The 57,671-nt window shown below is 55.1% G+C and carries 52 protein-coding genes and 1 rRNA gene (1 of these 53 running past the window's edge); 47 read left to right on the top strand and 6 right to left on the bottom strand.

Annotation, left to right across the window (positions count from 1 at the left end; translation table 11 throughout):
• The 4 genes in view from BN2684_RS08020 to BN2684_RS08005 are tightly spaced (at most 19 nt apart) and all read left to right on the top strand, a layout consistent with a single transcriptional unit that may run on beyond the window.
• Window positions 1-56 carry the 3' end of a hypothetical protein gene (locus BN2684_RS08020; protein WP_058301665.1) on the top strand. 223 nt of this gene lie to the left of the window's left edge, so 56 of the gene's 279 nt are visible here — the last part of the coding sequence; the start codon falls outside the window, past its left edge; the stop codon is at window positions 54-56.
• A complete protein-coding gene (locus tag BN2684_RS08015; RefSeq protein ID WP_058302503.1) occupies window positions 56-763 on the top strand; it encodes a response regulator transcription factor in 708 nt (235 codons plus the stop codon). Before BN2684_RS08020 ends, BN2684_RS08015 begins: the two co-directional genes overlap by 1 nt.
• Window positions 756-2,120 carry a sensor histidine kinase gene (locus tag BN2684_RS08010; RefSeq protein ID WP_058301664.1) on the top strand — a complete coding sequence of 455 codons (1,365 nt, stop codon included), beginning with the start codon at window positions 756-758 and terminating at the stop codon, window positions 2,118-2,120. Before BN2684_RS08015 ends, BN2684_RS08010 begins: the two co-directional genes overlap by 8 nt.
• Window positions 2,121-2,139: 19 nt before the next feature.
• A complete protein-coding gene (locus tag BN2684_RS08005; protein ID WP_058301663.1) occupies window positions 2,140-2,379 on the top strand; it encodes an SHOCT domain-containing protein in 240 nt (79 codons plus the stop codon).
• 219 nt (window positions 2,380-2,598) lie between these two features.
• Here the strand turns inward: BN2684_RS08005 and BN2684_RS08000 are convergent, their stop codons facing one another.
• Window positions 2,599-4,473 carry an Rqc2 family fibronectin-binding protein gene (locus BN2684_RS08000; protein ID WP_058301662.1) on the bottom strand — a complete coding sequence of 625 codons (1,875 nt, stop codon included), beginning with the start codon at window positions 4,471-4,473 and terminating at the stop codon, window positions 2,599-2,601.
• Between the two features lie 453 nt (window positions 4,474-4,926).
• Between BN2684_RS08000 and BN2684_RS07995 the strand changes: the two genes are divergently transcribed.
• From BN2684_RS07995 to spoVM, 19 genes are all read left to right on the top strand, one after another.
• Entirely contained in the window at window positions 4,927-7,701 is a 2,775-nt protein-coding gene (locus BN2684_RS07995; protein WP_058301661.1) for a calcium-translocating P-type ATPase, SERCA-type, read from the top strand.
• 185 nt (window positions 7,702-7,886) lie between these two features.
• Window positions 7,887-8,717, top strand: a complete 831-nt coding sequence (gene dapF / locus BN2684_RS07990; protein ID WP_058301660.1) for a diaminopimelate epimerase — start codon at window positions 7,887-7,889, stop codon at window positions 8,715-8,717.
• 45 nt (window positions 8,718-8,762) lie between these two features.
• On the top strand, window positions 8,763-10,649 hold the full coding sequence (locus tag BN2684_RS07985; protein ID WP_058301659.1) for a bifunctional homocysteine S-methyltransferase/methylenetetrahydrofolate reductase: 1,887 nt from the start codon (window positions 8,763-8,765) through the stop codon (window positions 10,647-10,649).
• Window positions 10,650-10,833: 184 nt separating this feature from the next.
• Window positions 10,834-11,715 (top strand): YicC/YloC family endoribonuclease, encoded by an 882-nt coding sequence (locus tag BN2684_RS07980; protein WP_058301658.1) that lies wholly within the window; start codon window positions 10,834-10,836, stop codon window positions 11,713-11,715.
• A 61-nt stretch (window positions 11,716-11,776) separates the two neighbouring features.
• On the top strand, window positions 11,777-12,037 hold the full coding sequence (gene remA / locus BN2684_RS07975) for an extracellular matrix/biofilm regulator RemA (RefSeq protein ID WP_040948586.1): 261 nt from the start codon (window positions 11,777-11,779) through the stop codon (window positions 12,035-12,037).
• Window positions 12,027-12,668 carry a guanylate kinase gene (gene gmk, locus BN2684_RS07970; protein ID WP_058301657.1) on the top strand — a complete coding sequence of 214 codons (642 nt, stop codon included), beginning with the start codon at window positions 12,027-12,029 and terminating at the stop codon, window positions 12,666-12,668. The genes remA and gmk overlap by 11 nt, the downstream gene beginning before the upstream one ends.
• Window positions 12,669-12,884, top strand: coding sequence for a DNA-directed RNA polymerase subunit omega (gene rpoZ, locus BN2684_RS07965; RefSeq protein WP_058301656.1), 216 nt, complete (start codon window positions 12,669-12,671; stop codon window positions 12,882-12,884). It abuts the gene before it with no gap.
• Window positions 12,885-13,017: 133 nt separating this feature from the next.
• Window positions 13,018-14,232 carry a bifunctional phosphopantothenoylcysteine decarboxylase/phosphopantothenate--cysteine ligase CoaBC gene (coaBC, locus tag BN2684_RS07960; protein WP_058301655.1) on the top strand — a complete coding sequence of 405 codons (1,215 nt, stop codon included), beginning with the start codon at window positions 13,018-13,020 and terminating at the stop codon, window positions 14,230-14,232.
• The gene (gene priA, locus BN2684_RS07955; RefSeq protein WP_058301654.1) at window positions 14,232-16,880 is read left to right on the top strand and encodes a primosomal protein N'; all 2,649 of its coding nucleotides are present in this window, start codon (window positions 14,232-14,234) and stop codon (window positions 16,878-16,880) included. Before coaBC ends, priA begins: the two co-directional genes overlap by 1 nt.
• 85 nt (window positions 16,881-16,965) lie before the next feature.
• On the top strand, window positions 16,966-17,457 hold the full coding sequence (gene def / locus BN2684_RS07950) for a peptide deformylase (RefSeq protein WP_058301653.1): 492 nt from the start codon (window positions 16,966-16,968) through the stop codon (window positions 17,455-17,457).
• A gap of 5 nt (window positions 17,458-17,462) precedes the next feature.
• Window positions 17,463-18,452 (top strand): methionyl-tRNA formyltransferase, encoded by a 990-nt coding sequence (gene fmt / locus BN2684_RS07945; protein WP_187385769.1) that lies wholly within the window; start codon window positions 17,463-17,465, stop codon window positions 18,450-18,452.
• Complete coding sequence (gene rsmB / locus BN2684_RS07940; RefSeq protein WP_058301652.1) at window positions 18,449-20,002, top strand: 16S rRNA (cytosine(967)-C(5))-methyltransferase RsmB; 1,554 nt, start codon at window positions 18,449-18,451, stop codon at window positions 20,000-20,002. Before fmt ends, rsmB begins: the two co-directional genes overlap by 4 nt.
• Window positions 20,003-20,087: 85 nt before the next feature.
• On the top strand, window positions 20,088-21,143 hold the full coding sequence (gene rlmN / locus BN2684_RS07935; RefSeq protein ID WP_058301651.1) for a dual-specificity RNA methyltransferase RlmN: 1,056 nt from the start codon (window positions 20,088-20,090) through the stop codon (window positions 21,141-21,143).
• Window positions 21,144-21,148: 5 nt separating this feature from the next.
• The gene (locus tag BN2684_RS07930; protein ID WP_058301650.1) at window positions 21,149-21,907 is read left to right on the top strand and encodes a Stp1/IreP family PP2C-type Ser/Thr phosphatase; all 759 of its coding nucleotides are present in this window, start codon (window positions 21,149-21,151) and stop codon (window positions 21,905-21,907) included.
• Between the two features lie 2 nt (window positions 21,908-21,909).
• Window positions 21,910-24,021 (top strand): Stk1 family PASTA domain-containing Ser/Thr kinase, encoded by a 2,112-nt coding sequence (gene pknB, locus BN2684_RS07925; RefSeq protein ID WP_058301649.1) that lies wholly within the window; start codon window positions 21,910-21,912, stop codon window positions 24,019-24,021.
• A 1-nt stretch (window position 24,022) separates the two neighbouring features.
• Window positions 24,023-24,916: a ribosome small subunit-dependent GTPase A gene (gene rsgA, locus BN2684_RS07920; RefSeq protein WP_058301648.1), complete on the top strand. Its 894-nt coding sequence runs from the start codon at window positions 24,023-24,025 to the stop codon at window positions 24,914-24,916.
• A 3-nt stretch (window positions 24,917-24,919) separates the two neighbouring features.
• Window positions 24,920-25,591 (top strand): ribulose-phosphate 3-epimerase, encoded by a 672-nt coding sequence (gene rpe, locus BN2684_RS07915; RefSeq protein ID WP_058301647.1) that lies wholly within the window; start codon window positions 24,920-24,922, stop codon window positions 25,589-25,591.
• Window positions 25,584-25,865 (top strand): hypothetical protein, encoded by a 282-nt coding sequence (locus BN2684_RS07910; protein ID WP_058301646.1) that lies wholly within the window; start codon window positions 25,584-25,586, stop codon window positions 25,863-25,865. The genes rpe and BN2684_RS07910 overlap by 8 nt, the downstream gene beginning before the upstream one ends.
• A gap of 164 nt (window positions 25,866-26,029) precedes the next feature.
• Window positions 26,030-26,113, top strand: a complete 84-nt coding sequence (gene spoVM / locus BN2684_RS07905; RefSeq protein ID WP_058301645.1) for a stage V sporulation protein SpoVM — start codon at window positions 26,030-26,032, stop codon at window positions 26,111-26,113.
• Window positions 26,114-26,206: 93 nt separating this feature from the next.
• On the opposite strand, the gene rpmB is transcribed toward spoVM, so the two are convergent.
• Window positions 26,207-26,395, bottom strand: coding sequence for a 50S ribosomal protein L28 (rpmB, locus tag BN2684_RS07900; protein WP_058301644.1), 189 nt, complete (start codon window positions 26,393-26,395; stop codon window positions 26,207-26,209).
• 229 nt (window positions 26,396-26,624) lie between these two features.
• Here rpmB and BN2684_RS07895 point away from each other — a divergent pair, with 229 nt between their 5' ends.
• The 14 genes from BN2684_RS07895 (at window position 26,625) to BN2684_RS07830 (ending at window position 42,609) form a co-directional block, all read left to right on the top strand.
• The gene (locus BN2684_RS07895) at window positions 26,625-26,981 is read left to right on the top strand and encodes an Asp23/Gls24 family envelope stress response protein (protein WP_058301643.1); all 357 of its coding nucleotides are present in this window, start codon (window positions 26,625-26,627) and stop codon (window positions 26,979-26,981) included.
• A 23-nt stretch (window positions 26,982-27,004) separates the two neighbouring features.
• A complete protein-coding gene (locus tag BN2684_RS07890; protein ID WP_058301642.1) occupies window positions 27,005-28,804 on the top strand; it encodes a DAK2 domain-containing protein in 1,800 nt (599 codons plus the stop codon).
• A gap of 11 nt (window positions 28,805-28,815) precedes the next feature.
• On the top strand, window positions 28,816-29,673 hold the full coding sequence (locus BN2684_RS07885; RefSeq protein WP_058301641.1) for a DegV family protein: 858 nt from the start codon (window positions 28,816-28,818) through the stop codon (window positions 29,671-29,673).
• A complete protein-coding gene (gene recG / locus BN2684_RS07880) occupies window positions 29,670-31,724 on the top strand; it encodes an ATP-dependent DNA helicase RecG (protein ID WP_058301640.1) in 2,055 nt (684 codons plus the stop codon). The genes BN2684_RS07885 and recG overlap by 4 nt, the downstream gene beginning before the upstream one ends.
• Window positions 31,725-31,807: 83 nt before the next feature.
• The gene (locus BN2684_RS07875) at window positions 31,808-32,095 is read left to right on the top strand and encodes a stage VI sporulation protein F (RefSeq protein ID WP_058301639.1); all 288 of its coding nucleotides are present in this window, start codon (window positions 31,808-31,810) and stop codon (window positions 32,093-32,095) included.
• A gap of 237 nt (window positions 32,096-32,332) precedes the next feature.
• Window positions 32,333-33,136 carry a YheC/YheD family protein gene (locus BN2684_RS07870; protein ID WP_058301638.1) on the top strand — a complete coding sequence of 268 codons (804 nt, stop codon included), beginning with the start codon at window positions 32,333-32,335 and terminating at the stop codon, window positions 33,134-33,136.
• Complete coding sequence (locus BN2684_RS07865) at window positions 33,133-34,218, top strand: YheC/YheD family endospore coat-associated protein (protein ID WP_058301637.1); 1,086 nt, start codon at window positions 33,133-33,135, stop codon at window positions 34,216-34,218. The genes BN2684_RS07870 and BN2684_RS07865 overlap by 4 nt, the downstream gene beginning before the upstream one ends.
• 29 nt (window positions 34,219-34,247) lie before the next feature.
• The gene (locus BN2684_RS07860) at window positions 34,248-35,642 is read left to right on the top strand and encodes a YheC/YheD family endospore coat-associated protein (protein WP_058301636.1); all 1,395 of its coding nucleotides are present in this window, start codon (window positions 34,248-34,250) and stop codon (window positions 35,640-35,642) included.
• A gap of 376 nt (window positions 35,643-36,018) precedes the next feature.
• A complete protein-coding gene (gene panB, locus BN2684_RS07855; RefSeq protein WP_058301635.1) occupies window positions 36,019-36,939 on the top strand; it encodes a 3-methyl-2-oxobutanoate hydroxymethyltransferase in 921 nt (306 codons plus the stop codon).
• Window positions 36,940-36,982: 43 nt separating this feature from the next.
• Window positions 36,983-37,885, top strand: coding sequence for a pantoate--beta-alanine ligase (gene panC, locus BN2684_RS07850; protein ID WP_058301634.1), 903 nt, complete (start codon window positions 36,983-36,985; stop codon window positions 37,883-37,885).
• A gap of 4 nt (window positions 37,886-37,889) precedes the next feature.
• Window positions 37,890-38,276: an aspartate 1-decarboxylase gene (panD, locus tag BN2684_RS07845; protein WP_058301633.1), complete on the top strand. Its 387-nt coding sequence runs from the start codon at window positions 37,890-37,892 to the stop codon at window positions 38,274-38,276.
• A 161-nt stretch (window positions 38,277-38,437) separates the two neighbouring features.
• The gene (locus BN2684_RS07840) at window positions 38,438-39,046 is read left to right on the top strand and encodes a tetratricopeptide repeat protein (RefSeq protein ID WP_058301632.1); all 609 of its coding nucleotides are present in this window, start codon (window positions 38,438-38,440) and stop codon (window positions 39,044-39,046) included.
• Between the two features lie 81 nt (window positions 39,047-39,127).
• A complete protein-coding gene (gene dinG / locus BN2684_RS07835) occupies window positions 39,128-41,989 on the top strand; it encodes an ATP-dependent DNA helicase DinG (protein ID WP_058301631.1) in 2,862 nt (953 codons plus the stop codon).
• Window positions 41,986-42,609: a redox-sensing transcriptional repressor Rex gene (locus BN2684_RS07830; RefSeq protein WP_058301630.1), complete on the top strand. Its 624-nt coding sequence runs from the start codon at window positions 41,986-41,988 to the stop codon at window positions 42,607-42,609. The genes dinG and BN2684_RS07830 overlap by 4 nt, the downstream gene beginning before the upstream one ends.
• Before the next feature lie 71 nt (window positions 42,610-42,680).
• Here BN2684_RS07830 and BN2684_RS07825 read toward each other — a convergent pair whose 3' ends face one another.
• Entirely contained in the window at window positions 42,681-43,298 is a 618-nt protein-coding gene (locus tag BN2684_RS07825; RefSeq protein WP_058301629.1) for a DUF47 domain-containing protein, read from the bottom strand.
• Window positions 43,299-43,589: 291 nt separating this feature from the next.
• Here BN2684_RS07825 and BN2684_RS07820 point away from each other — a divergent pair, with 291 nt between their 5' ends.
• The 8 genes from BN2684_RS07820 to BN2684_RS07785 all read left to right on the top strand — a co-directional run bounded on the left by BN2684_RS07820 (window position 43,590) and on the right by BN2684_RS07785 (window position 52,165).
• On the top strand, window positions 43,590-44,894 hold the full coding sequence (locus tag BN2684_RS07820; RefSeq protein ID WP_058302501.1) for an amidohydrolase: 1,305 nt from the start codon (window positions 43,590-43,592) through the stop codon (window positions 44,892-44,894).
• A complete protein-coding gene (locus BN2684_RS07815) occupies window positions 44,894-45,433 on the top strand; it encodes a cell wall elongation regulator TseB-like domain-containing protein (protein WP_058301628.1) in 540 nt (179 codons plus the stop codon). The genes BN2684_RS07820 and BN2684_RS07815 overlap by 1 nt, the downstream gene beginning before the upstream one ends.
• A 132-nt stretch (window positions 45,434-45,565) precedes the next feature.
• Window positions 45,566-46,099: a hypothetical protein gene (locus BN2684_RS07810; protein WP_058301627.1), complete on the top strand. Its 534-nt coding sequence runs from the start codon at window positions 45,566-45,568 to the stop codon at window positions 46,097-46,099.
• Window positions 46,092-47,594, top strand: a complete 1,503-nt coding sequence (locus tag BN2684_RS07805; protein ID WP_058301626.1) for an AAA family ATPase — start codon at window positions 46,092-46,094, stop codon at window positions 47,592-47,594. The genes BN2684_RS07810 and BN2684_RS07805 overlap by 8 nt, the downstream gene beginning before the upstream one ends.
• Window positions 47,595-47,877: 283 nt before the next feature.
• On the top strand, window positions 47,878-48,750 hold the full coding sequence (locus tag BN2684_RS07800; protein WP_058301625.1) for a 3-hydroxyacyl-CoA dehydrogenase family protein: 873 nt from the start codon (window positions 47,878-47,880) through the stop codon (window positions 48,748-48,750).
• Window positions 48,747-49,952, top strand: coding sequence for an acetate/propionate family kinase (locus BN2684_RS07795; protein WP_058301624.1), 1,206 nt, complete (start codon window positions 48,747-48,749; stop codon window positions 49,950-49,952). The genes BN2684_RS07800 and BN2684_RS07795 overlap by 4 nt, the downstream gene beginning before the upstream one ends.
• A 228-nt stretch (window positions 49,953-50,180) precedes the next feature.
• Complete coding sequence (gene asnS / locus BN2684_RS07790) at window positions 50,181-51,476, top strand: asparagine--tRNA ligase (protein WP_058301623.1); 1,296 nt, start codon at window positions 50,181-50,183, stop codon at window positions 51,474-51,476.
• 17 nt (window positions 51,477-51,493) lie between these two features.
• Window positions 51,494-52,165 (top strand): DnaD domain-containing protein, encoded by a 672-nt coding sequence (locus tag BN2684_RS07785; RefSeq protein ID WP_058301622.1) that lies wholly within the window; start codon window positions 51,494-51,496, stop codon window positions 52,163-52,165.
• A 101-nt stretch (window positions 52,166-52,266) separates the two neighbouring features.
• Here the strand turns inward: BN2684_RS07785 and proC are convergent, their stop codons facing one another.
• The 3 genes from proC to proB form a co-directional block, all read right to left on the bottom strand.
• Window positions 52,267-53,145, bottom strand: a complete 879-nt coding sequence (proC, locus tag BN2684_RS07780) for a pyrroline-5-carboxylate reductase (RefSeq protein WP_058302500.1) — start codon at window positions 53,143-53,145, stop codon at window positions 52,267-52,269.
• A gap of 65 nt (window positions 53,146-53,210) precedes the next feature.
• Window positions 53,211-54,467 carry a glutamate-5-semialdehyde dehydrogenase gene (locus tag BN2684_RS07775; protein ID WP_058301621.1) on the bottom strand — a complete coding sequence of 419 codons (1,257 nt, stop codon included), beginning with the start codon at window positions 54,465-54,467 and terminating at the stop codon, window positions 53,211-53,213.
• Between the two features lie 78 nt (window positions 54,468-54,545).
• Window positions 54,546-55,643, bottom strand: coding sequence for a glutamate 5-kinase (gene proB, locus BN2684_RS07770; protein ID WP_058301620.1), 1,098 nt, complete (start codon window positions 55,641-55,643; stop codon window positions 54,546-54,548).
• 412 nt (window positions 55,644-56,055) lie between these two features.
• On the opposite strand from proB, the gene BN2684_RS07765 reads away from it, so the two are divergent.
• Together BN2684_RS07765 and BN2684_RS07755 are read left to right on the top strand one after the other, a co-directional pair.
• Window positions 56,056-57,030 carry a DUF4349 domain-containing protein gene (locus BN2684_RS07765; protein ID WP_058301619.1) on the top strand — a complete coding sequence of 325 codons (975 nt, stop codon included), beginning with the start codon at window positions 56,056-56,058 and terminating at the stop codon, window positions 57,028-57,030.
• Window positions 57,031-57,451: 421 nt separating this feature from the next.
• Window positions 57,452-57,671: ribosomal RNA gene (locus BN2684_RS07755) — 16S ribosomal RNA — on the top strand; the annotation flags it as partial.

Raw genomic sequence — 57,671 nt, 5'->3', positions numbered from 1 at the left:
GCAGCAGTTCCATGATGAGCAATTCGGAATGGCGCGGAAGCATGATGAATCGCTGATGGAGCGGGAGAAGATTTTGCTTGTCGATGACGAGCCCGATATCCTCAAGGTGATCCGAGCCTATTTGGAGAAGAGCGATTATTTGGTGTACGAGGCGGATACGGGGCGAAGCGCGCTCCAGCTATTTGATAACCTGAAGCCGGACCTGATTGTATTGGACCTCATGCTGCCGGACATGACGGGAGAAGAAGTCTGCAGACGGGTCCGCAAGACATCCACCACACCGATCCTCATGCTGACCGCCAAAAGCAGCGAAGACGACAAGGTGGGTGGGCTGCTGATTGGCGCTGATGATTACATGACCAAACCGTTTAGCCCGAGAGAGCTGTCGGCAAGGGTCATAAGCTTGCTCAGGAGGTCGCGCATTCCGGCCGCAGAACAACCTGGAACACCGCTCACCTTCGCGGGAAATTGCTTATCCATCGATCAGGAGCGGCATGAAGTCAGAGTGAAGGGGGAGCTCGTCTCCTTGACGCCTATTGAATTCAAGCTGCTTGAGCTCTTGGCTAAGCATCCGAAGAGGGTATTCAGCCGAAACGAGCTGGTGAATCTGATCCAAGGAGACGCTTTTGAAGGATTCGAGCGCACCATCGATGTGCATGTCAAGAACATCAGACAAAAAATCGGGGATGATCCCAAGCATCCGATCTTTCTTGCCACCGTATTTGGCATCGGATACAAATTTCAGGTGAATCCGGATGAATAGCGGTGGGCTGCGCAAGAAGCTGCTATTATCGCATATGGGCGTGGCCATAAGCTCTTTGCTGACGATCGTGCTCCTCGTCAACCTGGTCATGCTCTTCTCGCTCGGTAAGTATACGGAGGAGCAGCAGCAATCGGAAGCAAAGGCCTTGCTCGAAGATTTAACGGCATCCTATCAGGAAACCACAGGCCAATGGACGACAGAGGCGTTGATGAGCATTTCCCATCAAGCCATGCTTCGCGGTTATGTCGTCCGAATTACGGATCGACAGGGGACCTTGGTCTGGGATACGAGTACAATGGGCAGGCCTGTAAATTCGGACAGAGGAACGGAGGAGGCAGCGGATGCGGCAAGCTCCAAGAGGATCCAAAAGCCCATCGTGAAAGCCGGGAACCTGGTCGGAACCTTGGAGATACGCGGAATCGAGCAGCCATTTCAAAAGCTAAACCAGCAGTTTTTGAACCTTTTCAACACATTATTGGGTGCTGCTCTGGTTCTGGTGATGATCGGGGTATCTCTGTTTAGCATCTTTACAGCAAACGGTATCAGCCGTCCATTACTGCACATCAAGCAGGCTGCCGTACGGATGAGGGATGGGGATCTATCAAGGCGCGTCGAACTAGACGACAACACAGAAGTCGGAGAAGTCGGACGAGCGCTCAACCATCTGGCCGAAGCTTTGGAGAAGCAGGATAAGCTGCGAAAGAATCTGACAGGGGACATTGCCCATGAATTGCGAACCCCGCTGACAACGATCCAAAGCCATCTCGAAGCGTTTCAAGACGGAGTATGGGAAGCCACGCCGGATAAATTGCAGGTTTGCCATGACCAGGTCATCCAGTTAGTGCAGCTCATAAGCGATTTAGAGAAATTGACGGACGCGGAAAACCCGATGCTGCAGCTTCGAAAAGAAAGGGTCTGCCTCAACGAAGTCATCCGTGATGGAATCAACACGGTAGCCGAACCGTTTCGATATAAAAATATCGCGCTGGAAGTGCGAGAGGATCAACAAGTATACGTCAAGGGTGATTACTCGCGGCTCGTTCAAGTAATAGTCAACCTGCTGAATAACGCCTATAAATATACGAATCAGGGCAAGATTCAAGTGACGGTGGTGGATGAAAGGTTCGAGGCAAAGGTCTCGATCGCGGATACCGGTGTGGGAATCCCAGCAGACGAGCTGCCATTCATCTTCGAGCGGTTCTATCGCGGAGAGAAATCGCGCAATCGCAAGACCGGTGGAGCCGGGATCGGCCTTGCCGTGGCGAAAGCCATCGTGGAAGCGAACGGCGGGAAGATCACAGTGCGCAGCAAAATCAACGAGGGAAGCGAATTTACCGTTCATTTCCCCAAAAAGTAGAGAGGAGCGGTGAGTCATTATGATGGGGTTTGGTTATGGGATGGGGGCGCTCTTCTCGATAGTGGGCCTTTTGGTTAATGTTCTCCTTATTGCAGGTGTTGTTTATCTCGTCGTCAGACTGGTAAAAGGCAGTGAAAAGTCGGGCGTAGGCGAAAGGACCCCCGAGAAAATCCTTGCGGAGCGCTATGCGAGGGGCGAAATCTCGGATGAGGAATACAGGCATAGGATTGAGATTTTGCGCGATCATCGAAACAGATAAGAAGATCCGAGCGTCAGCATGTCCCAACCTTGGGGCATGTTTTTTTGATTAGCTGGGGAGGCACATGGCCGAGGTGCATCCCATCGTATGCTGTCAACCTTAATCGTGTAGATACGAACCATCATCAATGGTATGAGAAGGGGGGGGAACCACCGTTTTTAAGTTGACAGCGTACGAGATGCACCTCTCAGCCAACCATCAGCTGCATCCGGTCGAACGTCAAGCGAGCGCGCTCTTCAAGCTGCCGACGAGCGTTTCATCCGGGGTAGCGAACAGCGTCTTCTGCCGGTCGTAGATAACGAAACCGGGCTTCGAACCGTTCGGCTTGCGCACGTAACGGATCAGCGTGTAATCGACCGGCACGGAGCTCGAGCCGCGCGCTTGGCTATAGTAAGCGGCGAGCTGTGCCGCCTCCAGAAGTGTATCCTCTCCGTATGCGTCGCTGCGGATGACCACATGAGAGCCTGGAATATCTTTGGTGTGCAGCCAGGTGTCGCTTGGCTTCGCCAGGCGATTGGTCAAGTATTCGTTCTGCAGATTGTTTTTGCCCACATAGATCGGGATGCCCTCGCTGGATGTGTAGCAGGTGAGGGCGGGCCGGTCTTTTTTCTTTTTCTTGACTGCTTTCCGGCGGTCGCGCAAATAGCCCTGTTCCACCAGCTCGTCGCGGATTTCTTCCACGTCCGAGAGGCTTGCCACGGACAACTGAGCGAGCAGGCTGCCCAGGTAGACGATTTCCTCTCGGGCCAGCTTCATCTGCTCCTCCACGACGACCAGGCTGTTTTTGGCTTTAGCGTATTTCTTGAAGTAGCGCTGGCTGTTCTCGGAAGGCGTCAGCTGAGGATCGAGGGCGATGATGAGCGGTCTCTGCTCTTCGTCGTAGTAGTTGACGACCTCGACGCTCTTATCTCCTTTACGGATGAGATGCAGAGAGCTGGTCAGGAGCTCGCCGATCACGCGCAGGCTGTCGGCTTCCTTGGCTTCCTCCAACGTTTCTTCCAGCTTCTCCAGCTTCTTCTCGTTCTTGTGTTTCTCATTCTGCAAGAGCCGCTGCAGATCGGAGGTGCGCTGCTTGACCGTGTCCCGCTCCGCTTTCTCGCTATAGAAGCGGTCCAGGCAAGCGCTCACGGTAAGGAACGGCTCCGCCTCCCCTTCGATATGCGTCAGGGCGATTACCGAGAAGGCGAGCTTCCCCGTCCGCTCGGCGCGCACGATATTCGGCTGGTAACGATTAGAGCGCATGGCTTCCATGATCTCGGAAAAGGAAGTCCACAAGCGCTCCGGTGTCAACGGTTCGACTGAGGAGGAGTCGGAGGTCTCCATTTCGGCAGACCCGACTCCAGTGTCAGTACCCGCAGCGGCGGCTCCAACGGCCTTGACCCAGGGAGCGTCAGTACCCGTAACCCCAGCTCCGGCTGCCTTCGCCCGATAAACGATTTCCCTTGCGGCAAGCGGGCTGACGCCGCTAAAGCGGGCGACGAGCGCCTTTTCCAAAGCGACAGGGGCGCTATCGTTAAGCGCATTGCTCTTCATCTCTTCGTTTATTTCGTGCAGAAACGAGTCTCGATCGGTCTCCCATGGGTTGCGCTTGTCCTGTTCAGGGGGCGGCGTATAGGCAAAGCCGGGCATGACCACCCGATAACTGCTGAGCGCCGGCGTCACATGATGAATCCCGTCCATGATGGTGTCCGTGCGCGGGTCGAGCAGGATGATGTTGCTGTGACGGCCCATGATCTCGATCAGGATGACCTTGGAGCTGATATCGCCCAGCTCGTCGCGCTGACGGATGCGGATGCGGATGACGCGTTCGGCTCCGGTCTGCTCCACCGCTTCAATAACGCCTCCTTCGCAGTGCTTGCGCAGCAGCATGCAGAACATGGGGGGCTCCGTGGGATTGGGCAGTTGTTTGTCCGTCAAATGGACGCGCGGATACGTGAGGTTTGCCGAGAGAAGCAGCCGTGCGTTGCCGGATGCGGCACGCAGCTGCAGGATGATATCGTGAGGGGTCGGTTGATGGATTTTGCTCACCCGGCCGCCGACTATTTGCTGCAAGTCATGGACGATCGCCCGTACGACAAGTCCGTCTAATGCCATGAGTACACTCCATTCTGATCAGCATCCCGTCCGGGTGCTGTCCCAAGTTGCTCTCCCTATCATGCCATAAGTAAGCGGAAAATTTAAGGGCACAAACGGTTTCGAGCCAATTTTCCCGTCCGGTCCCGTACATGTTCGACTTAAATGCATGGGTTCCGCACCCTTTCCCATCCCATTGACGCCGCATCATAAGCAGGAAGCTCTGCTTAATGCATGTCTGCAAGCCTGTTCTTGGGACAATCTTAAGCCCTCAGGTGCTAATCGAGTGCCTGTCTGAATAAAGTTAGATAGAGTCTGTCCACGCTCTGTCCGGTCCAGCCTACCAAAAAGCTTACGATGCGGCCGGCGCGGGGGCATACACGACTATCGGAAAGGGGCCATGTTCATGGAGGCCCCAAACGCGCCACAGAGGAGAGAACGGCAAGGGCAGCAAACACGTGGGAGGGAATGCGAGTGAGTCAGAAAAAATGGTACAACCTGACGGCGGAGGGCTCGCTCCGGGAACAGGGCACCGACCTGACGAAAGGGTTGGCTCCGGAAGAAGCGGCCCGAAGGGAGAATGAAGTCGGCTTGAACGTCCTTGCGGAGGGCAAAGGTATTTCTCCTTTCCTGCTTTTTCTGAACCAGTTCAAGGATTTTATGGTTCTTGTGCTCATGGGAGCCACCCTCGTGTCGGGGCTTCTCGGGGAATACCTGGATGCCATCACGATCATGGCCATCATTTTGTTGAACGGCGTGCTCGGCTTCTTGCAGGAATTTCGAGCGGAGCGTTCTCTCAAAGCGTTGAAGGAGCTGTCTGCGCCTCATGCCAGGGTATTGCGGGGGGGCGTTGTACATTCGGTTCCGGCGAAGTCGCTCGTACCGGGCGACATCGTGATCCTAGAGAGCGGCGACCGGATTCCGGCCGATCTCCGTTTCCTGGAAGCAAACGGGATCTACGCGGAAGAGTCGGCTTTAACAGGCGAATCCATTCCCGTTTCCAAGCATATCGAGGCCCTTCAGGATGCAGAGCTGCCTCCGGGCGACCAGCGCAATCTCGGCTTTATGGGCACCATGATCACCCGCGGTACAGGGAAAGGGCTCGTTATTCGCACGGGCATGGAAACGGAAATGGGCAAGATCGCCAGTCTGATCCAGGGGACCGACGAGATGGATACGCCGCTGCAGCACCGGCTGGAGCAGCTCGGTAAGATCCTGATTCTGCTCTCCATCGGACTTACCGTTGCTGTTGTTCTTGCGGGGATCATGCACGGGCAGCCACCTTATACCATGTTTCTCGCCGGGGTCAGCTTGGCGGTGGCCGCGATTCCCGAAGGGCTTCCGGCCATCGTCACCATCGCACTCGCTCTCGGCGTTCAACGGATGATCAAACGCAACGCCATCGTCCGTAAGCTGCCTTCGGTGGAAACCCTCGGCTGCGCCTCCGTCATCTGTTCGGACAAGACCGGCACGCTGACCCAAAACAAAATGACTGTCACCCATCTGTGGGCAGGCGGCCAATTGATGGAAGTGACCGGTGAAGGTTATGCACCGTTCGGCGAGATCCGAGTAGACGGAAAGCCGCTCGATATCCGCAAGGATCAAACGCTTCGCCGGTTTATGCAGACGGCGGTCTTGTGCAACAACGCACATCTGCGGGAAGAAGAAACGGAAGTCAAAGGGAAAAGAGAGAAGGATCGGGTCAAGTCGGAGTGGAAGGTGGAAGGGGATCCCACAGAAGGCGCACTCGCCGTTCTCGGTGCGAAAGTCGGGGTATCGGCTTCCTCGCAGGAGGGGCTGTACCGGCGGCTTCGCGAATTCCCCTTTGACTCGACCCGCAAGCGAATGTCGGTTCTGGTCGAGCATCAGGGCGGCAGGCTCGTCTTGGCCAAGGGAGCTCCCGATGTCTTGATGGAGCAATGCTCCTATGTCCTATGGGATAACAAGATCCTCCCTTTCACGGGAACCTTGAGGCAAAAGATCGTTTCCGCCAACGAAGCGATGGCTCAGTCGGCTTTAAGGGTCCTCGCCTTAGCCTACAGAGAGGTAAAGCCGGCGGAACGCATCGACACGGAAGATTCGGCGGAGAGCAATCTGGTCTTCATCGGCCTCGCCGGGATGATGGATCCGCCGCGCAAGGAAGTCCGGGATGCTATTCACAGCTGCCGCCGGGCGGGCATCAAAACCGTGATGATTACTGGCGATCACCAGTCGACGGCGGAAGCCATCGCCCGCCAACTGGGAATGATTCCAACGGGAGGAATCACGCTGAACGGTGTTCAACTGGAAGCCCTCACCGACGAGCAGCTGGACGCCAAGATCAATGACATCTACGTCTATGCGCGGGTGTCGCCCGAGCACAAGCTGCGGATTGTGAAGTCGCTACAGCGGGTAGGCCATACGGTCGCGATGACCGGAGACGGCGTCAATGACGCTCCAGCGATCAAAGCGGCGGATATCGGCATCTCCATGGGGCAAAACGGAACGGACGTCGCCAAGGAAGCGTCTGCGCTGGTGCTGAGCGACGACAATTTCTCCACCATCGTAGCCGCGATCGAAGAGGGAAGAGGCATTTACGAGAATATCCGCAAGTTTATCCGGTATCTGCTCGCGTCCAATGTGGGCGAGATCCTCACGATGTTTTTCGCGATGATGCTGGGGCTGCCTCTGCCGCTCCTGCCCATCCAGATTCTCTGGGTGAACCTCGTGACCGACGGGCTGCCGGCCATGGCGCTCGGTGTCGATCAGGCGGAGAAGGACCTCATGCAGCACAAGCCGCGCCCCGCTCGGGAAAATATTTTCGCCCGTCGGCTCGGTTGGAAGATCGTCAGCCGCGGGACCTTGATCGGACTCTGCACACTGGCCGCTTTCTGGATCTCCCTGCTTCCTGCTCCGGGTGATCCCGCCCAGCTTCTGAAAGCTCAATCCGTCGCTTTTGCCACCCTTGTCATGGCGCAGTTGATCCACGTGTTCGACTGCCGCAGCTCGAGGTCCATTTTTCACCGCAACCCGCTGCAGAACAAGTACCTGGTTGCCGCCGTGTTGTCCTCTGTGATTCTCATGCTGGGCGTGCTCTATTTGCCGGTTCTGCAGCCGATCTTCAAGACAGTGTACCTCGGGCTTCAGGACTGGCTGTTGATCCTGGTCGCCGCCGCCATCCCCACCTTCCTGATGGGCTTCGGGAGCGTCTTCTCAAAACCAAAGGCCAAGCCCCTCAAGGTTGGCTTGTCCGGCGGTAAAAGAGCGTAAGCAGAAAGAACGGTAATAGGAATAGAATAGAACGGGCAGAATGCGAAACGGCTTGCATTCTGCCCGTTTTCCGTTAGAATATGCAGAAAGCGAACGTTCGGAATAATCGTTGACCAGGACGCGTTCAACCCTAATCGTATGGATATGTTTTGACGCTAGGGATCAGATACTGGAGGGTGTCACGAATGGAATTTGTCAAGATGCAGGGGATCGGAAACGATTTTATTATCATCTATGGAGAGAAGGCTCTCCCTGCGGATGCTTCGGAATTTGCCAAGCGCTGGTGTGATCGCCATTTCGGCATCGGAGCGGACGGAGTCGTCTATTTGCTGCCTTCGGCTGAAGCCGACATGATGATGCGGATTATCAATTCAGACGGAACGGAGCCGGAACAGTGCGGAAATGCCATCCGTTGCGCTGCGAAATATTTGTTCGACCGGGCGATTGTTCCCCGGACCTTGATGACAATCGAGACGATCGGAGCTGGCGTTCAGCCGGTTGAGATCACCGTGGCCGACGGCATGGCAGCGGCGGTTCGGGTCGACATGGGCAAACCGATTCTGAATGCAGCTGCCATTCCCACGACTTTGGAAGGAGAATCGATCGTCGATCAGGTACTGGAAGCCGGGGGAAGAGAATTCCGCTTTACCGCTGTGTCCATGGGCAATCCGCATTGCGTGATCTTCACGGAACAGGCCGAACAAGTGAATTTGGCGGAATGGGGCCCGATTCTGGAGCATCACCCCGCATTTCCGCGCAAAACAAATGTCGAGTTCGTGACCGTCCGTTCGCCGGAGCATCTGATCATGCGGGTGTGGGAACGGGGAGCCGGATCGACGCTCGCCTGCGGCACGGGCGCTTGTGCGTCTTTGGTCGCTGCGGTATTGAACGGCCATTCGCCACGCAAAGCCACGGTATCTCTCGCCGGAGGAGATCTTACGATCGAATGGAGCGAAGAAGACGGTCGGGTCTACATGACCGGACCAGCCGAGGAAGTTTTCCGAGGCACGCTTTGAGTTGGAGCTCGACCTCGTACTAGACCGAAAGAAGGAGAGCTTGGAATGAAACCGGATTTACGCACCGCATTGCACAATGGGGCTCTGGTCGGAGACGGGGCCATGGGAACTTACTTATATCAGATGGGTTTTCCGGTCGGCATTCCCTATGAAGAATTCAATCTGATCCGACCCGATGTCATCATGGACATTCATCGGCAGTATTACGAAGCAGGCGCTCGGGTAATCGAAACGAACACCTTCTCCGCCAATCGCGAAAAGCTCGCCAAGTTCGGCCTAGAAGAGGAGACGGCGGCCATCAATCGTGAAGGCGTCCTTCTCGCTCGCAAAGCGGTTGGCGAAGATGCCTATGTCGTGGGGGCGGTCGGTTCTCTGCGAGGCGGGAGGCGCCGAAGGATCAGCGACGAGACGATTCAGCAGGCCTTCACCGAGCAGATTGGCGCTCTTTTGGAAGCGGGTGCGGACGGCATCCTGCTGGAAACGTTCTACGAGTTATCCGAGATGCTCGCCGCCGTTCGCACGGTTCGCAAGCTTAGCGATACGGTGCTGATCTGCCAATTTGCTACAGACGGCAGCGGTACGACTCAGGACGGTATTCCCTTTCCAACAGCCTTCCGCCAGCTGCAGGAGGAAGGGGCGGATATCATCGGCTTCAACTGCCACAGCGGACCGGACGGCATCCGGCGTGCCATTGAAAAGCTGGATTCGCTCCCGGAGCTTCCGCTCTCCGTCTATCCCAATGCCGGACTCCCCGGTATTGAGGAGGGGAAGGTGACTTACCGGGCCGAGCCGGATTACTTTGCGGATAAGGTTCCCGGGTTTATGGAACGCGGCGTGCGGCTGATCGGCGGCTGCTGCGGGACGACTCCCGAGCATGTAGCGGCCATCACGCAAGCTTTGCGAAGCTACGCCGAGGCAGGATGGGTCGCCGATCCGCCGGCGGTGCAGGTCACCCAGCCCGCTTCGAATCAAGTGCCGGCCGAGAAACGGCCCGTCTATTCGGCGAGAGCGGTCACCCCCGTTGCGCCGGTCGAGCCCTCTCTCATTGATCTGGTCAAGCGGCGGCATACCGTCATCGTCGAGCTCGACTCCCCACGCGACCTGTCCATCGACCGCTATATGAAGGCATCGGCGGAGCTGCGGGATGCGGGAGTGGATGCCCTCACCATGGCGGACAACTCGCTAGCCATGACGCGCGTGAGCAACTTGTCCGTCGGGCATTTGGTGAAGGACAAGCTCGGCGTTCGCCCGCTGCTTCACGTCGCATGCCGCGACCGCAATGCCATCGGCACCCAGTCGCATCTGATGGGCATGCATGCGATGGGCATCCGCCATGTTCTGGCAGTGACCGGCGATCCGGCCCGGGTTGGCGATCTGCCGGATGCAAGCTCGGTGTTCGACATGAATTCGCTCGACCTCATCCGCATGATGCGTCAGCTCAATGAGGGGGTCGCCTATTCCGGCAAGCCACTCAAGGAGAAGGCAAGCTTTGTGATCGGGGCCGCTCTGGACCCTAACGTGAAATATTTGGATAAGGCCATCCAGCGCATGGAGAAGAAAATCGAGGCCGGGGCTCATTTTTTTATGACCCAACCGGTATACGACCCGGAGAAAATAGAAAAGCTGTATGAAGCTACGAGACATTTGGACGCTCCGGTTTTCATCGGCATCATGCCTCTCATGAGCGAGCGTAACGCCGAATTTCTCCATCATGAGGTGCCCGGTATCCGAATCCCAGAGAATATTCGCAATCGGATGAAGGGGTTGTCAGGAGCCGAAGGTCGTGCAGCGGGCGTCGAAATTGCCAGAGAGCTTGCGGATACGGCCGTCCGTTATTTCAACGGGATCTATTTGATGACACCGATGCTGTTCTCGGATATGACAGCCGAGCTTACCCGGCATATTCGGGAGCAGGCTGCACAGCTCAGGTGAATGATGGGGATTGGCAACATCCACCGTCAGCCAGTGACATAGGATCATCCGGCCGATAGGGTGACAGCGTTCTAGAAGGAATTATCCAGCGAGAAAATGCGATTATCGTGCGAATATCGGGCAAAAAGATAGAGGTTGCGGGAATCTTGCCGATATTCTAAAATAGGATATCGGAAGTGATGCTATGATTCGAAGTATGACAGGATTTGGGCAGGCGCTGAGGACGGGGAACGGGTATACGGTCCGCATCGAAATGAAGACGGTCAATCACCGGTACAGTGAGATCGCCATTCGATTGCCCAGAGAGCTGCTTTCGATGGAAGAGGCTCTGAAGCAGGAAGTGAGGCGGCTAGTCAAAAGGGGAAGAACGGACGCCTCGATCACCATAGACCGGGAAACCGGAGACTCCTCGGCTTTTCATGTGAACTGGGAGGCGGCGGATCGCTACTTGGCAGCCGCGGAGGAAATCGCACGGCGTTATGGGCTGCATTCCGACATCTCCGTTCATGAGATTTTGGCCATACCGGACCTGCTGATAAAACGGGAAGCGCCTGAAACAGACAGCGACGCTCTTCACGAGCTCGTCCTCGACGGCTTCGGCGAAGCGGCCGAGCATCTGCTTGCCATGCGAGAGACCGAAGGAAGACACCTTCAAGAAGATTTGCAGGAGAGGCTTGCCGTTCTGCGCACTTACCGGGATGAACTGGCTGTCCGAGCTCCGCAGATTGTCCATGGTTATCGGGAGCGGCTCACCATGCGGCTTCGCGAGCTGCTGGACAGTATCCCACTTGACGAGCAGCGCGTCGCCATGGAAGCCGCCATTTTTGCAGAACGATGCAATGTAGACGAAGAGCTTACCCGACTGACGAGTCATTTCGGACAATTTGCCGAGCTGCTGCGATCGGAGGAGCCTTCGGGCCGTAAGCTGGATTTTCTCATCCAGGAAATGAACCGGGAGATCAACACCGTCGGCTCCAAAGCGGGCGATGCCGGAATGGCGGGCATCGTCGTTGAAATGAAAGCGGAGCTGGAGAAGATCCGCGAGCAGGTACAAAATATCGAGTGACGGATATGACCCGCGCCATACAGCATTCATCATGCCGGGACACCTTCATGGGAGGAACCAAATGGCCATCAAACTCATCAATATCGGATTCGGCAATATCGTTTCGGCGAACCGCATCATCTCCATCGTAAGTCCGGAATCGGCGCCGATCAAGCGGATCATCCAAGAAGCGCGCGACCGTCACATGCTGATTGATGCAACGTACGGAAGACGCACGCGAGCTGTTATCATAACGGACAGCGATCACGTGATCCTATCCGCCGTTCAGCCCGAGACCGTCGCTCACCGACTTTCGAATAAGGACGACGACAATGACGAATAGCAGCCAGCTTGCGCAAACCAAAGAACGGGGCATCCTGATCGTGCTATCCGGCCCTTCGGGTGTCGGCAAAGGGACGGTTTGTTCCGCTTTGAGGGAACGGACGAGTGATCTTATCTATTCCGTATCCGCCACGACCCGCATTCCTCGCGAGGGGGAACGGGAAGGCGTCAATTATTTTTATCGTACGAAAGAGCAATTTCTCTCCATGATTGAGAAGGATGAATTGCTCGAATGGGCGGAGTACGTGGGGAATTACTATGGCACACCAAAGGAATTTGTCGTGAAGACCCTTGAAGAAGGCAAGGACATCATCCTTGAAATCGATGTTCAAGGGGCTCTAACCGTGAAGCAAAAGTTTCCTGAGGGTGTCTTTCTATTCCTGCTCCCTCCTTCGTTTGATGAGCTTGAATCGAGGATTATCGGTCGGGGTACGGAATCCGAAGAAGTGATCGCGGATCGTATGGTAGCGGCTCGCTATGAAATGGAGCTCGTCAAGCATTATGACTATGCGATCGTGAATGACCAGGTCGACCTGGCATGCAGCCGCATTCAGGCGATCTTGACCGCCGAGCATTGCAAGCGGGAGCGGTTTATGCCCGCCATCCAAAAATGGTTAGAAGAGGTGCATTGAATGTTATACCCGTCGATTGACAAGTTGCTGGATAAAGTTGATAGTAAGTACTCCCTGGTTGTCGCCGTCTCCAAGCGAGCGCGCATGCTGAGAGAGGGAGCCCATCAGGAGATCGTAAACCCGAAAGCTCACAAAATGGTCGGAGTGGCTCTTGAAGAGCTGTACGGAGGCCAAATTTCTTACGAAAAGATTCAAAGCAAGGAAACGGTTAAATAAAGAATCGTTCGACCCATTCGAGATTCAACACATTCGAGATAACAACCGCAGGGTTGTTATTTTTTTCCTGTGAAGGGTTTTTGAAAGTCGATAATCCGGCCGATCGGCAGGGAGATACGGGAGGGTGACACGGATGAAGGGCAAGACGATCATTTTGGGGGTATGCGGAGGAATCGCGGCTTATAAAGCGGCTGCACTCTGCAGCAAACTGACGCAGGCGGGAGCGAAGGTGCATGTCGTGATGACGGAATCGGCGACCAAGCTCGTCGCCCCCGCCACATTTCAAGCGTTATCGCATGAAGCCGTGCGAGTAGACACCTTTGACGAGCTGGATCCGAAAGTGATTTCGCACATCGATCTGGCCGACCGGGCGGACGCGGTGGTGATTGCTCCGGCGACCGCCAACATGCTGGCCAAGATGGCGCACGGCATTGCCGATGATATGCTCAGCACGATTTTGCTTGCCACCACCTCCCCGATCCTGGCGGCTCCGGCCATGAATGTACATATGTACGCTCATCCCGCTACACAGGCGAACATGGAGATTCTGCGGGAGCGAGGGGTTCAGTTCATCGAGCCGGGAGTCGGCCAGCTCGCTTGCGGCTACGTGGGCAAAGGCCGCCTGGAAGAACCGGAAGCGATCGTTGAGTACGTCAAAGCGCATTTCGCCTCTCTTGAAGCTCCCAAGCTGCTCGCAGGCAAGAAGGTCATGATAACCGCAGGCGGGACCGTAGAACGGCTCGACCCCGTTCGCTATTTCACCAATGATTCCTCGGGCAAAATGGGCTTTGCACTGGCGGAAGCAGCGAGAGACATGGGGGCGGACGTCACGCTGATCGCCGCACGCGTGTCCGAAGCGTTCCCTTCGGATGTCACGGTGATCCGGGCCGAGTCTGCTTTGGAGATGGAAGCGGAGGTCTTGTCCCGATACAACGAGATGGATCTGGTGGTCAAGGCCGCAGCAGTGGCCGATTATCGTCCTTCTGAGACCGCTGCGCAAAAGATCAAGAAAACCGGCGAGACCCTGAATGTGACGTTGGTGAAGAATCCCGATATCCTCGAAGAGCTGGGCCGGCGGAAGGAGCATCAATTCCTAATCGGCTTTGCGGCGGAAACGGAACAGCTGGAGAGCTATGCCATGGACAAGCTGGTGCGCAAAAATTGCGATCTGCTTGTCGCCAATGACGTCTCCCAAGATCAGGCCGGCTTCGGTAAGGATACGAATATCGTCACCATCTTCGATAAGAACGGCCCTGCGCTTGCGCTTCCTGTGCTCGGTAAGCGCGAGACGGCGAATCGCATCCTGCAAGTGGCGGCAGAACGGATGAACGCCGGAGGAAAAGCATAATGTACGCCAAAGTCGTCGTCGACGTGGCTGCCAAGCAGACCAATCGCCCCTTCGACTATATCGTGCCACCGGCTCTTGAGCCCTGGATCGAAGTCGGCAGCCGCGTAGGCGTTCCCTTCGGTCCGCGAACCGTGCTCGGATTCGTCGTCGAGCTGTCGGTTGAGTCGGAGGTGGACCGCAAACGGCTAAAGGCTGTCGATCATGTGCTGGATATGTATCCTCCGCTCACGCCAGAGCTGGTTGAGCTTGCCCGCTGGATGAGCAGGACCTACCTGTGCCATGAGCTGACTGCGCTGCAGGCGATGATTCCCGCCGCGCTCAAAGCGAAATACGAGCGGCAGGTCACGCTGAGCGACAGCGTCAGCGACAATCCATGGCAGCTTCGCGTGACCGGCCAGGATGAAATCATCTCCTTCATCCAAGAGAAGGGGAGCGTTTCCCTGGATGCCCTGCTGCAACGATTCCCCGAAGAGAGCTTATGGATCCGCGAGCAGATTCGAACCGGGGTTATGGAAGAGACTCAAGCGATTCGCAACCGGATGGCCAAGAAAAAGGCCCTCACGGTATTCCCGCCACAGGATGCCACATCACTCGCAGCTTACGCAGAGGAACTGCCCGCACAAGCCTCGCGGCAAAAGGAAGTGCTGCTGCACCTTGCGAAGCACCCACTGCCTATACGGTTGACCGAGCTCATGGTACAGCTGAATGTGGGAGCCGGCACGGTCAAGAGCCTCGCGGACAAAGGTTGGCTGGAGCTCCGAGAGGTGGAGGTGCTGCGCGATCCTTATGCCGGCCGCCATTTCGCCCGCACGTCTCCGCTCGCGCTCACACCTGAGCAGCAGGCGGTGTTCGAGCCGATTCGGCAGGCTGTCGTGCGCTCGCGCCAAGAAGTCTTTCTCCTGCACGGCGTAACGGGCAGCGGCAAGACGGAGGTGTACCTTCAGGCGATTCAGCAATGCCTCGACCTGGATAAGGAAGCCATCGTGCTCGTTCCCGAAATCTCGCTTACCCCGCAGATGGTTGAACGGTTTAAGGGACGGTTCGGAGACGAGGTGGCGGTTCTGCACAGCCGTCTTTCCACGGGGGAACGCTATGATGAGTGGCGCAAGATCAGCATGAAGCTCGTTCGCGTCGTGATCGGCGCACGCTCTGCCGTATTCGCCCCGTTTACCCGGCTCGGCTTGATCATCATCGACGAAGAGCATGAAACCTCCTATAAGCAGGAGGAAAGTCCGAAGTACCACGCCCGAGAAGTGGCGGTGGAGCGGGCTCGCGCCCATCAGGCGACGGTCGTGCTGGGCTCCGCCACCCCGTCCCTGGAGAGCTATTACCGAGCGCTGCCGGTGCCGCCGCCGGGGAGTACCCTTGCCGCTAAGGAAGCGGCGGCAGCCGGGCAGAGCGCAATCCCGGGGCGAATGCCTCAGGATTCCCGCCTCGCCACTCCCTCGGCTGCTTATCCTGGCCCGCCATATCGCCTCCTGACGATGGCCGAGCGCGTTGAAAACAGACCGCTGCCGCCGGTTCATATTGTAGACATGAGAAATGAGCTCTCCGAAGGCAATCGCTCGATGTTCAGCCGGCCGCTGCACAAGGCGCTAGGCGAACGCTTGGAGCGTGGAGAGCAATCCGTGCTGCTGCTCAATCGCCGGGGGTATTCCACCTTCGTCATGTGCCGCACCTGCGGATTTACGCTGCAATGCCCTCATTGCGACATCTCGCTAACCTATCACCAAAGCTCCAGGCTCGTCCGCTGCCATTACTGCGGTTATACGGAGCGACAGCCCGAAGCTTGTCCGGATTGCGGCAGCAAGCACATTCGCTATTTCGGCACCGGTACGCAGAAGGTTGAGGAGGAGCTTGCTAAGCTATATCCCGGCATCCGTGTCATCCGCATGGATGTCGATACGACGACCGAGAAGGGCTCCCACGAGAAGTGGCTGACCCTCTTCCGCAAAAAGCAGGCTGATGTCCTGCTCGGCACGCAGATGGTAGCGAAGGGGCTCGATTTTCCCGATGTGACGCTAGTCGGGGTCATCGCGGCGGATACCGTGCTCGGACTGCCGGATTTCCGGGCGGCGGAGCGCACCTTCCAGCTGTTGACGCAGGTGGCGGGACGAGCGGGCCGGCATCAGCTTCCCGGAGAGGTGTTCGTCCAAACCTACAACCCCGATCATTACAGCATCCTCCGCTCGGCGCAGCATGATTATATCGGCTTCGTGGAGGAAGAGCTGGCCGTTCGGCAGGTATGCGGATATCCGCCTTATTGCGGGCTGATCCTCGTCACTCTGTCGCACACGGATATCCAGAAGCTGGTTCGCGCGGCGGAAGCCTTCGCCCACAAGCTTCGTGACTTGGCCAAGCTGGAAGGGGTCTACAAGGATTCATCGGCTCCTGTCCCCATGGATTTGTTTGCAGGGTTGCCGGATGGGGGAGGGCTTCCTCCCGAAGGGGAAGTGGAGGTTCTCGGGCCTGTCGCTTCGCCAATCCCCCGCATCAAAGATAGATATCGGTTTCGCTGCATGGTAAAATATCGGGGAAGCGCCGCTGTCTCGAGGCTTGTGGACAAAGCGGCTGCCGCCTTCGATGAGGAATGCGCCAAGGACAACTTGCAGATCAGCATTGACGTGGATCCGCTCATGCTCATGTGAGGATTGGCCGAATTCTGCTTGGCTCGGCATGAGCCGGCGATTCTGGAAATACACATTTTTATAAAGCGAGAGGAAGGTGGTTGGCATGGCCATCCGCATTATCGTAAAACAACCCGATCCGGTGCTTCGCCAAACGGCGAAGCCCGTTCCGAAGATTACCCCGAATATCCAGAAGCTGCTCGATGACATGGCCGACACGATGTACGATGCGCCTGGCGTCGGTCTCGCCGCTCCGCAGATCGGAATTCTGAAGCGCGCCATCGTCATGGACGTGGGGGATGAGCACGGCTTGATTCAGTTGGTGAACCCTGAAATCTTCTTCAAAGAAGGCGAGCAGCTGGGACCGGAAGGCTGCCTGAGCATTCCCGGACTCCTCGGCGATGTGAAGCGCGCCCAGAGGGTGAAGGTGCGAGGAATCGACCGTGAGGGCAATGAAGTGGAAATTGAGGGAACCGACCTGCTAGCCCGCTGCATCCAGCATGAAGTGGACCATTTGAACGGCGTCTTGTTTACGGATATCGCCGTGAAGGTCTACAACGAGCCGGAGGATGATGAGGAGGCAGAGGGCGAGTCATGAGCCGTGTGAAGATCTTGTTCATGGGAACTCCTGATTTTGCCGTGCCTTCGCTTCGGGTTCTGCTGGAAGAAGGCTACGAAATCGTCGGAGTCGTCACGCAGCCCGATCGGCCGAAGGGGCGCAAACGGGTGTTGACGCCCACTCCGGTGAAGGTGGAAGCGCTGGAGCACGGCATTCCCGTGCTCCAGCCGGAGCGCCTTCGCCGTCCGGAAGCGGTGGCCAAGGTAGCCGCGCTTGCGCCGGATCTGATCGTCACCGCAGCCTACGGCCAAATCCTGCCGAAAGCGGTGCTGGAGCTGCCGAGGCTTGGCTGCATCAACGTTCACGGCTCGCTGCTTCCCAAATACCGGGGCGGCGCGCCTATTCAGTATGCCGTCATGAATGGAGATGCGGAATCCGGCGTCACGATCATGTACATGGCCGAGGGGATCGACACGGGAGATATGATCAGCAAGGTTGTTGTCCCGATTACGGACGAGGATACAGCAGGTACTTTGTTCGACAAGCTAAGCGTAGAAGGCGCCGAACTCTTGCGCCGCACGCTGCCGGAGCTGATCGCCGGGAAGATCACCGCAGTACCGCAGAATGTAGCGGAAGCCACGCATTCCCCGACCATCAAGCGGGAGGATGAACAGCTGGATTGGTCGCGTCCGGCGAACGTGCTGTTCAACCAGATTCGCGGGTTGAACCCGTGGCCGGTAGCCTATACGCTGCATAACGGCGAGGTGTTTAAGGTGTGGATGGCCGCTCCCCCGAAGGGACAAGCCGATTCGACCGCTGGGTCCGCTTCGGCGCAAAGCTTGCCGGGAACCGTTCTGACTGTGAACGGGGATGGGATCGAGGTTGCTACCGGGAACGGAACGCTCTGGCTTACGGAAGTTCAACCTTCCGGACGCAAAGCGATGGACGCCGCCGCTTATGGCCGCGGAGGAGGAATCCGTCCGGGGGATGTGCTCGGAGCGGATGCTTCGCTGGAAGGAGCGGACGGCCTATGAGCGAACGCAGAGGACAGGCTCCGGGGTCTCCGAGGAAGACGGCCGCCAAGCAACCGGCCGATCGCAAGCCATCGCAAGCAAAGTTAGCAGGTAGCGCGCGAGAAGCGGCTTTGGACATCTTGACAAGAGTCGAGAAGGACCGGTCCTACAGCAATCTGCTGCTCGGTAACACCCTGGAACGGTTGTCGCTTTCGCGAGCCGATGCGGGGCTTGCCACCGAATTGGTTTACGGGACGATCCAACGGAAGAATACGATCGATTATCATCTAGCGCGCTTCGTCAAGGGAGGGCTGGTCAAGCTTGAGCCGTGGGTGTTGAGCCTATTGCGCATGAGCTTTTACCAGCTTGTCTTTTTGGACCGGATTCCCGCGCACGCGGCGGTGAGTGAAGCGGTCAATATCGCGAAGCGGCGGGGACATTCCGGCATTTCCGGCATGGTCAACGGAGTACTGCGCTCGATTCTTCGTCAGAAGGACCAGCTTGCGCTGGCTGAGGGGCTTTCGGAGAGTGAGCGGATTGCATTAACCCAGTCCCATCCGGAATGGTTAGTCAACCGATACGTTGCCCGATACGGAGAGGCGGCAGCGGAAGCCATCCTCGCCGCAAACAACGAGGCTCCCCACGCGAGCGTTCGGGTGAACCGGTTGAAGACGTCGCCGGATCAACTGGCGCGGGAGATGGCGGTGAACGGATTGGATGCGCATCTCTCGGAATTACCTGTTCCCGGCCTCGTCATTGAAAGCGGCGGAAATATGGCCGGAACCGATTGGTTCAAGAACGGGATGCTGAGCCTGCAGGACGAAAGCTCCATGCTTGTGGCGGAAGCGCTCGCGCCTGAACCGGGGATGCGTGTTCTCGATTGCTGCGCGGCTCCGGGCGGCAAAACGGCTCATCTCGCCGAGGCGATGGAGAACACGGGAGAAGTCGTCTCCTGCGACGTCCACCCGCACAAGGAAGCGCTCATCGCCGGGCAGGCGAAGCGGCTCGGCCTTAGCATCGTGAAGACGGTGGTCTCCGACGCGCGCGAATTGTCCAAGCAGTATCCCCCGGAGAGCTTCGATTGCATTCTGCTGGACGCTCCTTGCTCGGGACTAGGTGTCATCCGCCGCAAGCCGGAGCTGAAATGGACCAAGCGGGAAGAGGAGATTGCGGAGCTGGCAGCCCTTCAACAGGAGTTGCTGGAAGCGGTTCACGGGCTGCTGAAGCCGGGTGGCGTGCTCGTCTACAGCACCTGCACGACCGAACCGGAGGAAAACAGCGCCCAAGTGACAGCCTTCCTCAATCGGCATCCGGAGTTCCACCCGGTGTCTTTTCCGGAGAAGCTCATTCACGGATTCGCTTCGGTTCAACCGGCGACTGTTTCCGAGCCGCTTTCAGAGAATGCGACTAAGCAAGCTACGGCCGGCCGGCGGCGTCCATCGGCCGAGAGGATCGCTGTTCTGACCGATGAGGCGCGCGGAGGGACTCTGCAGCTGCTGCCAAGCGATTTTGGGACGGATGGCTTTTTTATCGCCCGATTGGGCAAAGCTCCCCGACCTATGGTAAAATAAAGGGATGAATGAACGCACGGGCTCGGTTCGCATAACCGTTCCGGGATAAGCGAAACGTTCAAACTTTCGATTTAGGTGGGATCTTGTGAAACCGTTCATCTACGATTTGACATATGAAGACTGGCAGGTTTGGGCGAAGGAGAACAAGGAGCCCTCTTTTCGTGCGGGGCAAATCTTCGACTGGCTGTATGCCAAACGGGTAAGTCGCTTCGAGGATATGACCAATCTCTCCAAAGCCTTGAGGGATAAGCTGGCGGAGCAATTTCAATTCGTCACGCTGAACGAGATCGCTCAGCAATCCTCTCAAGACGGAACCGTGAAATTCCTCTTTGAGCTTCAGGACAAAAACGCGATCGAAACCGTCATCATGAAGCATGATTACGGCAACAGCGTCTGCGTGACCACGCAGGTGGGCTGCCGGGTCGGCTGCACCTTCTGCGCTTCGACGCTCGGCGGTCTGAAGCGGGATCTCGCCCCCGGCGAAATTATCGCCCAGGTCGTCAAAGCTCAGCAGATGCTGGATGCGACCGGGGAGAGGGTGAGCAGCATCGTCGTCATGGGGATTGGCGAGCCGTTCGAGAATTACGACGCCACGATGAAATTCCTCCGGGTGATGATTCACGAGAAGGGACTCGCGATCGGCCAGAGGCACATCACCGTGTCGACGAGCGGAATCGCTCCGAACATTATCCGCTTCGCGGACGAGGACACGCAGATCAACCTAGCGCTTTCGATCCACGCCCCGAACGATGCTCTTCGCTCGAAGCTGATGCCGGTGAACCGGCGGTTTCCGCTTGCCGAAGTGATTGAAGCCTGCAAGTACTACGTAGAGAAAACCGGAAGGCGCATCACGTTTGAATACGCTCTGATGGGCGGAGTGAACGACCAGCCGGAGCATGCGGAGGAACTGGCCGCGCTTCTCAAGGAGCATGTTCCGCTCAGCCACGTGAACTTGATTCCGGTGAACTATGTGCATGAGCGAAAGTTTACGCGCACCTCGCGAAACGACATCTTCGAATTCCAGCGCGTGCTGGAGCGCGGCAAAATCAACGCGACGATCCGCCGGGAACAGGGCAGCGATATCGCGGCGGCATGCGGACAGCTGCGTGCCAAACATATGGATTCAAGTGCCAAGAGGTGATGGGGATGAGAACAGCCAGCAGAACCGACATCGGCAACGTCCGTGTCGTGAATGAAGATCGAGCCCTGGTAGTGCCCGAGCTTCAAGGATTAACCTTGGCGATTGTGGCCGACGGGATGGGAGGACATCAAGCGGGGGACACGGCGAGTCAGCTCGCCGTAGAGCTGATCCACGAACGACTGCATGGCATTGAGCCGGACGAACCGAGTGCAGTGAACGAGGAGAAGCTGGCTGCTGCGATCGCTTCGGCCAATACTCGCATCTACGAGATGGCCCGCTCTCAGGAACAGTTTAACGGCATGGGCACGACCGTCGTGGTCGTCCTGGCGGACGCAAACGGATTGCTAGTGGCCCATATCGGAGACAGCCGCGCGTACTTGTATCAGGATGGCAAGCTGGCTCAGCTCACCGAGGACCATTCGCTCGTCTATGAGCTGGTCCGTTCCGGTCAGTTGACCAAGGAGGAAGCGGAGAAGCATCCGCGGCGGAATGTTCTGATTCGCGCTCTCGGCACCGATGCGAGCGTAAATGCCGACATCCGCTATTATCCGTGGAAGCCGGGCGATATCGCGCTGCTCTGCAGCGATGGACTCAGCGGGATGATCTCCGAGCCGGTAATCGAGCAATTGCTCGGCGCTGGCCGCGATCTTGAGAAGACAGCGGATTCGCTCGTAGAGCTAGCGCTCGCGGAAGGCGGAGACGATAACATTACGGTTGTTTTGCTGGAAAATGCTCCGGCGGAACCGGCCCAGGTAGGAGGATGACGATGATCGGTCAAACGCTCGCCGGACGCTACGAAATACTTGACCGAGTAGGCGGGGGAGGAATGGCCCTTGTCTATAAAGCTCGCGACATTCTTCTCAACCGGATTGTCGCCGTCAAGGTGCTCCGCCCCCAATTTGTGCACGACGAGGAATTCATTCAACGTTTTCGCAGAGAGGCCCAATCGGCTGCCGCCCTGTCCCATCCCAATATCGTAAGCATCTACGACGTGGGGCAGCGGGAAGACATTCATTATATCGTTATGGAGTATGTGGAAGGGTATACGCTCAATGATCTGATTAAAGAAAAGGCTCCCCTGCAGGTGGAGGAAGCCGTCAATATCGCTTCCCAAATCTGCGACGCGCTCGACCATGCCCACAGCAACCAGATCATCCACCGAGACATCAAGCCGCACAATATCCTCATCGGCCGCAATGGGCGGGTGAAGGTAACGGACTTCGGGATCGCCCGGGCCGGCGCCTCCTCCAGCATCACGCAGACGGGCTCTGTGGTGGGATCGGTTCATTATTTTTCGCCTGAGCATGCAAAAGGCACCGCAGCTGGAGCCAAGTCCGACATCTACTCCCTGGGGATCGTGCTGTATCAGATGCTGACGGCCAAACTTCCCTTTTCGGGAGAAAGTCCTGTCAGCGTAGCGCTTAAGCATCTGCAGGAGAATGTGGAGGAGCCCCGCCGGGTGAATCCGCTTATCCCGCAGAGCGTCGAGAACATCATTCTGAAAGCCATGCGCAAAAATCCGGACAACCGGTACCGGTCCGCGAAGGAAATGCTGACGGATCTCGAATCCTGCCTCCGTCCGGAGCGCCGCAACGAACCGAAGCGGGTTTTCCAGGAGATCGACGAAGAAGACGAGGAGCGGACGCGTGTGATTCCAGCGATCCGTCCCGACAGCAGCTATTCGGCTCCCCGTAAGGAGGAATACCGTCCCTCTTCCCAAGCTCCTGCGCCCAAGAAGAAAATATGGGTGAAACCCGCCATTTGGGCCGGTATTTTCATCATCGTAGTGGTGGGGCTTCTCATCGCCGCTCAGCAAGTGAAGAAGATGGCGGCTCCCGAAGACATTACGATTCCGGATGTCACCGGCAAGAGCTACAACGAAGCCGTTCAGATCTTGGACGAGGCGAAGCTGAAGGCCGAGCGCAACGACAAGAGCGATCCGAAGGTCGAGAAAGACATCGTCATCAGCCAAAACCCAACAGGCGGTCCCGGCTCGATGAAGGTGAAGCCCGATTACGTGGTTCAGCTCTATGTCAGCACCGGTCCGGACTCGGTTGCCATCGATAACTTTGTCGGCCTCAAGCTGGAGGATGCCGTCTCGGCATTGGCCGCGCTCGGGATGGATCCGGCACGCATAACCGAAGAGCCGGAGTTCTCCGACAAGGAGGAGGGCACGATTGTGGAGCAATCCGTGAAAGCGGGCGATCCTTTCAATCCGCTCAAGGACAGCATCACCTTCAAGACGAGTCAAGGGCGCGAGGTTGCAACGATGCCGAATCTGGTCGGCAAGAAGCTCAGCGTCGCCAAAGATATGCTGGCTGCGAGAGGGCTTAAAGTGAGCGACAACAACATTGTCAAGCGGGCTAACTTCGACCAGCCCGAAGGTATCGTCTTCGAACAGCATCCCTATAATGAAGGCGATGAGGTTGATGCCGGAGCGACGAACATCACGCTCTATGTGTCGACAGGGCAGCCGTCCGACGCGGCGGACTGGTCGATCGATCTTCCGATTGCCCCGGCTAAGGCCGGTCAAGCTTCCACGGTGCGCATCGAAGTGAGCGATGCTCGCTCCGACAACCGCATCGTCGACACGAAGCAAATCAAGGAAGAGACGGTGCTCAACGTTCCGTTTACGGTGACCAAGGACGTTCCGGCGAAGATCAAGGTGTTCCGCGACAATGCTTTGTTCCTGCAACAAACGTTTACGTACCAGAACTACCTTGATTCCAAGTCGGTCCCGACCACGACTCCTACCCCGACCGCAACGGAAACGCCGAGCGCCGGAAATTCGGAGCCAAGTTCTCCTACTCCATCGAACGGTGAAGCGACGCCGGTATCCGGCAGCGCGAATCCTGAAGCTACCGAGAAGGGAAACTGATATGGCGAAAGGCTTAATCGTCAAAGCATTGAGCGGGTATTACTACGTGCTTCCGGAGGGGCAAGCCCCGGGGACGGAAGCGCTCGTGCAATGCCGGGCCCGAGGAATTTTCAAAAAACACAAAGTCTCTCCACTTGTCGGTGATCGAGTCGACTTCAGCCTGACCGAGAACGGGGAGGGCACCGTCGACGCGATCGGAGAAAGAACGAGCGAGCTCATTCGTCCGCCGATTGCGAACACAGAGCTGGCCGTTCTCGTCTTTTCCGTTCAGGAGCCGGCCTTCAACGACCAACTGCTGGACAAATTTCTCGTCCACATCGAGAAGGCCGGGCTCGACACGGTGATCGTTCTAACCAAGACGGATTTGAAGCCGGAGGATACGGAGTGGGTATCCCGCATTGAACCTTACCGTCGGATGGGGTATGACATCTTCATCACCAGCTCGAAGCAGATGGAGGGCATTGATGCCGTACGCGCCCGATTGTCCGGTACGGTCAGCGTCTTTGCCGGTCAATCGGGCGTCGGGAAGTCATCCCTGGTCAACGCTCTGCTTCCCGGGCTCAAGCTAGCGACCGACGAGATCAGCATGAGGCTCGGCCGCGGCAAGCATACCACCCGGCATGTGGAGCTCATCCCGCTGAACGGCGGCTGGGTTGCCGATACTCCCGGTTTCAGCCAACTCGATTTTCTCGAGCTGGAAGCGGAGGAACTGTCGGATTGCTTCCGGGATTTGCACACTTACGCTCCGGCGTGCCGCTTTCGCGGCTGCCTGCATCACAAGGAGCCGGGCTGCGCTGTCCGGGCTGCGGTGGAACAAGGAGAACTCGCCTCTTGGAGGTACGAGCATTACCTGCAGTTTTTGACGGAAATCAAGGAACGTAAACGGAGGTATTAGATCTTGCATCCATTGCGAATTGCCCCATCCATCCTCTCCGCTGACTTTTCCCGGCTGGGAGACGAAATCCGCGATGCCGAGAACGGCGGGGCGGACTGGATCCATGTGGACATCATGGACGGCCACTTTGTTCCGAACTTAACCTTCGGCCCTCCGATCGTCCGCGCCGTTCGTCCGGTTACTAAGCTCCCGTTCGATGTTCATCTCATGATCGAGCATCCGGATGCCTACATCCCGGACTTTGCCAAAGCAGGTGCGGATTACATCAGCGTTCACGTGGAAGCCTGTACGCATTTGAACCGGACGCTGCAGTTGATTCGGGATCACGGGGTGAAGCCGGGAGTCGTTCTGAATCCGGCAACTCCGCTGGAATGGATCAAGCATGTATGGGATGACGTGGAGCTGGTCCTGCTCATGACGGTCAACCCGGGCTTTGGCGGGCAGAAGTTCATTCCTTCGGTGGTTCCGAAGATCAAGGAGCTTCGCCGACTGCTGGATGAGCGGGGATTATCCCATGTTCACATTGAAGTGGACGGAGGCATTCAGGCGGAGACAGCCGGAATCGTGGCGGCAGCCGGCGCCGACGTTCTTGTGGCGGGAAATGCTGTGTTCGGCCAATCCGACCGCGCGCAGGCTATCCGAGCTATCCGTGAAGGGGGAGGGACGCATGCGTAAAACGCTGGAGTTCATCGGCTTCAGCTTTGCGATTTCGGTGGGCATGTCCCTCTTCATCCTGCTTCCCGGCTTTGTGCGCTATCTGTTTTCGGTCGGTTCCCTTTATGTCGGCTTTCAATATTTCAAACGCAACGAAGGTTGGGGACTCCGCATCGGCATGATCGTCACTGCTGTGATTCTAACGCTGCTGTTCACCGTCATCTACGTGGCTTTGGCATATATGAACGGTTGGTATATCAACCCCATTTACATGACCGGGGTAGAGAAAAAGTAATCGAACGGGAATATCGGACATCATCCAGTCATAAAATGGGTTGCAGGAGCGCAGACCGCTTTTGCAGCCTTTTTCTTCGGCTTGAAAAACGTTGGCAGGCGGTACGTGGGGGAACCGGGCGGGGAATACGTGATTCGATTCTGGCGATCGGAGGCGGTTGGCAAATGAAGTTTTACACGATCAAACTCCCCAAGTTCATCGGAGGGGTTGTCAAAGCGCTGCTGAACACCTTCAGCAAGAACCATTGACTGGAGTTGCATTTGGCCGCATGGACGGCAAAAAGCACCTGGAGGCCAGGTGCTTTTAATCGTTCCGATTCATACCATTTTGAAAGTACGGCGTTACACGCGGGTAACTTTGCCGGCCTTCAGGGCGCGGGTGCTTACATAAACGCGCTTAGGCTTGCCATCGACGAGAATGCGCACTTTTTGCACATTGACGCCCCAGGAGCGCTTCGTTTTGTTGTTCGCGTGGGAAACGTTGTTGCCCGATTTCGGCGATTTGCCGGTTACAAAGCATTTGCGAGACATTTGATACACCTCCTTAAGACTCATCCGGAGAAAGTCCGTTCATCATCCGAAAATTCCATGCGTGAAAAACATACTAGAACATAATAGCATAGCCAAAATCGGGTAGTCAACCGCCTGCTGACGGTTTTCGGCAGGTACGGGACCATGAATTTGCATTTCTTTCTTAGCTTGATTATAGTACAATGGGAGTTAATCCCGAATCTAGATGAAACAAAGGTGATGGAAAACAATGCCGATCGAGCTTACTTACGAGAAAGGAAATGTGCACGTGTCGGACCAGGTCGTGGCCGTGCTTGCCGGGTCTGCCGCTCTTGATTGCTACGGGCTTGTGGGCATGTCCTCCCGGAAGCAGTTCAAAGACGGTATTTCCGAGTTGCTTGGGCGTGAGAACCTGAGCCGCGGCGTCGAAATCCGATATGAACAAGACGGGCTGCACATTGACCTCTACATCATTGTGAGTTATGGAACCAAGATTTCCGAAGTCGCGCACAATGTGCAAAACCGGGTAAAATACGTATTGAATGAAGTGTTTGGCTTGAAAGTCGATTTTGTCAATATCATTGTGCAGGGCGTACGCGGTGCTTGACCCTACCGGAAGGAGATATTTTCTTGAGTAAGCGCTTTACAGTCTTAAATGGAACCGACTTTGCCCAAATGGTCATTGCGGGAGCGGGCAATCTGCGGAATAACGTAAATAACGTGAACGCACTCAACGTGTTCCCTGTTCCGGATGGAGACACCGGCACCAACATGAATTTGACAATGACATCCGGGATGGAGGAAATGAAGCGGAAGCCGGCTGCCGAAATCGGCAAAGCCGCTGATGCGCTATCCAAGGGCTTGCTCATGGGCGCACGCGGAAACTCGGGCGTCATACTGTCCCAGCTATTCCGCGGCTTTGCCAAGTCCGTGCAGCCCTATTCCGAAGTGACGCCCGCTCAATTCGCAGCAGCGCTGCAGCAAGGCGTCGAGACGGCTTACAAAGCGGTCGTCAAGCCGGTGGAAGGAACCATCCTCACCGTTGCCAAGGAAACGGCAAAGCATGCTCTCTATGTATCGAGGAGAACAACGGATGTGGTCGAGCTGATGACCGAGGTTTGCGAGGCGGCCAGGCAGTCTCTCGCCAAGACGCCCGATCTGCTTCCGGTACTGAAACAGGTTGGCGTAGTGGATGCTGGAGGTCAAGGGCTTCTCTGCGTCTACGAAGGCTTTCTCGCCGCATTGACCGGACAAGCCGTTGCAGACACCCAGGAGATCCCGGCTGCAGCGAGCCAAGGCGAAGTGTCTGCTGCACCTCATCCCCACCAGGGTGGCACCGCTCAATCGATGCTTGCCACCGAGGATATTGAATTCGGCTACTGCACGGAATTCATCATTAAGCTTGTACCCGAGAAGATCAAACTTCATCCGTTTGACGAAAACACTTTCCGGAGCAAGCTGAGCGAGATGGGCGATTCGCTGCTCGTCGTTGCCGATGATGATCTCGTGAAGGTTCATGTCCATGCGGAACATCCCGGTACGGTGATGAACCATGCCATGACATTCGGGGATTTGACCCGCATCAAGATCGAGAACATGCGGGAGCAGCATACCCACATTCTCCTTAGCAACGAATACGATACCCGCTATGCGGCTCCGAGCTCGGCAGCGGCGGATACCATCAGCCGGGAAATCAGCGCCGAGGTCCCGGTAACGGAAGATATTCCCGAACCGGTTACCGTAACGGCTGCTGAGGAAGAGCTGCCGCCGGTTCCGTTCGGCTTCGTGGCGGTTGCCATGGGGCACGGGATCACGGAAATCTTCGAAAGTCTCGGTGTCGATGTCGTGATCTCTGGTGGACAAACGATGAATCCGAGCACCGAGGATATCGTTCATGCCATCGAGCAGGTGGCGGCGGACACCGTCTATGTTTTCCCGAACAACTCCAACATCATCATGGCGGCTCAGCAAGCCAAAGAGCTGCTGGAAGGCAAAGAAGTCGTCGTCATTCCTACTAAGACGATTCCTCAATGCATGGCAGCGTTGGTTTCTTTCCAGGAAACGGCGGATACGGCAACCAATACCGAAGCCATGACCAAGGCGATCGCGCAAGTGATTTCCGGCCAAGTGACCCAAGCGGTCCGGGATACGTCCATCGATGAAATTGCGATAAAAGAAGGGGATTTCCTCGGTATTCGCGATGGCAAAATCGTGGTTTCGGAGCCCGATCTGATCGAAGCCTCCTGCAAGCTGCTCGACAGCATGCTGGCAAACGGCGGAGAGATCGTGACCTTCCTGACCGGGGAAGATGCCCGTGAAGAAGAAACAACTCGGCTTGCTGATTATGTAACGGCGAGCTATCCGGATGCCGAAGTGGAGGTTCACCTGGGTGGACAACCGCTGTATCCTTATCTGTTTGCAGTCGAGTAAGGGGTGACGGTATGAGCAAGGTTCGCGTGGTAACCGACAGCACGGCAGACATTCCTGAGGATATCCGCAGACGGCTTGATATCGAAGTGGTCCCCTTAAAGGTGCATTTCGGCATTCAGTCTTATGTGGATTCGGTCACCATTCATCCGAAGGAATTTTATGATAGGTTTGCCGAATCGTCTTTGCTGTGGAAGTCCTCCCAGCCTTCGCCCGTCGATTTTCTCGCCAAGTACAAATCGCTGACCAGCGAAGATCCCGCTACATCGGTCATTTCCATCCATCTGTCGTCTGCTCTGAGCGGCACTTATCAATCCGCAGTGCTCGCCAAGTCCATGATGGAGGAAGGCAGGGACATCACGGTCATCGATTCGAAAACCGCTTCTTTCGGAACGGGAATCCGAGTAGTCCGGGCGGCGGAAGCAGCACAGGCTGGCAAAAGCAAAGAAGAAATCCTTGCGCTCTTAAAAGAACTTGACGAGAAATTTTCACTCTATTTTCTAGTAAATACGCTGCAGTATCTTCATAAAGGCGGAAGAATCGGCAAAGCTGCCGCCATTCTCGGTTCTCTGCTCCACATTAAACCAATTCTCTCCATCGATGAGGACGGGGAGATCACCTCGGTGGATAAGGTGCGCGGACACCGGAAAGCCATGGACCGCATTCTTGAGTTTCTTCATGAGACATGGAGTCCGAATGAACCAATCGAAGTCGGCATTTCTCACGGAAATGCGCTCCAAGAAGCCGAAACGCTCAGTGCGCTGATCAATCGCCATTTCAATGTGAAGCGGACGACCTTTACCTGGGTCGGCCCGGCGGTGGGCAGCCATTCAGGTCCGGGAACCATCGCTCTCTTCGTGATCAAGGCATGAGTAGGGACTTATATTCGATTCCTGTCCGTGAAGTACACGGAATAGGCCCGCAAAAGGCGGAGGACCTCAGCGCACTGGGGGTCTCCTCCGTCGGCGGGCTTCTTGATTATTTTCCATTCCGGTACGAGGATTATCGGCTGCGTGACCTGTCGGAAGTAAAGGACGGAGAGAAGGTTACCGTTGAAGGAAAGGTATACAGCGAGCCTTCCCTGCAGATGATGGGCCGTTCGAAGTCAAGGCTGACCTCCCGGGTGATGATCGATCGTTTTTTTGTTTCAGCGGTTTGGTTTAACCGACATTTCCTGAAGGATAAGCTTCGCCCGGGAACGGAGATCATCCTGACCGGCAAATGGGATTCGCACAGGCAGCAGATCACCGTGTCCGAATCGGAATTTCCCGGCAAGACGGACGGACGAAGCGGGACCCTTCAGCCGGTCTACTCGGTTGGCGGTCCCATCTCGCTCCAATGGATGCGCAAGATGATTCAGCAGGCACTGCGTCAATTTGGCGCGATGATCGGCGAGAATTTGCCGAACGAGCTATGCGCGAAGTACGACTTTATGGCGCGCAAGCAGGCCGTCGCGCTCATTCATCAACCGGGAAGCCTGGAAGAAGGCGCTCGGGCACGCAAGCGTATCGTCTATGAGGAGTTCTTCTTTTTTCAATTGAAGATGCAAGCTTTCCGCGCACTAACGCGCAAGAGAGCCGACGGAATCGCCCATCCGGTCGATCTGCCCGTTGTCCGTGCCTTTGTCAAATCGCTGCCGTTCCGGCTAACCGAATCGCAGCTCAAGGTCATTGCTGAGATTCTCGACGATCTGCAGCGGCCATCCTCAATGAATCGTCTTCTTCAAGGAGATGTCGGCTCCGGGAAAACGGTCGTGGCCGCCGTTGCGCTCTTTGCCGTCGTGAAGGCGGGCTTCCAAGGAGCGTTGATGGTTCCTACCGAAATTCTCGCGGATCAGCATAGGCGGTCCTTGGCGAAGCTTTTTGAACCATATGGGATTCATGTGGGGCTGCTTACCGGCAGCTTAACGGCGCGTGAGCGAAGAGAAGCGCTTGCTTCCCTGCAGATGGGGATGACCGATATCGTGGTGGGTACTCATGCTCTCATCCAGGACGATGTCTATTTTCGGCAACTGGGGCTTGTCGTGACCGATGAACAGCATCGGTTCGGCGTCAACCAGCGCGCGGTACTGCGGCGCAAAGGGATGAATCCCGATATTCTCAGCATGACGGCGACCCCCATCCCGCGGACACTTGCCATTACAGCTTTTGGAGATTTGGATGTTTCGACGCTGCAAGAGCTTCCAAAGGGCCGATTACCGATCGAAACGTATTCGGTCGGTCATGGAATGCTGGAACGCATCATGAAGTTCATCGCCAAGGAAGTGGATAAAGGCCGCCAGGCTTATATCATCTGCCCGCTGATCGAGGAGTCGGAGAAGCTGGATGTGCAGAATGCGCTAGATCTTCACGCGGAGTTGACGCATCTCTTTCCCCGGTTGAAGGTGGGCCTTCTGCACGGAAGAATGCCTGCTGCCGAGAAGGATGCGGTCATGTCCTCCTTCGCCGAAGGAACCGTACAGGTGCTGGTCTCCACCACCGTCATCGAAGTGGGCGTCGACGTTCCCAATGCGACGGTGATGGTCATCTACGATGCCGACCGTTTCGGCCTGTCTCAGCTTCACCAGCTGCGCGGTCGGGTTGGACGAGGGGAGCATCAATCCTATTGCATCCTCATTGCGGAACCGAAGAGCGAGACGGGGAAGGAACGGCTGCGGGCGATGACCGAAACGAACGACGGCTTTGAGATCGCGCGCAAGGATCTTGAGCTGCGCGGTCCGGGCGATTTCTTCGGAACGAAGCAGAGCGGCTTGCCCGAGTTCAAGGTCGCCGATATGATGGCGGATTTCGCTGTGCTGGAGGAAGCGAGAGACGATGCCGCTGCGCTTGTCAGCCGCTCCGAATTTTGGACGTCTCTCGAATATGGAGAGCTTCGGCGTTATCTTGAACGCGAAGGAATCATGAGCGGTGAACTGCTCGATTGATGACCGGTCCGCGCCCGATTTCGGGTGCGGGCTTCTTTTTTGCCATGCGCCTTCATACAGTGGAATGTACGGGAGGTGCAGACATGAGCTATTTGAATTATGGGGTCGATCAGGCCTTGGTCGATCGGGTGAAAGCCAAGATGAAGAATCCCCTCGTCAAAGATCGAGTGAAAGCGGAAATTAACGGGCTCACCAAATTCCATCTTCAGGATTCGGCAACGGTCGGGCGTTTGGTCAGTAGGTTATCGGCCATCCTTGGCGAACATTTGAACGAACGCCAGCGCAGCGGCATCATTCGCTTCGTTCTCGATCAGAAAATCGATCCGAACAACACCTTTCATCTTATCCGCCTGTGGGGCATGTTCCGCTAAAACGGAGTAGAGAGCGTGTCTTCCATCCCGATCTTCGCCAATTCGGTTCTACGTATCCTTCAGACCATCATAATCATCACTTAAGCCAAACCATGGGTTTGATGACACGCTCCAGCCATTTTCCAACCGCTCCTTGGAAAGTGGCATTTTTTTCGGGCACAAGACTCTCGCCTGCTCTCGTAGCAAAGCCTTCGCTCCGAACATACATAAATACTAAAACCCGTATCGGAGGCTGCTATGGAAAAGCGATCCGTATTGCCCAACAACAAGCTAACCAAGACCAAACACCTTCAAGAGAAGGAAGAGTTTCGGGAGTATATCCCGGAGACGATCGCCGAGTCGAAAGTGAATCTGGAAGCCTACTTGACGCGATATCGAACCGTTTATGTCAAGCCGAACAATGGGACGGGAGGTCGAGGCGTTATCCGGGTCAAGATCGCGAAGGACGGAGGGTATGTTTACCAGCTCGGCACGAAGAAACATGAATTCCGCACGTTTGACGGAATGTACAAGGCACTTGGGCAGATCACTTCACTGAAACCGCATCTCGTGCAAAAGGGAATCCCACTTCTCAAAGCGAAAGGTCGACCCTTCGATATTCGCGTGATGGTTCAACGCGGGGATGATGGGAAGTGGCTTCATACGGGAACCATTGCTCGTATTGCCCGTCCGAAGCTCATCGTCACGAACTATCACCGGGGAGGAACTCCGATCGAGCTGGAGAAGCTGCTGGGTCCCTATCTATCAGAAAAGGAAATCCCGAACTTCGTAAAAAAAATAAATGAGTTGAGCGTGAAAATCGCCGAACATCTTGGGGTCGGCTATCCTTATGTCACGGCCGTCGGAGTGGACATCGGACTTGATCGGGCGCTGAAGCCTTGGATCATCGAAGTCAACACAAAGCCGGACCCCTATATCTTCAAAAAGTTGAAAAACAAACGAGTCTTTAAACAAATCATTCGCTATATTCGCCTCAATCGCATAAAGCCCTCGGAATCCCTCGTCTCGATCCCCAAGAAAGAGGGGGAAGAGGTCAAATGAGTAAACCGATCATCGGCATCATGGTTCACCGCAAAGGGTTGTCGTTCAGCGAACCGAAGTATTTTCGTGACTTATCGAGAGCGGGAGAGCGACTCGGCGCGGATGTCTTTCTGTTTTCACCGGCGGACATCAACCTGAAGGCTCGACAAATCCGTGGGTTTACGGCGAAGGACGACGGCTCTTGGAGCCATCGGATGTACCCGTGGCCGCAGATCGTGATCGATCGGTACCGGCGTCCCGGAAACGACTATATGAAGATCCGAACCTCGTCTCTATTCCGTTATGCCAACAATCGATTTACGAACAAATGGCGAATTACGCGCATGTTTATGCAGGAGTCAAAGCTTGCCCGCTGGATGCCCGAAACCATCGAATATTCCGGGGCGGGTCTTAACCAAATGCTGAAGAAGCATTCTCTTCTCTACATCAAGCCTGGCAATGGGACGGGTGGAAGCAGCATCGTCCGGCTGAAGCGAACAAAGGCAGGGTATGCAATCCTTGGCCGGAGCCGAACCTTAACCAAAATCAACAGACACTTTGCTTCTTTCGCGGAGTTGAAAGGCTGGCTGGATCAATGGACCGTAAAGCAGAGCATTCGAAACGGAGCCTTCATGATCCAGCAAGGCGTTGATTTAAGTCTCGTCGAAGGCCGTGTCACGGATGCACGCCTGCTTATTCAGAAGACAGAAACAGGGGTATGGGACATCACGGGGATGGGCATGCGCATCGGCGCTGTCGGCAGCTCCACCTCTAACCTTCACGGAGGCGGCAAAGCGGCATCCTTTGAATCGGTTGTCGAGAAGCGGTTTGGCAGCGAGAAGGCGGCAGAGATTCGCAAGGAATGCCACGAGCTCGCGCGTACAATCGTCCAGGTGATCGAATCCCATTTTGACCCGATGATGGAGTTCGGCATCGATATCGGCATTGACGTCCAAGGCCGGGTATGGCTCATCGAGGTCAATCCGAAGCCCGGTCGGGAGCTATTTAAGAGCATCGGAGACTCTTCTTTGTACCGGAAGACCGTTGAGCGACCGATCCAATATGCCATGTACCTTGCCCGAAAACAGAAGCAGCAATCTTAGCCAATGCCTCACCGAAAAGGGGGTGCAACATGGCAAGAACAAAGGTAACGATCACCTATATCCCTTCAAGCGGAGAGGATGGCATCCTCTATCTGGGGGAACAGCATGCCAAGCGCTGGAGACTGGAATCCGGGATGATCGTATTGCTCCGGTTCGGAGGGGCGCATAAATCGTTACGGTTGTCGGTGGAACCGAAGAGCAGTTGTTTTCGCCTTCATGAGGCAACAGCGGGAGCATGGGGCCTCACAAGCGGAACTGTCTTATGTTTGCGTTATCAAGCCGCCGGCCGTATTCTGCAGCTCGGACCTCTTCTTGGCGTGCTGCTGCGCAGGATTGGAACGAAATCGGAGAAGCCCTTCGGCAATGTGACCGGGTTCTGCCGCGAATTGTCCGAAGCGGGCAAAAAGCTCGGGGTTATGGTCTATTTCATCTCTGCGGAGCGACTTGCCGGTACGGGAGAGTCGCTATCCGGATGGAGCTACTCTGCCGGAGGCTGGAAAAGCGGAAGCTTTCCCTACCCGGATGCCATCTATAACCGGATCAATTCTCGTGTCATCGAGAATTCACCTATGGTGCAGCGATTTTTGCGGAGTTATAAAGCGAAGCCGGGAAGAGCGCTGTTCAACGAACGCTATCTGGATAAATCGGAAGTATTTGCAGCCTTAAGAAATGAAAAGGCAGCGAAGCCGTATTTGCCAGAGTCCTATCTCTATCAAAACCCGGATATGATGAAGAGAATGCTCGGAAGGCATTCGGTGCTCTTTCTGAAGCCGATACTGAGCAGCCTCGGGAAGGGAATCATCCGGGTCAGTAAAAGCGGGGCCGGGTATGTGAGCCAAACCGCGAGCGTCAACGGAAAGGTCGTTCGTGCGAGATACCCCAATCAGACAGCGCTTCTCAAGCAGCTAAAGACACAGATGACAGGCAGACGCTATTTGCTTCAAGAAGGGATCGAGCTGATTGAGGTCGAGGGGTTATCCACGGATTTTCGAGCGCTCGTGCAGCGCGATGACACCGGTCAGTGGGAGGTCACCTCGATCGTCGCCCGCATTTCGGCGAAAAACACCTTTGTATCTAATCTCGCCCGGGGCGGCAAGCTGGCGCCGATGAAGGATGCAATCACCCGATCCAATCTGGCTGGACCGCATCGTGAAGCGGCAATAGCCGGTCTGCGCAAGGCAGCTCTGGATATCGCCCAGTCCTTGGAGAAACAGATCGATGCGCATTTTGCCGAGCTTGGAATCGATCTTGCCGTCGACACGCGCGGCAGGGTGCGGCTGCTTGAGATCAATTCCAAGCCTTCCAAGGAAGACAATACTCCCCTCGGCGCGGATGAGGGTTCCGATTCTACATCCGGAGAGATGAAAGTGCGGCCTTCGGTGAAGCGTGTCGTGCAATATGTCCGTTATCTCGGGAAGTTTTAAACCGAGCATATCTTCTGCAGAAGAGGAGGTGGCTATCAGCCGCCTCCTTTTGCCAGTGTGGACAAGCCAAAAAAACGAGTGACTTTCTTAACAAATTTGGTATACTAACCTCAGGAGGCGGTATCCAAAAGGAACTGCACTCCGAAGGCACGCCGAATGAGGAATCGCGGATAACAGGAAATGGTTTACCGTTGGAGATGGAGGATTCTGCTCAGAGCCGTTGAGGACCGAGACAGAGGTTCATGCCGACACAGCTTCTTTGTGTAGGTTTGGCCTTTCAGTTTCGGCTGAAAGGCTTTTTAGCGTTCGGCGCAAAGACCGCCGTTACTCATCGATTTACGCGACACGCGGCGGGAACATGAAGGAGGAGCTTAGGATGGCTGATAGCAAACCGGTCACCACGTTGAAATTGCGAAAGATGAAAGAGGAAGGGACACCGATCGTCATGGTGACGGCTTACGACTACCCGTCGGCGATGCTTGCCGAGGAAGCGGGAGCGGACATGATTCTGGTGGGCGATTCGCTCGGCAACGTAGTGCTCGGTTACGATTCGACAATCCCGGTTACCTTGAACGATATGATCCACCACAGCCGAGCCGTGAACCGGGGAGCGAAGCGAGCCTTTGTCGTTACGGATCTTCCGTTTCTGACCTATCACGGGAGCTTGGATACCACGATCGCGAATGTGGCTAGAGTCATGCAGGAAGGCGGAAGCAAGGCCGTTAAGATGGAGGGTGGACGTGAAATTGCAACGGCGGTTGACGCGATTGTGAAGGCGGGGGTTCCCGTAATCGGACATGTCGGATTGACTCCGCAATCCGTGCACATGCTCGGTGGATACCGGGTTCAGGGCAAGAACGATGCTCAAGTTGCGAAGCTGAAAGACGATGTGCGCGCTTTGGAGCAAGCGGGAGCGACGGCCATCGTGCTTGAGCTGGTAACGGATGAACTTGCCGCCGAGATTACTCGGGATTTGTCTATTCCCACGATCGGAATCGGATCGGGTGCAGGCTGCGACGGTCAAGTTCTGGTGTTCCACGATCTGCTGCAATACGAAGCTCATCCGGTGTCCAAGCGTTTCGTCAAGACGTATGCGAATATCGGTCAAGACATTCGTTCGGCCCTTTCGGCCTACGCACAGGATGTGCGCACTCGCGAGTTTCCGGCTCCAGAGCATGCCTTCAAAGCAGCTAAGCCGGGACAAGAGAAGCAAGGGAACGCCCAAGTTTCCGGGCAAGCAGCCGCTCAAGCTGATGCTCACGAGGATGCAGGCGTTCTGTATGGAGCAGGGAAATAAGCGAATCGTAACGGATAGAGACAAATGGGGGAGTGGAATCCAAATGCAGGTCTTTACCAAAATATCTGAACTGCGCAAGGCGATAGAGGAAAAACGCGAGCAAGGATGTAGCATCGGGCTCGTTCCAACGATGGGGTTTCTGCATGAAGGTCATGCCAGTCTGATCAGCCGGGCACGACGGGAAAACGATTGTGTCGTGCTCAGCATCTTCGTTAACCCGACTCAATTCGGTCCGAATGAGGATTTGGACCGTTATCCGCGCAACCCGGAAGGGGATCTCCGAATCGCCGAGACCAATGGGGCCGATTTCGTATTCATGCCGGAGGCGAACGAAATGTATCCTCGGCCAGCCGCTACCCGGATTTCCGTATCGGGCATCACCAGCCTTTTGTGCGGCGCGTCCAGACCCGGGCATTTCGATGGAGTGGGACTCATCGTGAGCAAGCTGTTTCATATCGTTAAGCCGCATCGCGCCTATTTCGGAATGAAAGATGCCCAGCAGGTCGCGGTTGTCTCCCGAATGGTGGAGGACTTGAATCTGGATGTCGAGATTGTCCCTTGTCCGATTGTTAGGGGAGAAGATGGACTTGCGCTGTCCTCCCGTAATGTATATTTGTCGCCGGAACAAAGAAGCCAAGCCCTCGTTCTTTCCGAGACGCTGCGGAAAGCGCCGGAATGGCTGGCGGAGGTTGGCGGCGATACGGAGAGGCTCAAAGCGCGCATCAGCACCCGCATCCGGGAAATGCCGCTTGCTGACATCGAATATGTGGAGATTTTGACCTATCCGGATCTTGAAGCTCCATCTGCTGAGGTTGAGTCTTCCTGGATCATTGCCTTGGCCGTCCGCTTTGGCAGCACCCGCTTGATTGACAATCGCCTTTTGACGCGTGATGATCTTGCCAAAGTCATTCATTCGATACCGATGCAAGTCGCGAAGGGGGAGTAATACCATGTTTCGAACGATGATGAAATCGAAGCTGCACCGGGCGACCGTTACGGAAGCCAATCTGAATTATGTCGGAAGTATAACCATAGACGAGGAGCTCTTGGAGCTGGCCGATCTGTATCCCAATGAAAAGGTGCAGATCGTGAACAACAACAACGGAGCGCGCCTTGAAACCTATATCATCCCGGGGCCGCGCGGTTCCGGCGTCATCTGTCTGAATGGGGCTGCCGCACGGCTTGTTCAGCCCGGCGATAAGGTGATCATCATTTCCTACGCGATGATGACGGACGAAGAAGCGCGCAAGCTGGAGCCGAAAGTCGTCATTCTGGACGAAAATAACAAAGCCGTTTCCACCTCCTACAAGGAAGAACCAGCCACGGTGCTCCTGTAAGCGGAACTCTTGACAAACTTGACAGCCGTACCTCCTCCTTGCCGGACTAAGGGAAGGGAGCCTGTTTCGTCCGTTCGACCGGCGGTATGAAACGGAAGCCCCGGGCACAAAATGAACGTACCGTGCAGGAGGAGAAGAGCCGACGGGGGGAGGTTACGGTCATGTTCAAGGATTTGTTCGCGACGATGAATGATGTCCTCGACGGAATTTTGACGGATTATCCCGACGCCGATGAAGAGAAGACGGTCGAGCTGGCCGAGCAGCTGCAAATGCTGAAATCCATGAGCGATAACTGCCTGGAAGAGTGGCTGCGCTTTGAGGAGCGGTTGGCCGACTGCCGGTCCAAGCTGGTTCCGGCACCCGAGCTTGTTTCTTCAACGGATGCCGAGGGGGAGAAGCCTCCGGCATCCGAGCATTTTACAAGGGGACAAGGGTATTACAAGCTCTATATGTTTCCCGAGGCTGTCAACGAATTCGATAAGCTGGTCAAGGAGCATCCCGATTTTGTCCTCGGACGCGTCTACTTGGCTATGGGGTATTTGCGGCTCGGTGAGTTGGCGGAGGCTTACCGTCATTTCCAATTGCTCGTTCCACTGACCAAGAGCACCAAGCTGAAAGCCATCTCGTACAATGCCATGGGCTGCATTCAAGTCCACAATCAGAACATGGATCAAGCTTACGATTTCTTCAAGATGGCGGATATGACCGATTCCTCCTTTATGGAACCCTCCTTATGGAGCAAAGAATTTTGGCCTTATCGCAGGACGTGACGTCCTGCTTTTCCTTTTGAATAAAGAACAATTGTTTGGTATGCTTAGGAAAGAGCGGAAGAAGGGATTTGATCGGCCGGAATGAAATTCGCTGTATTGGATTTTGAAACCACCGGAGGCCAGCCTGCCGATTCCATCATTCAGGTTGGCCTCGTTATTATAGAGAACGAGCAGATCGTGTCACGTTATACCTCCTTCGTCCATCCGGATGTTCCGATCCCGCCGTTTATCGCGTCGCTGACGGGAATTGATGACGAGCTGGTGCGGGAAGCTCCGCCCCTGGAGCAGGTCGTGGCCGAGATGCAGCCTTATCTGCAGGACAGTGTGCTGGTCGCTCATAATGCAGGGTTCGACTTCGCATTTCTCCAAAGGGCTTTGGAGGACTGCGGTTATTTTAAATTTAACGGCATGGTTTTGGACACCATGGACTTAGCCCGCATCTGCTTTCCAACCTTGCCGAGCCTGGCTCTTGGGAATCTGTGCGAGTCCTTGAACATTCCTCATGACCGGCCGCACCGCGCGGACTCCGATGCGGAAGCGACCGCTTTGCTCTGGTTGAAGAGCCTCAGCCGCTTCCAAGAGCTTCCGCTGATCAGTGTTCAGCGGATTGCGTCCATCTTTCGAGACGATCCTTCCGACTTTGCCTGGTTTATCGATCAGCAAGCGGCTTTGAAGGAGCGCTCCGTCGCGTTAGATCCTGACAGCGGAGATTATTTCCGCCAATTTTCACTCGCAGCGAAGGATTGGGGTAACGATCTGCTCGAGAGGGATGAAGCGGAGACGGCTCGGTTGCTCGGAATGCCGTTTCCCGAATTCTACGAGGGAATCAAGAGCACCCTGCAGGAGAAGTTCGCCGTCTTCGAGGAGCGGCCTGCGCAGGATCAAATGACAGAGGAGGTCGCCTCCGCCTTTGATGACAGCTGCCATCTGCTGGTGGAAGCGGGAACGGGGACCGGCAAGTCGCTCGGGTATCTGCTGCCTGCTCTCTATTATGGCATTCGCGAGCAAAAAAAAGTCGTGGTCAGCACGCATACGATCAACCTGCAAGAGCAGCTTCGCTCGCGCGATCTGCCTCTTCTACAGGACATATTCCCGGTCGACTTTCGGGCTGCTCTCTTGAAAGGCCGCAGTCACTATCTGTGCTTGCGTAAGTATGAGCAAAAGCTGACCTATGCGGAATACGAGCATGGGCGCGAGGACCGCATCATGGCGGCTCAGATGGTGACCTGGCTGACGGAGTCCGAACAGGGGGAAGACGAGGAACTGCATTTCGGCAAGAACGGGATGGAATTTTGGCGATCCGTCTCAAGCGACGCCGATTCCTGCTTAAACCGGAGCTGCCCTTGGTTTAAGAAGTGCTTCTATCATCGGGCTCGGAATGAAGCGGCGGAAGCGGACCTCATCATCACCAACCACTCCTTGCTGTTTACGGATATCAAGGCGGAGCATCGCATTCTTCCCGGCTTCAAGCACCTTGTCGTGGACGAGGCGCACAATTTCGAAGAAGTGGCTGTCAAGCATCTCGGTACCGAGATCTCCTGGTATTCCTATGTGAACGCAATCACTCAGCTTTTCCGAGACAGCCGAAGCGGCCAGCTGCCTTTTATCCGCAACCGGCTCCTTCATGCGGAGGATGTCTCTAGGGATAAGGCGGGGGCGTGGATCGAAACCATCGACGAGCTTCAGCCCGTTCTGTTGGATATCCGCGAACGCTGGGATGAGCTATCGGCGCTTCTGTACGAGATCCTTTCCTTTGACGGAGGGGATTCCGGCGAGGGGCCGCTTACTCGGCGCATTGCGAAATCCCCCAAACCTAGCGGTTGGGGAACGCTGTTGGATCTGGAGGAGGAGCTGTATGCCCGCATGACCGGCTCCTTGCGCGCGATAGACAAGCTCATCGCGGAGATGAAGGAGCAGGAAGAAGTTCTGGACCTGCAAGGGTTGGTCACCAACATTGCCGGAAGCGTGAAGGAATTGTACCGCCACCGGGATGCGGTTCGCTTCTTCCTAAAGCAGCCGGATGATAATTATGTGTACTGGATGGAAGGAACCGTTCAACAAAAGGTGAAATCCTTGCAATTGACGGCGGTTCCCATCGATGTGAGCCTCCTACTGCGGGATTCGTTCTTTGATGTGAAGGAGAGTGTCATCCTCACCTCGGCGACCCTTTCGGTGGGCAAAACCTTTAATTACATCACCGAGCAGCTCGGACTCCAGAAGGCTGCCGGCGAGAGCAAGCTGCGCACCGTTCTCTTGCCCTCACCCTTCCGGTACCGAGAGCAGGCGCTGATGGTCATCCCCAGGAATTTCCCCGTGTTGAAGGGCGGCAAAGGGGAGGCGGAGTTTACAGCGGCTCTGACCGATTCGCTCGCTGAGGTTGCCAAAGCGATGGAGGGACGGATGCTGGTCCTGTTCACCTCCTACCGGATGCTCCGGCAGGTTCATGGAGAATTGAAGGAGCGATTAACGACCGAAGGCATCCAAGTGCTCGGACAAGGAATCGACAGCACAAGCCGAAGCAAGCTTGTGCGTTTGTTTCAAGGGAATGGGACAAGTGTGCTTCTCGGAACGAGCAGCTTTTGGGAAGGGGTCGATATTCCCGGAGACGCACTCAGCTGCTTGGCCATCGTCCGCTTGCCCTTTCAGCCTCCGAATCATCCCGTTGTGGAGGCGAAGAGCGAGCGCATCAAGGAAGCGGGCGGCAACCCATTTATGAAGCTGTCCGTACCGCAAGCGGTCATCCGGTTTAAGCAAGGATTCGGACGTCTCGTGCGAACCGCGAGCGACAAAGGAGTCGTCGTCGTATACGATACCAGAATTCTTGAAACGTATTATGGGAAGCATTTCTTGTATTCGCTGCCGGGTCCGAAGATCGAGCATATGTATGTTCATCAGCTGGTTCCGCGCATTCACGAATGGATGGAAGGGGAAGAAGAAGCATGAAGACGACAGAAAAAATTTCCGAAGCAGTGGTCCGCCGACTCCCTGTGTACTTGCGGTACTTAGCCGAGCTGTTGGGCAATGGGGTACAGACGGTTTCTTCCCAGGATCTTGGACGCCGGTTGGATCTCAATCCCGCTCAGATCCGCAAGGATCTGGCTTATTTCGGAGATTTCGGCAAGAAGGGCATCGGGTACGATGTGGAATATCTTATCGAGAAGATTCGTCATATCTTGAAGCTGGACCGCGATATCGCTGTCGTCCTCGTCGGAGCCGGAAATCTGGGAAAAGCGCTCAGCAATTACAACGCTTATCTGAACGACAACATGCGAATTGTCGCCTTGTTCGATTCTCAGCCGGGAATCATCGGCACCGCCATCAATAACCTCACTGTACAACCGATGGAGGAAATGGTGGGCACGGTTCAAACCCAGCACGTTCGCGTTGGGATCATCACCGTACCCGGTTCCGAGGCGCAAAAGGTCGCGGACGATCTTGTGAACGCCGGAGTCGAAGCGATTCTATCGTTCGCACCCGCGATCATCAAGGTCAAGGATGGAGTGCGTGTGCATTACGCGGATTTCACCACGGAGCTGCAAAGCCTCGCGTTTTATCTCGAATAGTCGTCCAACAAACCAAAACGGGCTATCCTTCCGGAAACATGCCGGTTGGATAGCCCGTTTATCGATTCGAATCAAGCGTAACGGAGAATGATGCTGTCGAGGATATTGGCGACGCCTTCGCAAGCGTCCGTCGCCTTTTCCAAACGCTCATAAACTTCTTTGATCTTGAAGTCGCTGTAGGGGTCTGTCGGCGATACGAAAATGCGGCGAATGCCTTCGCGGAGAAGCCGGTCGCCTTCGTTCTCAAAGCTGTTGATGATGACCGTATGCTCGCTGATCTGGGTATATTTTTTCTTAGACAAGAGCTTGAAGGCTTCGAGGATATGCTCGCAGGCACCGATGATCACTTCGGCGAACTTCAGCATGTATTCGTCGGATTTCTCGATGTTGAGGTAGTCGAAACGGGCTGATGTCTCTTCGATATAGTCAATGACATCGTCCATCTTGTTGGCCAGGTCCATAATATCTTCGCGGTCAAGAGGGGTAATGAATACCTTGTTCAACCCGCGGTAGATCATATGAGTGATATTGTCGCCCTTGTGCTCCAGGTCCTTCAGCTGATCGATGTAGGTGACGGGAGGCTTGACGCCGCTCATCGCCTCGCGGAACAGCTTGGCCGCAACGAGGGTGTTCTCGGCCGATTCCTGCAGCAATCCGTAAAAATCCGTGTCGCTTTTCTTTTGAAACATGTGGCTTTTGCTCCTTTTGAATAGAAAATTGAACCGTAGTGCCAGGAGCGTGTTCGCAAACACACTCTAGGATGGACGAAGCATGAAGATTCCTATTTGTAAAAGTAACATAAACAAGGAACACAAAGCAATGTCAGAGAAACAATTGAAAGGCTTGACATAGAGTTCACCACCGTCATGTGATGCCGCGCGTCGCTGAGGCCGCATACGGTGAGAAAAGAACGCACCTTGCTTTTGACTGGAACGCGTTGTACATTGGGGAAGAAGCCTTACGGGAAAGGGATCGGTGGAATGAAACGAATACTAGTCAAAGACGGCATTTTTATTACAGGTAATGAACAAGAGCCCGTATTCAAGGGTTCTATGATCGTAGAAGGAGACCGGATCGTTTATTTAGGAGACGGAGTTCCTGCTAGTGAGACGGCCAAGGGCTTTGATGAAACGGTGAATGGGAATCATCGTTTGTTCATGCCGGGTCTTGTGAATACCCACGGGCATGCCGCCATGTCCTTGCTTCGGGGAGTCGGCGATGACCTGGCGCTCCAGGTGTGGCTGGAGGAGAAAATGTGGCCGAATGAAGCTCGATTTACGGCGGAGGACGTCCGCGCTGGCACTCTTCTGTCGATTGTGGAAATGCTCAAATTCGGAACGACGGCGTTCGTTGATATGTATGATCACATGGATGAGGTTGCGAAGGCCGTTGAAGAATCCGGTATGCGCGGGTGCTTGGCCCGCGGAGTTATTGGACTCTGTCCTCCGGACGTTCAGGACGCCAAGCTGGAGGAAGCGATCCGCTTCGCCCGGGAATGGAACGGAGCAGCCAACGGCCGAATCACAACCATGATCTCTCCTCATGCGCCTTATACATGCCCTCCGGAGTATATCCTCCGTTTCGTAGAGGCGTCACATGCCCTTGATCTTCCGATTCACACGCATATGTCGGAAACCGCTCGGGAAGTCGAGCAAAATGTTAAGGACTACGGCGCGCGTCCCGTCGAGCACCTGGAGAAGCTAGGTGTGTTCGATCGTCCCTGTCTCGTTGCCCACGGAGTCCACTTAACCGCGCACGAGATTGACATTCTCGCCCGTCACGATGTTCGGGTCTCCCATAATCCCGGAAGCAACCTGAAGCTCGCGAGCGGCATTGCCCCGGTAACGGAGCTGCTCAACGCAGGCGTGAAGGTATCGCTCGGCACGGACGGCTCGGCAAGCAACAACAACCTCGATCTCTTCGAAGAAATGCGGCTCGCGGCTCTCCTGCATAAGGGGATCAGCGGGGACCCGACGGCTGTTCCGGCCTTTGCGGCTTATCGCATGGCCACGTCGGTCGGAGCCGAATCGATCTGGCTCCCTGACACGGGAGAGCTGAAGGCCGGGATGAAGGCCGACTTCATCGCCCTCGATATCGATCAGCCGCATTTCGAGCCGGCTTCCAACTATTTGTCTCACGTCGTCTATTCCGCATCCGCCAAAGATGTGACCGATGTGTGGGTCGATGGACAAGCGCTCGTCCGGAACGGTGAATGCCTAACGCTCGATGAAGAGAAGATTAAAGCGGAATTCCGCCTTCGCTATGCGAAGCTGATGAGCAACTGATGGCGGCGATTCGGGTGTCGAGCCGGAGTCGGGGAGGACGTTCGGGGAGGCGGACCGGAACGAAGATTACGCTCCTCGTCCTTGTGCTGTTGGGTCTCATTCTGTTCCTCGGCTACCGGTTTTATCTTTCCGTTCAGAAGGATATTTGGACAGAGGAAGATGTGGCCATCGAAATGGCGATGAAGCAAACCTCCTTAAAATCGGTATCCCGTGTGGATCCCTTTGTCGGAGATACATCCATGATGATTGTTCAAGGAGCGGATGATCAAGGACGAGCGATGTTCGTTTGGGTTTCCGGGGAAGCCGTTCATACGGAGTATGCGGATGATGGGGTTACGAAGGAAAGCATCCGCAGCAAGACGCTGGAAGCGAACCCCGGAGCAGAGCTGTTGCGCATCGTCCCCGCCGTCTACAACGGTGAATACGCCTGGCAGTCTTTTTACCGGGTGAAGGAAGAGGGCGGGAAGAAGCTGTATTATAGCTACTTCCGCTTCAAGGACGGCGAGCTGCTCGATAAATGGCTGCTTTCCCTGCAATAGAATCACCTGAGAATCCCTGGAGAGTTTTCCGGGGATTTTTTCATGCTTTTTCTTAAAAGCTCAAGCATCCATCTGCCTAATGTGATATACTACTGTCTATCATCACAATATATACTAGAGAGGCGGACATTGATGAAGCTCAAAGTATTGCCGATTCTTATCGCCCTGCTGACCTCCGGCACTCTTCTTTTTGGCGGCTGGTTTATGTATCGCAGCTATGCGATGGAGAATCCGCTTGCTGATCTCGTCAAGAAGAATGCCGGAGTGGAACAGGTTGACGCCACTTTTTCGAACAAGCAGGTTGTTGTGAACCTCAAACTTACCGACGGAGCGAATCTCCGCCACCTATATCAGTCCATCGTGACCGACGGCGCTTCGCTTGTTGATGGACGCGAAGTGAAGCTTCAAATCGACAGCCAGTCCTCGGATGCTATCGACGACTGGTGGTCCAAAGCCTTGTTCGGAGTTGCCCAAGCAATGGATAACAAGCAGTATTCCGATATTCCCAAGCTGCTGAACGAACAGGCCCAGTCGGTTCCGTCCCTTCAGGCTTCCACGGAGATGGATTCTGAAAATGTCTATATCCGTCTGAGTGACGGCAAGAACAGCAAGTATGTCATTTTGCCGCGCGTTCCGGCATCCGTGGGGGTGTGGCCAAATGAGTAAATATTGGAAGGAAATCGTGATTGGAGCGGTCATCTCGGGAATCGTGTTTCTGGCTTTCATCGGGGTGAACGTCGTTCCGTTTCTTACCCTTGTTGTCTTTGTAGCGGCCTTCTTTCTGGTTGCGAAGCCAAAGGGAGGGGCCATTGCCGCAACGGTGGAGCGAAAAGCGAAGCTTAGAACTCCTTCGTATTTGACTTTCGATGATATCGGAGGGCAGGACCGGGCTAAGAATGAGCTTAAGGAAGCGCTCGATTTTCTGATCCGGCACGATGAAATCAAGAAATTTGGCATTCGGCCGCTCAAGGGTATTCTTCTCGAAGGTCCTCCGGGAACCGGGAAGACTTTGATGGCCAAAGCCGCAGCCCATTACACCAATTCCGTTTTCGTCTCGGCTTCGGGCAGTGAATTTGTCGAGATGTATGTCGGTGTGGGAGCGAGCCGCGTCCGCGACCTGTTCAAGGACGCGAAGACCCGAGCGCAAAAGGAAAACAAAGAAAGCGCCATCGTCTTCATCGATGAAATCGATGTGATCGGCGGCAAGCGCGACGGAGGCCAACACCGGGAATATGACCAGACCTTGAATCAGCTTCTCACCGAGATGGACGGGATTCATACGACGGAGACTCCGCGGATTCTGATCATGGCAGCAACGAATCGCAAGGAGATGCTGGACAGCGCACTTCTGCGTCCGGGGCGGTTTGACCGGCAGATTCAAGTCGATCTTCCCGATAAAAAAGGCCGGCTGCACATTCTGACTATTCATGCCAAGAACAAACCGCTTGCGATGAATGTCAATCTGGCAAAGGTCGCGGAGGAGTCTTATAACTTTTCCGGAGCGCAGTTGGAGAGCTTGATGAACGAAGCGGCTGTCTATGCGATGAGGGAATCGAGTGAAGTGATCGAGCACCGTCATCTTTCGGCGGCTGTGGATAAAGTACTGATGGGGGAACGCTCGGATCGGGAGAGCACGAAGCAGGAACGGGAGAGGGTCGCGATGCACGAGCTTGGGCATGCCATTATGGCGGAAGCCGTGAAGCCCGGTTCTGTGTCTCAGGTTGCCCTCAGCCCGCGCGGTCAGGCGCTTGGCTATGTGCGTCACAATCCGCAGGACGACCAATACCTCTACACGAAGCAGGAGCTGGAGGGCCGGATTATGGTGGCTCTAGGCGGGGCGGTCGCGGAGGAGATGTTCTATGGAGGCCGGAGCACCGGCTCGCGCAACGACTTCGAACAGGTGTTGAATTTGGTGAAGACGATGATGGACTCGGGCCTTACCAATCTCGGGATAGTTGACCGGGAAATGGTCACCCAGGAAGAGCTTATGAAGGAAAACAACCGCATCATCAAGCAGCTCACGGAGCATACCCGTGACATCCTGGAGCGCAATCGCTCAGTCTTTCATCAATCTCTGGCCATCCTTGTAAAGGAAGAGGTTCTCTCCGGGAATCAATTCCGAAGCCTTCTCTCCCTGATTAAACAAAAGACGACAGCTTGAACCGGCTGTCGTCTTTTTTTGCGTTTGTTGCTTTGCTTGATGATCCGATTTGATGACACGCTCTTATTGAAATGCATGGACTCACGCATACTAGAAAGGAGCGTGAATCGGCTTGAAATCGGGTTTGAAGACATGCTCCAGGTGGATTTTTTGTGAAGCTGAGATGAAAAAGGATGAAAATTTGGCGAAAACCATGTATCATTTAGGATGGTGTGTTTTGCATGCGTTGGTCATGCAAGACTGATCGGTATTTATAAGACCATGATAAGCGGGTGGAGATCCTATGAAATTTTCCAAAATTGGTTTGATCGGCGTTGGTACGGTTGGACAAGGCATTGCCGAGATGTTGGCCAAGAGCGGTCTCGACGTCTATATGCTCGAACATACCAATGAAAAGCTGGAAACGGCAATCACAGCAATCAGCAACGGATTGGACAAGCAAATTGAGAAATGGGGCATTACCAACTCCGAGAAGAAATTGATTCTCGGCCATTTGCGTAAAGCGGAATCCGTCGAATCCTTGAACAGCTGCCAGCTGGTGATCGAAAGCACGACAGAGGACATCGACAACAAGAAAGCCATTATTAGCAAGCTCGATGAAGTGTGCGCTCCCGATGTGATCATCGCCAGCACGACCTCGACCCTTAGCTTATCGGAGCTTGCAACGGCGTGTACCCATCCGGAACGCGTCATCGGCATGCACTTTCTGATCCCGATGACGGAGATTGACGTGGTAGAGGTTGTTCGCGGCATTCGGACCTCGGATGAGACGATCAACGCCGCCCGCATCTTTTTGGAAGAAACTCTGCATAAGAAAGGCATTCAAGTGCAGGAATCTCCGGGCCTCGTGACCACTCGCTTGATCTGCACGCTGATCAACGAAGCCATCGCCGTTTTGGCCGAAGGCATTGCGACAGCCGAGGACATCGATGCTTCTATGCGAGATGGCTACGACTTGAAATACGGACCGCTTGAAATGTGCGACCGGTTTGGCCTGGATTCGACTCATGCAGCTCTCAGTCGGATGTTCAAGGAATATGGCGAATTGAAATATCGCCCCAACTACCTGCTGAAGAAGATGGTTCGCGCCGGACAACTCGGCCTGAAGACCGGCGAAGGGTTCTTCCGCTATAACAAGGATGGTGTTCGTGTATGAAGGTACTCGTAATCAACTCGGGAAGCTCTTCCCTCAAATACCAGCTGTATGACATGACGACGGAAGCCGTTCTCGCCAAAGGTCTGGTAGAACGCATCGGGATGGATTCGTCTATCCTCACCCACAAGCCGACCGGCAAGGAATCCGTCACGGAAGTGAGCGAAATCCTTGAGCACAATATGGCAATCCGCAAGGTGCTGGACAAGCTGACCGACAAGGTATGCGGCGTCCTGGATTCCATTGAGGAGATCGATGCAATCGGCCACCGCGTCGTTCACGGGGGCGAATATTTCAAGCAATCGGCTCTGGTTGACGGCGATGCCAAGCACGAAATCCGCAAGCTGATCGACCTGGCTCCGCTGCACAACCCTGCTGCTTTGATGGGGATCAATGCGGCGGAAGCCAACATGCCAGGCGTACCTCAAGTGGTGGTCTTTGATACGGCCTTCCACCAAACGATGCCAGAGAAATCGTATCTCTATCCGATTCCTCGCGTGCTCTACAACAAATACAAGGTCCGCCGTTATGGCGCACACGGTACTTCTCACAAATACGTAAGCGAGAAGGTAGCAGAGTATCTTGGCAAGCCGATTGAATCGCTGAAAATCATCACCTGTCACATCGGCAACGGCGCAAGCCTTACCGCGGTTGACGGCGGGATTTCGGTAGACACCTCGATGGGCATGACCCCGCTGGAAGGCCTCATGATGGGAACCCGCAGCGGTGACCTGGACCCGGCCATCGTTCCGTACGTCATGAACAAGGAAGACTTGACGGTGAACGAAGTGAATTCCATGCTGAACAAGCACAGCGGTCTGCTTGCGATCTCCGGCACGTCCAGCGATATGCGAGATATTACGGATGGAATGCTGGCTGGCGAGCCGAATGCTACCCTTGCCTTCCAAATGTTTGAATATCGTCTGCGCAAATACATCGGAGCCTATGCAGCTGCCATGAATGGTGTTGACGTCATCGTGTTCACCGCTGGAATCGGTGAAAATTCGATCTACGTTCGGGAAGCGGTATGCAAAAACCTTACTTACCTTGGCATTGAGCTCGACAAAACGCTGAATGCTGTTCGTTCGGATGATCCGCGTCACATCTCCACCCCGAACTCCAAGGTGGACGTGCTGGTCGTGCCGACGAACGAAGAGCTCATGATTGCGCGGGATACGTACCGCTTGGTAAGCGAGCAGAAGTAATTCTTGCTTGAAGGCGCCATACTTCGCGACTGACAGAACTTCCGACCGATTCCATTCCGGAATCGGTCCTTTCTTTCGCATTGGCGCATCAGCAAGCGATATCCCGGTTGCGGGCAAGCGTCGACGCTGTAACCGGATAGAGGCCTGCCGTGCAAAAAAGCCGTGGAAAAGGTACAATGAACTCATCTGTGTGCAAGTGAAGTTCGGAATGCTCAGAAGGAGGATATTATGGCAGCGAAAAGTACGATCAGCGAAGTCAATCAGCACGTTGGACAAGAGGTCCGCATCGGCTGCTGGCTGAACAATAAGCGGTCCAGCGGTAAGATTCAATTCTTGCAGTTGCGTGATGGCTCAGGCTATATTCAAGCCGTCGTCGTGAAAAGCGAAGTGCCGGAGGAGGTATGGGAACATGCCAAATCCTTGACTCAGGAAAGCTCTCTGTACGTAACCGGAATCATTAGGGAAGATGAGCGCAGTCAAAGCGGCTATGAGCTCAGCGTGACGAATGTGGAAGTCATTCAAATCACGAGCGACTATCCGATTACTCCGAAGGAGCACGGGGTCGACTTTCTGATGGATCACCGCCATCTTTGGCTGCGCAGCACCCGTCAGCGCGCCGTTCTGATCATCCGCGCCCAAATCATCCGGGCCGTGCAGCAATTCTTCGATGAACGCGGATTCAAGCTGGTCGATCCGCCGATTTTGACCCCTTCCTCCTGTGAAGGAACTACGGAGCTTTTTCACACGAAGTATTTCGAAGAAGATGCCTTCCTTACCCAAAGCGGTCAGCTCTACATGGAAGCGGCAGCTATGGCACTCGGCAAGGTGTATTCGTTCGGTCCGACCTTCCGTGCCGAAAAGTCGAAAACCCGCCGCCATCTGATCGAATTCTGGATGATCGAGCCGGAAATGGCGTTTACCGACCTTTTCGAAAGCTTGGAGGTTCAAGAGCAGTTTGTTTCGTTCGTCGTGCAATCGGTCGTCGCCAACTGCCGTCGCGAGCTTGAAACACTGGAGCGCGACATCAGCAAGCTGGAGAAGATTCAAGCGCCGTTCCCGCGGATTACGTATGATGAAGCGATCGAATACTTGAACGCGAACGGGTTCGAAGTTCCGTGGGGCGAAGATTTTGGCGCTCCTCACGAGACAGCCATCGCAGAACGCTTCGAAAAACCGGTCTTCATCACACATTATCCGACCGGAATTAAGGCGTTCTATATGAAGCCAGACCCGAATCGTCCGGATGTCGTTCTCTGCGCCGACATGATTGCTCCCGAAGGCTATGGCGAGATCATCGGCGGGAGCCAGCGGATCGACGATCCGGAGCTGATGGAGCAGCGCTTTAAGGAACATGAGCTGTCTGACGAAGCCTATCAATGGTATTTGGACCTGCGCAAATACGGCACGGTTCCTCATTCCGGCTTTGGACTCGGCCTCGAACGTACGGTCGCTTGGATTTGCGGGCTTGACCATGTGCGTGAAACGATTCCGTTCCCACGGCTTCTCTATCGCCTCTATCCCTAACTGAGGGGGCAAGATGAATGAAAGGTACTCGATCCTCCTCAAGCAAAGCTTATGAGGAAGGGATGCGGGCAGGGCTTCAAGCGGGAAGGCTCGATGTGCCCGCGCTTCTGATTACCGGATACCGTGAGCTTGGCCTCACCGACACGGAAGCCATGCTGCTCGTTCACCTGCTTTATTATTCCGAGAAGGAACAGAATGATTTTCCGACTCCGGATGAACTCGGGCAGCGAATGTCAGCGGGACCCGAGGAGGTGATCGGAGCGTTATCCCAACTGCTCAAGACCGGATACCTGCGTATTGAAGAAGGAACTCATTCGGTGACAGGAGTTCGTTTTGAACGCTATTGCCTGGATGCACTCTATGGCAAGCTTGCGTCCTGGTGGACCGAGAAGGGGAAAGCGGAAGAGCAGCCTGTGAGCAAACCGGATGTGGGGAAGAATCTGTTCAGCATCTTTGAAAAAGAGTTTGCACGGCCGCTCACTCCAATGGAGCTGGAGACGATCTCGGGCTGGTTGGATCAGGACGGTTTTCAGGATGACTTGATCCTTGCGGCGCTCAAAGAAGCGGTCTTCGCCGGCAAGGTCCATTTCCGATACATCGACCGCATTCTTCTCGAATGGCAGCGCAACCGTATCCTTACTGTAGAACAAGCGAAGGAGCACCGGCAGAAATTCCGGGGCCGTTCCTAATCCATTTCTGTAAGCGAAAGAACCTTCCACACTGTCGGAAACGGCAGGAGGAAGGTTCTTTTTGATGACTAGGCGTGTCTTCAAGCCTGACAAGCTCAAGCTTATGGGTTCAGCAGATTGCGAGCATTGGAGTCGATGGTTCCGGCAATTTCGCGTGAGCGTTCGGCACAGCGGAGTACGGCCTCTTCCACCGCATCCTTGAACGAATAACGATCCAGCATTTCGATCGCGGCTTGGGTCGTTCCGTTCGGCGAAGTTACCTTGCGCCGCAGCTCGGCGGGATCCTCGCCCGTCTGCTTCATCATAGCGGCCGCTCCGATCAGCGTGCTCACAGCAAGCGCCTTGGCATCTTCGGCATTCAGTCCGCCGCGTATTCCGCCAGCAACAAGAGCCTCGACAAAATAGTAAACGTAAGCGGGTCCGCTGCCCGAAATGCCTGTCAGGGTGTGAAGGTTATCTTCATTCGTCAGAACGGTTTCGCCTACGGATTGGAACATGTCCATGGTCAACTGCTTCAGAGTTTCCGGCATTTCTTCGCTAAAGCTGATCCCAGTCATGCCAAGCCCGATGGACGAGGAGGTATTCGGCATGGTACGGGCGACCGGAAGCTGATCATGGCCGAGGAGGCTCCGAATGACTTCGATTGACAAACCGGCGATGACGGATACAATCAATTGCTTGTCTGTCAATAGGCCTCGATAGGCCAAAAGGGCGGCAGGAGCATCGGCCGGTTTCATCGCTAGCACGATCAGATCGGACTGGGCGGCGAGATCGCGGATCCGGTCAGGGTCCTGCTCGGTCTGTACCCCATAGGTTTGAGCCAACCCCTCAAGCCGCTCTTTGTTAGAGCGATTTGTGACTGTAATGCGTTTGGCGGTTTCCGCCTGCTGATGAACAAGACCGCGAATGATCGCTTCCGCCATCGAGCCTGCTCCTAGAAAGAGGATAGTTTTGTCCGATAACCCTGTCTGTTGTTTCATCTTTCTTCCTCCCATAAGACAGGACCCTCCATAAGAGGGCCCCTGTCTGTTCAATTCTGATTTTGTTATTCGCGGATCTGGCCGTTCCCATACACGCAGTACTTGGTAGTGGTGAGTGCTGGCAGTCCCATCGGCCCTCTGGCATGTAGCTTCTGGGTGCTGATCCCAATTTCGGCTCCAAAGCCGAATTCGAATCCGTCCGTGAAGCGAGTGGAGGCATTCTGATACACGGCTGCCGCATCCACCTCAAGCATGAACTTACGAGCCCGATCCGCATTCTCGGTAACGATGCATTCCGAATGCTGGGTTCCATAACGGTTGATGTGAGCGATCGCTTCGTCTAAGCTGTTTACGATGCGGACATTGAGAATATAATCGTTGTATTCGGTGGCAAAATCCAGCTCCGTCACCTCTTTGGTATTTGTCAGATCGCCGATCAAGTCGAGCGTTTCCGGGCAGCAGCGCAGCTCTACGCCAGCGCTGAGGAATTTCTCCGCAATCGGACGCAGATGAGAAACCGCAAATTCCCGGTTGACGAGCAGGGTCTCCATTGAATTGCAGACCGACGGTCGCTGGACCTTGGCATTATAAGCAAGGTCGAGAGCCTTCTTCGGATCTGCGCCGTCATCCAGATACGTATGGCAGATGCCGGCCCCGGTTTCGATGACCGGGACCGTTGCATTCTCCACGACATTGCGGATCAGAGAGTGGCCTCCCCGGGGGATAAGCACGTCCAATACGCCTTTCAACGTCAACATTTCGTTAACCGAAGCACGATCTGGACTTTCGATTAATTGGAGTGCTTCTACGGGGACATCGGACTTGCTCAGTGCGTCCCGCAAAAGCTCGACCAGCTTGAGATTGGATGCGAGAGCGTCCGATCCGCCGCGAAGGAGAACGGCATTACCCGATTTCAAGCACAGGCCCGCCGCATCGACAGTAACGTTGGGCCGAGACTCGTAGATGATCCCGATTAAGCCGAGTGGCACCCGAACCTTGCGGATGAGAAGCCCGTTCGGGCGTTCAATCTCTTCCAGGAGGTCTCCGATCGGGTCTTCCAGCTCGATAATCTGGCGTAACCCTTCGGCCATGGCCTCGATTCGTTTGTCAGTCAATGTCAGGCGGTCAATGAAGGCTGTGGAGAGACCGGAAGCCGCTCCTTTCTCAATATCCGTCCGGTTAGCCTGAATCAACTCATCCTTGCGGATCAGCAGCTCCTCGGCCATAAGGCTAAGAGCCTTATTCTTCTGTGCACTGGTGAGCATGTTCAACGCGGTCGTTGTCTGCTTGGCGGCTTGAGCCTTCGCCTGCACTTCACTCATGCGAACCCCTCCTTCATTTACCATCTCATGCGCATCCTGCCGTAATTTCAAACAATCCATTGCATTTCATTTCATATATCAGCCGAATGGGATCCATTCGTCCCGGTGAATGACCTCAATGCGGGGAACCTCGACCCGCTTCGATACTTCCTCAGTAGAAAGCCCGGCTGTAACATGAAGCTGCCAGGAAGCATAGTTGACGATTCCGCGGCCGATGATCCGGTGACCGCTGTTCTGCACTTCCACCACATCACCCGGTTCAAATTGACCCGCAACCTCGGTGATTCCAGCAGGGAGAAGACTCTTCCCGCCGGTCAAGAGCGCCGATTCCGCGCCACCGTCTACTACGATATAGCCTTGCGGCATCGAATGAAAACCAACCCATTGCTTTTTGGTAGAGAGGGTATGGACGGTCGTTTCAAAATAGGTTCCTTTTCCCGTACCGTCCGTTGCGAGCAACAGATCTCCCGGCTCCTTCACCCGCCCGATGAACACGGGAACACCCCCGCGCGTAGCCACCTGGGCCGCGTCCACTTTGGATTTCATGCCGCCGGTTCCGACGGAGGAACCAGAGCCTCCTGCCATTTCCATAAGGTCAGAGGTGATTTGCTCCACCCGCTCAATGCGTCTTGCGTCCGGCTGCTTGCGCGGATCAGCGGTATAGAGTCCATCCATATCGGTCAGGATTGCAAGCTGTTGGGCTTTGGTCAGATTGGCTACAAGCGCCGACAGCATGTCGTTGTCGCCGAATTTCAACTCGTTGACGGAGACCGTATCATTCTCGTTGATGATCGGGATGATGCGATGCTTCAGAAGCTCGTCGATGGTCATAAGCGCGTTGTGAATGCGTAGCCGGTTGGAAAAGTCAGATCTCGTCAGCAGAATCTGAGCAACACCGATCCCAAATTCGGAAAAGGCTTCTTGATAAGCCTGCATCAAGAGCGCCTGGCCGACAGCGGCTGCCGCTTGCTTCTCATGAAGATGCTTCGGCCGCTTGCGATAGCCGATCTCCGTGAATCCTGCGGCAACAGCTCCTGAAGTGACGAGCAGGGGCTGAACGCCGGTTTGGTGCAGTGCTGCCAGTTCTTTGGCAAAAAAACCGATTTTGTCGCGATTTAAGCCACCTTCATCAGAGGTGAGCGAGCTGCTGCCGATCTTTATGACATAGCGTTGCATGGTATCCCTTCCTATTTATCCATTATACGTGAGCTTGCCTGGATTCCACTCCTGATATGAAAAAGACTTCCGCCTAAATCGACGAAAGTCCGGAGCTGCTGAATCGCTCTAGTGCGCCTTCAACTTCAAAACCGTGGTTGCAGCATCATTTCCCATATCCATTGACGCCGAAACATACCCGCGATTAGGGTTGAAAGCGTACGAGGAGTGGTACTCCCGGTCTTGTGGTTCCATCTAGCCTTGATGCTCAAGTTGTTCAAGTCGATAGAAGTTTCATTAAGAATAGCATGCGTCGAAAGGCTTTGTAAAGATTATCGGCTTATCCGTAGTCTGCATGTAACATTTGGAAGATTGCCAACGTCAGTTAGAGAAAGCGTTCACTAATTCCAGATAGATGAGGGGGATTCATGAGATGTCATGGAAACGAGTAGGGATGCTTCTGGCAAGCGCTTGTCTGATCGCAGCTTTGGTCGGCTGCAGTACTTCTAATAAAGAAGCGAGTTCGGAAGCGATGGTTGCCGAGTCAGGTTCAGCAAGCAGTCCATTCGAGGAGGGCCATACGAACTATTCCTCGAATGCAGCCGAGCCTGCGTCTTCCGTAAAGGCGGACCAAACGATGAAGCAAACGCTTGGTGATTCCGCGGCCAAAGGGTCAAGCGGCCTGCAGACCGAGATCGATCCGGCCGCTGCTATGAACCGCAAGCTCATCTACAAAGCCAATCTGTTTATGGTCGTGAAGGAATATGCTCAAGCCCAGGCGGAGATCCGCTCCGTCGTATCTGGATCGGGAGGGTATGTTCTTTCTTTTATAGAAGAAGAGCATTCCGGTGTCTGGTCCGGCCATTTTACAGCCAAGGTGCCGTCGAAGGGACTCACGGATCTGCTGAACAAGCTCGATCAGATCCCGACGATTACGAAAAACCGCAGTGTTGAAGGTACTGATGTATCGGAAGAGTATGTGGATCTTGAAGCCAGGCTGAAGGTCAAGGAAGCCACGGAAGCCCGTTTGCTGGAGTTCCTGGAGAAGGCAGCCAAGACGGACGATCTCGTGAAATTCGTCGCTCAGCTGGAAAAGGTGCAGGAGGAAATCGAGCAGGCCAAAGGGAGAATGAAATACATCGATCAAAATGTCGCGCTATCCACAGTTGATATTGACTTGTCGGAAAGGAAAGCTGCCGTTCTACCGCTGGACGAGAAGAAATCTCTTGGTGCAAGCATCAAACATACCTTTGGCGATTCGGTGGACTGGGTTGGCTCCTTTTTACGTGGGTTGCTGCTCTTCTTGGTGGGGGCACTGCCGATTGTGGCTGTCGTTGCAGTTGTTTCGGTCCCAGGCTATTTCATTTGGCGTAAAAAGAAGAGGACATCAGGCTCTAAGGAGGGATAAACCTCCTGCTTGCGTGTCGAGAGCTTGCGGCTGGAACGCGGGCTCTTTATCCTCCCAACATTTCTCTATGAAAAAGACTTGCTAATCGCTTGTCCGCGTGATATAGTAATAACCCAGCCAATTGATCGACAAGCTTTTATCCGATTCGACAAGATAAAAAAACTTGTTGACATGACATTGGATGGATGATAAGATATAAGAGTTGTTTCGCAAGAGACAACGAAATAATGGTTGACAAAATTACTTCCGACGTGGTATGATAAATGCTCGGTCAGGACAAGGTAATAACGTCAGCCGATCATGGTCCTTTGAAAACTGAACAACGAGTGGTAAGGACGCGACTTTCGGACTTCGGTTCGGGAGACGTACAAACAAACACGCAAGTGTTAAAGAATGAGCTTAATGAAACGATCTATAAACTTTTATGGAGAGTTTGATCCTGGCTCAGGACGAACGCTGGCGGCGTGCCTAATACATGCAAGTCGAGCGGAGTTTACTGGAATCTTCGGATGAAGGTAAGCTTAGCGGCGGACGGGTGAGTAACACGTAGGCAACCTGCCCTCAAGACTGGGATAACCTCCGGAAACGGAAGCTAAGACCGGATACGTTCTTTCTGCCGCATGGTGGGGAGAAGAAAAGCG

The organism is Gorillibacterium timonense (genome assembly GCF_001457415.1).
GTDB classification, from domain to species: Bacteria; Bacillota; Bacilli; order Paenibacillales; family NBRC-103111; genus Gorillibacterium; species Gorillibacterium timonense.
This window is presented reverse-complemented; position numbering and strand designations above follow the sequence as displayed.

Coding starts and splice junctions, on each gene's coding strand:
- BN2684_RS08015 (WP_058302503.1), top strand. CDS start 56: ATGGAGCGGGAGAAGATTTTGCTTGTCGATGACGAGCCCGATATCCTC.
- BN2684_RS08010 (WP_058301664.1), top strand. CDS start 756: ATGAATAGCGGTGGGCTGCGCAAGAAGCTGCTATTATCGCATATGGGC.
- BN2684_RS08005 (WP_058301663.1), top strand. CDS start 2,140: ATGATGGGGTTTGGTTATGGGATGGGGGCGCTCTTCTCGATAGTGGGC.
- BN2684_RS08000 (WP_058301662.1), bottom strand. CDS start 4,473: ATGGCATTAGACGGACTTGTCGTACGGGCGATCGTCCATGACTTGCAG.
- dapF (WP_058301660.1), top strand. CDS start 7,887: ATGGAATTTGTCAAGATGCAGGGGATCGGAAACGATTTTATTATCATC.
- BN2684_RS07985 (WP_058301659.1), top strand. CDS start 8,763: ATGAAACCGGATTTACGCACCGCATTGCACAATGGGGCTCTGGTCGGA.
- BN2684_RS07980 (WP_058301658.1), top strand. CDS start 10,834: ATGATTCGAAGTATGACAGGATTTGGGCAGGCGCTGAGGACGGGGAAC.
- remA (WP_040948586.1), top strand. CDS start 11,777: ATGGCCATCAAACTCATCAATATCGGATTCGGCAATATCGTTTCGGCG.
- gmk (WP_058301657.1), top strand. CDS start 12,027: ATGACGAATAGCAGCCAGCTTGCGCAAACCAAAGAACGGGGCATCCTG.
- rpoZ (WP_058301656.1), top strand. CDS start 12,669: ATGTTATACCCGTCGATTGACAAGTTGCTGGATAAAGTTGATAGTAAG.
- coaBC (WP_058301655.1), top strand. CDS start 13,018: ATGAAGGGCAAGACGATCATTTTGGGGGTATGCGGAGGAATCGCGGCT.
- priA (WP_058301654.1), top strand. CDS start 14,232: ATGTACGCCAAAGTCGTCGTCGACGTGGCTGCCAAGCAGACCAATCGC.
- def (WP_058301653.1), top strand. CDS start 16,966: ATGGCCATCCGCATTATCGTAAAACAACCCGATCCGGTGCTTCGCCAA.
- rsmB (WP_058301652.1), top strand. CDS start 18,449: ATGAGCGAACGCAGAGGACAGGCTCCGGGGTCTCCGAGGAAGACGGCC.
- BN2684_RS07930 (WP_058301650.1), top strand. CDS start 21,149: ATGAGAACAGCCAGCAGAACCGACATCGGCAACGTCCGTGTCGTGAAT.
- pknB (WP_058301649.1), top strand. CDS start 21,910: ATGATCGGTCAAACGCTCGCCGGACGCTACGAAATACTTGACCGAGTA.
- rsgA (WP_058301648.1), top strand. CDS start 24,023: ATGGCGAAAGGCTTAATCGTCAAAGCATTGAGCGGGTATTACTACGTG.
- BN2684_RS07910 (WP_058301646.1), top strand. CDS start 25,584: ATGCGTAAAACGCTGGAGTTCATCGGCTTCAGCTTTGCGATTTCGGTG.
- spoVM (WP_058301645.1), top strand. CDS start 26,030: ATGAAGTTTTACACGATCAAACTCCCCAAGTTCATCGGAGGGGTTGTC.
- rpmB (WP_058301644.1), bottom strand. CDS start 26,395: ATGTCTCGCAAATGCTTTGTAACCGGCAAATCGCCGAAATCGGGCAAC.
- BN2684_RS07895 (WP_058301643.1), top strand. CDS start 26,625: ATGCCGATCGAGCTTACTTACGAGAAAGGAAATGTGCACGTGTCGGAC.
- BN2684_RS07885 (WP_058301641.1), top strand. CDS start 28,816: ATGAGCAAGGTTCGCGTGGTAACCGACAGCACGGCAGACATTCCTGAG.
- recG (WP_058301640.1), top strand. CDS start 29,670: ATGAGTAGGGACTTATATTCGATTCCTGTCCGTGAAGTACACGGAATA.
- BN2684_RS07875 (WP_058301639.1), top strand. CDS start 31,808: ATGAGCTATTTGAATTATGGGGTCGATCAGGCCTTGGTCGATCGGGTG.
- BN2684_RS07870 (WP_058301638.1), top strand. CDS start 32,333: ATGGAAAAGCGATCCGTATTGCCCAACAACAAGCTAACCAAGACCAAA.
- BN2684_RS07865 (WP_058301637.1), top strand. CDS start 33,133: ATGAGTAAACCGATCATCGGCATCATGGTTCACCGCAAAGGGTTGTCG.
- BN2684_RS07860 (WP_058301636.1), top strand. CDS start 34,248: ATGGCAAGAACAAAGGTAACGATCACCTATATCCCTTCAAGCGGAGAG.
- panB (WP_058301635.1), top strand. CDS start 36,019: ATGGCTGATAGCAAACCGGTCACCACGTTGAAATTGCGAAAGATGAAA.
- panC (WP_058301634.1), top strand. CDS start 36,983: ATGCAGGTCTTTACCAAAATATCTGAACTGCGCAAGGCGATAGAGGAA.
- panD (WP_058301633.1), top strand. CDS start 37,890: ATGTTTCGAACGATGATGAAATCGAAGCTGCACCGGGCGACCGTTACG.
- BN2684_RS07840 (WP_058301632.1), top strand. CDS start 38,438: ATGTTCAAGGATTTGTTCGCGACGATGAATGATGTCCTCGACGGAATT.
- dinG (WP_058301631.1), top strand. CDS start 39,128: ATGAAATTCGCTGTATTGGATTTTGAAACCACCGGAGGCCAGCCTGCC.
- BN2684_RS07830 (WP_058301630.1), top strand. CDS start 41,986: ATGAAGACGACAGAAAAAATTTCCGAAGCAGTGGTCCGCCGACTCCCT.
- BN2684_RS07825 (WP_058301629.1), bottom strand. CDS start 43,298: ATGTTTCAAAAGAAAAGCGACACGGATTTTTACGGATTGCTGCAGGAA.
- BN2684_RS07820 (WP_058302501.1), top strand. CDS start 43,590: ATGAAACGAATACTAGTCAAAGACGGCATTTTTATTACAGGTAATGAA.
- BN2684_RS07815 (WP_058301628.1), top strand. CDS start 44,894: ATGGCGGCGATTCGGGTGTCGAGCCGGAGTCGGGGAGGACGTTCGGGG.
- BN2684_RS07810 (WP_058301627.1), top strand. CDS start 45,566: ATGAAGCTCAAAGTATTGCCGATTCTTATCGCCCTGCTGACCTCCGGC.
- BN2684_RS07805 (WP_058301626.1), top strand. CDS start 46,092: ATGAGTAAATATTGGAAGGAAATCGTGATTGGAGCGGTCATCTCGGGA.
- BN2684_RS07800 (WP_058301625.1), top strand. CDS start 47,878: ATGAAATTTTCCAAAATTGGTTTGATCGGCGTTGGTACGGTTGGACAA.
- BN2684_RS07795 (WP_058301624.1), top strand. CDS start 48,747: ATGAAGGTACTCGTAATCAACTCGGGAAGCTCTTCCCTCAAATACCAG.
- asnS (WP_058301623.1), top strand. CDS start 50,181: ATGGCAGCGAAAAGTACGATCAGCGAAGTCAATCAGCACGTTGGACAA.
- BN2684_RS07785 (WP_058301622.1), top strand. CDS start 51,494: ATGAAAGGTACTCGATCCTCCTCAAGCAAAGCTTATGAGGAAGGGATG.
- proC (WP_058302500.1), bottom strand. CDS start 53,145: ATGAAACAACAGACAGGGTTATCGGACAAAACTATCCTCTTTCTAGGA.
- BN2684_RS07775 (WP_058301621.1), bottom strand. CDS start 54,467: ATGAGTGAAGTGCAGGCGAAGGCTCAAGCCGCCAAGCAGACAACGACC.
- proB (WP_058301620.1), bottom strand. CDS start 55,643: ATGCAACGCTATGTCATAAAGATCGGCAGCAGCTCGCTCACCTCTGAT.
- BN2684_RS07765 (WP_058301619.1), top strand. CDS start 56,056: ATGTCATGGAAACGAGTAGGGATGCTTCTGGCAAGCGCTTGTCTGATC.